Origin of the sequence: Streptomyces sp. NPDC005878, from assembly GCF_040629815.1 — a bacterium.
Taxonomy (GTDB): Bacteria; Actinomycetota; Actinomycetes; order Streptomycetales; family Streptomycetaceae; genus Streptomyces.
This window is the reverse complement of sequence record NZ_JBEXWK010000015.1, coordinates 1-57,671: the sequence shown is the minus strand read 5'-3', so window position 1 is coordinate 57,671 and position 57,671 is coordinate 1. Positions and strand designations below refer to the sequence as shown.

The 57,671-nt window shown below is 72.7% G+C and carries 48 protein-coding genes, 1 pseudogene and 1 riboswitch; of the genes and pseudogenes, 38 read left to right on the top strand and 11 right to left on the bottom strand.

Features of this window, described 5'->3' with window-relative positions; all coding sequences use genetic code 11:
* Positions 1 to 165: 165 nt before the first annotated feature.
* Positions 166 to 666: a transcriptional regulator BldD gene (bldD, locus tag ABZ404_RS21995; RefSeq protein WP_067155757.1), complete on the bottom strand. Its 501-nt coding sequence runs from the start codon at positions 664 to 666 to the stop codon at positions 166 to 168.
* Between the two features lie 228 nt (positions 667 to 894).
* Between bldD and pyrR the strand changes: the two genes are divergently transcribed.
* The 14 genes from pyrR to ABZ404_RS21925 all read left to right on the top strand — a co-directional run bounded on the left by pyrR (position 895) and on the right by ABZ404_RS21925 (position 17,386).
* Positions 895 to 1,470, top strand: a complete 576-nt coding sequence (gene pyrR / locus ABZ404_RS21990) for a bifunctional pyr operon transcriptional regulator/uracil phosphoribosyltransferase PyrR (protein ID WP_358834420.1) — start codon at positions 895 to 897, stop codon at positions 1,468 to 1,470.
* Positions 1,471 to 1,563: 93 nt separating this feature from the next.
* Positions 1,564 to 2,550, top strand: a complete 987-nt coding sequence (locus ABZ404_RS21985; protein WP_358834421.1) for an aspartate carbamoyltransferase catalytic subunit — start codon at positions 1,564 to 1,566, stop codon at positions 2,548 to 2,550.
* 2 nt (positions 2,551 to 2,552) lie between these two features.
* Positions 2,553 to 3,839, top strand: coding sequence for a dihydroorotase (locus tag ABZ404_RS21980; RefSeq protein WP_358834422.1), 1,287 nt, complete (start codon positions 2,553 to 2,555; stop codon positions 3,837 to 3,839).
* Positions 3,836 to 4,426, top strand: coding sequence for a hypothetical protein (locus tag ABZ404_RS21975; RefSeq protein WP_358834423.1), 591 nt, complete (start codon positions 3,836 to 3,838; stop codon positions 4,424 to 4,426). Before ABZ404_RS21980 ends, ABZ404_RS21975 begins: the two co-directional genes overlap by 4 nt.
* Positions 4,423 to 5,562, top strand: coding sequence for a glutamine-hydrolyzing carbamoyl-phosphate synthase small subunit (gene carA, locus ABZ404_RS21970; protein ID WP_358834424.1), 1,140 nt, complete (start codon positions 4,423 to 4,425; stop codon positions 5,560 to 5,562). The genes ABZ404_RS21975 and carA overlap by 4 nt, the downstream gene beginning before the upstream one ends.
* Complete coding sequence (carB, locus tag ABZ404_RS21965) at positions 5,555 to 8,863, top strand: carbamoyl-phosphate synthase large subunit (RefSeq protein WP_358834425.1); 3,309 nt, start codon at positions 5,555 to 5,557, stop codon at positions 8,861 to 8,863. The genes carA and carB overlap by 8 nt, the downstream gene beginning before the upstream one ends.
* Positions 8,864 to 8,920: 57 nt before the next feature.
* The gene (locus tag ABZ404_RS21960; RefSeq protein ID WP_358834426.1) at positions 8,921 to 10,030 is read left to right on the top strand and encodes a quinone-dependent dihydroorotate dehydrogenase; all 1,110 of its coding nucleotides are present in this window, start codon (positions 8,921 to 8,923) and stop codon (positions 10,028 to 10,030) included.
* Positions 10,027 to 10,866 carry an orotidine-5'-phosphate decarboxylase gene (pyrF, locus tag ABZ404_RS21955; protein WP_358834427.1) on the top strand — a complete coding sequence of 280 codons (840 nt, stop codon included), beginning with the start codon at positions 10,027 to 10,029 and terminating at the stop codon, positions 10,864 to 10,866. Before ABZ404_RS21960 ends, pyrF begins: the two co-directional genes overlap by 4 nt.
* A gap of 275 nt (positions 10,867 to 11,141) precedes the next feature.
* Positions 11,142 to 11,465 carry an integration host factor gene (locus ABZ404_RS21950; RefSeq protein ID WP_016638838.1) on the top strand — a complete coding sequence of 108 codons (324 nt, stop codon included), beginning with the start codon at positions 11,142 to 11,144 and terminating at the stop codon, positions 11,463 to 11,465.
* A gap of 38 nt (positions 11,466 to 11,503) precedes the next feature.
* Positions 11,504 to 12,097: a guanylate kinase gene (gene gmk / locus ABZ404_RS21945; protein WP_358834428.1), complete on the top strand. Its 594-nt coding sequence runs from the start codon at positions 11,504 to 11,506 to the stop codon at positions 12,095 to 12,097.
* Between the two features lie 25 nt (positions 12,098 to 12,122).
* Positions 12,123 to 12,395: a DNA-directed RNA polymerase subunit omega gene (gene rpoZ / locus ABZ404_RS21940; protein WP_003970369.1), complete on the top strand. Its 273-nt coding sequence runs from the start codon at positions 12,123 to 12,125 to the stop codon at positions 12,393 to 12,395.
* Positions 12,396 to 12,487: 92 nt separating this feature from the next.
* Entirely contained in the window at positions 12,488 to 13,690 is a 1,203-nt protein-coding gene (coaBC, locus tag ABZ404_RS21935; RefSeq protein WP_358834429.1) for a bifunctional phosphopantothenoylcysteine decarboxylase/phosphopantothenate--cysteine ligase CoaBC, read from the top strand.
* A gap of 241 nt (positions 13,691 to 13,931) precedes the next feature.
* Positions 13,932 to 15,140: a methionine adenosyltransferase gene (gene metK / locus ABZ404_RS21930; RefSeq protein WP_358834430.1), complete on the top strand. Its 1,209-nt coding sequence runs from the start codon at positions 13,932 to 13,934 to the stop codon at positions 15,138 to 15,140.
* Between the two features lie 98 nt (positions 15,141 to 15,238).
* Positions 15,239 to 17,386, top strand: a complete 2,148-nt coding sequence (locus tag ABZ404_RS21925) for a primosomal protein N' (RefSeq protein WP_358834431.1) — start codon at positions 15,239 to 15,241, stop codon at positions 17,384 to 17,386.
* A gap of 335 nt (positions 17,387 to 17,721) precedes the next feature.
* Here the strand turns inward: ABZ404_RS21925 and ABZ404_RS21920 are convergent, their stop codons facing one another.
* Complete coding sequence (locus ABZ404_RS21920; protein ID WP_358990706.1) at positions 17,722 to 18,252, bottom strand: hypothetical protein; 531 nt, start codon at positions 18,250 to 18,252, stop codon at positions 17,722 to 17,724.
* Between the two features lie 294 nt (positions 18,253 to 18,546).
* Here ABZ404_RS21920 and fmt point away from each other — a divergent pair, with 294 nt between their 5' ends.
* Together fmt and ABZ404_RS21910 are read left to right on the top strand one after the other, a co-directional pair.
* Positions 18,547 to 19,476, top strand: coding sequence for a methionyl-tRNA formyltransferase (fmt, locus tag ABZ404_RS21915; protein ID WP_358834433.1), 930 nt, complete (start codon positions 18,547 to 18,549; stop codon positions 19,474 to 19,476).
* Between the two features lie 89 nt (positions 19,477 to 19,565).
* A complete protein-coding gene (locus ABZ404_RS21910) occupies positions 19,566 to 21,023 on the top strand; it encodes a transcription antitermination factor NusB (protein ID WP_358834434.1) in 1,458 nt (485 codons plus the stop codon).
* A gap of 49 nt (positions 21,024 to 21,072) precedes the next feature.
* Here ABZ404_RS21910 and ABZ404_RS21905 read toward each other — a convergent pair whose 3' ends face one another.
* Positions 21,073 to 23,259, bottom strand: coding sequence for an MMPL family transporter (locus ABZ404_RS21905; protein ID WP_358990703.1), 2,187 nt, complete (start codon positions 23,257 to 23,259; stop codon positions 21,073 to 21,075).
* A gap of 190 nt (positions 23,260 to 23,449) precedes the next feature.
* Here ABZ404_RS21905 and rpe point away from each other — a divergent pair, with 190 nt between their 5' ends.
* A complete protein-coding gene (rpe, locus tag ABZ404_RS21900; protein WP_358835051.1) occupies positions 23,450 to 24,133 on the top strand; it encodes a ribulose-phosphate 3-epimerase in 684 nt (227 codons plus the stop codon).
* 79 nt (positions 24,134 to 24,212) lie between these two features.
* On the top strand, positions 24,213 to 25,265 hold the full coding sequence (locus tag ABZ404_RS21895) for a sugar-binding domain-containing protein (protein WP_358835052.1): 1,053 nt from the start codon (positions 24,213 to 24,215) through the stop codon (positions 25,263 to 25,265).
* A gap of 220 nt (positions 25,266 to 25,485) precedes the next feature.
* On the opposite strand, the gene ABZ404_RS21890 is transcribed toward ABZ404_RS21895, so the two are convergent.
* From ABZ404_RS21890 to ABZ404_RS21880, 3 genes are read right to left on the bottom strand one after another with little or no spacing between them, the layout of a single operon-like run.
* Complete coding sequence (locus tag ABZ404_RS21890) at positions 25,486 to 26,658, bottom strand: amidohydrolase family protein (RefSeq protein WP_358835053.1); 1,173 nt, start codon at positions 26,656 to 26,658, stop codon at positions 25,486 to 25,488.
* A gap of 1 nt (position 26,659) precedes the next feature.
* The gene (locus tag ABZ404_RS21885) at positions 26,660 to 27,988 is read right to left on the bottom strand and encodes a glutamine synthetase family protein (RefSeq protein ID WP_358835054.1); all 1,329 of its coding nucleotides are present in this window, start codon (positions 27,986 to 27,988) and stop codon (positions 26,660 to 26,662) included.
* A gap of 4 nt (positions 27,989 to 27,992) precedes the next feature.
* Complete coding sequence (locus tag ABZ404_RS21880) at positions 27,993 to 29,537, bottom strand: ATP-dependent DNA ligase (protein ID WP_358835055.1); 1,545 nt, start codon at positions 29,535 to 29,537, stop codon at positions 27,993 to 27,995.
* A 58-nt stretch (positions 29,538 to 29,595) separates the two neighbouring features.
* Between ABZ404_RS21880 and ABZ404_RS21875 the strand changes: the two genes are divergently transcribed.
* From ABZ404_RS21875 to ABZ404_RS21865, 3 genes are all read left to right on the top strand, one after another.
* Positions 29,596 to 30,024 carry a ribonuclease domain-containing protein gene (locus ABZ404_RS21875; RefSeq protein ID WP_358835056.1) on the top strand — a complete coding sequence of 143 codons (429 nt, stop codon included), beginning with the start codon at positions 29,596 to 29,598 and terminating at the stop codon, positions 30,022 to 30,024.
* Entirely contained in the window at positions 30,021 to 30,365 is a 345-nt protein-coding gene (locus ABZ404_RS21870; RefSeq protein WP_358835057.1) for a barstar family protein, read from the top strand. Before ABZ404_RS21875 ends, ABZ404_RS21870 begins: the two co-directional genes overlap by 4 nt.
* A 98-nt stretch (positions 30,366 to 30,463) precedes the next feature.
* Positions 30,464 to 31,945 (top strand): GuaB1 family IMP dehydrogenase-related protein, encoded by a 1,482-nt coding sequence (locus ABZ404_RS21865; protein WP_358835058.1) that lies wholly within the window; start codon positions 30,464 to 30,466, stop codon positions 31,943 to 31,945.
* A gap of 151 nt (positions 31,946 to 32,096) precedes the next feature.
* Here the strand turns inward: ABZ404_RS21865 and ABZ404_RS21860 are convergent, their stop codons facing one another.
* Entirely contained in the window at positions 32,097 to 33,080 is a 984-nt protein-coding gene (locus ABZ404_RS21860) for a GDSL-type esterase/lipase family protein (protein ID WP_358835059.1), read from the bottom strand.
* Positions 33,081 to 33,439: 359 nt separating this feature from the next.
* Here ABZ404_RS21860 and ABZ404_RS21855 point away from each other — a divergent pair, with 359 nt between their 5' ends.
* From ABZ404_RS21855 to ABZ404_RS21840, 4 genes are all read left to right on the top strand, one after another.
* Complete coding sequence (locus ABZ404_RS21855; RefSeq protein ID WP_358835060.1) at positions 33,440 to 34,924, top strand: amino acid permease; 1,485 nt, start codon at positions 33,440 to 33,442, stop codon at positions 34,922 to 34,924.
* 10 nt (positions 34,925 to 34,934) lie between these two features.
* Positions 34,935 to 35,390 carry an Lrp/AsnC family transcriptional regulator gene (locus ABZ404_RS21850; protein ID WP_358835061.1) on the top strand — a complete coding sequence of 152 codons (456 nt, stop codon included), beginning with the start codon at positions 34,935 to 34,937 and terminating at the stop codon, positions 35,388 to 35,390.
* Between the two features lie 184 nt (positions 35,391 to 35,574).
* The gene (locus ABZ404_RS21845) at positions 35,575 to 36,372 is read left to right on the top strand and encodes a carbon-nitrogen hydrolase family protein (RefSeq protein ID WP_358835062.1); all 798 of its coding nucleotides are present in this window, start codon (positions 35,575 to 35,577) and stop codon (positions 36,370 to 36,372) included.
* A 58-nt stretch (positions 36,373 to 36,430) separates the two neighbouring features.
* The gene (locus ABZ404_RS21840; RefSeq protein WP_358835063.1) at positions 36,431 to 38,125 is read left to right on the top strand and encodes an NAD(P)/FAD-dependent oxidoreductase; all 1,695 of its coding nucleotides are present in this window, start codon (positions 36,431 to 36,433) and stop codon (positions 38,123 to 38,125) included.
* A 115-nt stretch (positions 38,126 to 38,240) separates the two neighbouring features.
* Here the strand turns inward: ABZ404_RS21840 and ABZ404_RS21835 are convergent, their stop codons facing one another.
* Positions 38,241 to 39,008 (bottom strand): DUF5995 family protein, encoded by a 768-nt coding sequence (locus ABZ404_RS21835; RefSeq protein ID WP_358990700.1) that lies wholly within the window; start codon positions 39,006 to 39,008, stop codon positions 38,241 to 38,243.
* Positions 39,009 to 39,195: 187 nt separating this feature from the next.
* Between ABZ404_RS21835 and ABZ404_RS21830 the strand changes: the two genes are divergently transcribed.
* A complete protein-coding gene (locus tag ABZ404_RS21830) occupies positions 39,196 to 40,299 on the top strand; it encodes a glycoside hydrolase family 6 protein (protein ID WP_358990742.1) in 1,104 nt (367 codons plus the stop codon).
* Here the strand turns inward: ABZ404_RS21830 and ABZ404_RS21825 are convergent.
* Positions 40,281 to 41,726: a solute carrier family 23 protein gene (locus ABZ404_RS21825; RefSeq protein WP_358837468.1), complete on the bottom strand. Its 1,446-nt coding sequence runs from the start codon at positions 41,724 to 41,726 to the stop codon at positions 40,281 to 40,283. The two genes, ABZ404_RS21830 and ABZ404_RS21825, sit on opposite strands and share 19 nt — an antisense overlap.
* Positions 41,727 to 41,932: 206 nt before the next feature.
* On the opposite strand from ABZ404_RS21825, the pseudogene ABZ404_RS21820 reads away from it, so the two are divergent.
* Positions 41,933 to 43,223: pseudogene (locus ABZ404_RS21820) on the top strand (alginate lyase family protein).
* 141 nt (positions 43,224 to 43,364) lie between these two features.
* Here ABZ404_RS21820 and ABZ404_RS21815 read toward each other — a convergent pair.
* The gene (locus ABZ404_RS21815) at positions 43,365 to 44,594 is read right to left on the bottom strand and encodes an MFS transporter (RefSeq protein ID WP_358990697.1); all 1,230 of its coding nucleotides are present in this window, start codon (positions 44,592 to 44,594) and stop codon (positions 43,365 to 43,367) included.
* Positions 44,595 to 44,715: 121 nt separating this feature from the next.
* Between ABZ404_RS21815 and ABZ404_RS21810 the strand changes: the two genes are divergently transcribed.
* Positions 44,716 to 45,849 (top strand): ROK family transcriptional regulator, encoded by a 1,134-nt coding sequence (locus ABZ404_RS21810; RefSeq protein ID WP_358990694.1) that lies wholly within the window; start codon positions 44,716 to 44,718, stop codon positions 45,847 to 45,849.
* A gap of 112 nt (positions 45,850 to 45,961) precedes the next feature.
* Here ABZ404_RS21810 and ABZ404_RS21805 read toward each other — a convergent pair whose 3' ends face one another.
* Entirely contained in the window at positions 45,962 to 48,364 is a 2,403-nt protein-coding gene (locus ABZ404_RS21805) for a chitinase C-terminal domain-containing protein (protein WP_358836074.1), read from the bottom strand.
* A gap of 287 nt (positions 48,365 to 48,651) precedes the next feature.
* A riboswitch (FMN riboswitch) is annotated at positions 48,652 to 48,782 on the top strand.
* A 160-nt stretch (positions 48,783 to 48,942) separates the two neighbouring features.
* Here ABZ404_RS21805 and ribD point away from each other — a divergent pair.
* From ribD to ABZ404_RS21755, 10 genes are all read left to right on the top strand, one after another.
* Complete coding sequence (ribD, locus tag ABZ404_RS21800) at positions 48,943 to 50,025, top strand: bifunctional diaminohydroxyphosphoribosylaminopyrimidine deaminase/5-amino-6-(5-phosphoribosylamino)uracil reductase RibD (protein ID WP_358836075.1); 1,083 nt, start codon at positions 48,943 to 48,945, stop codon at positions 50,023 to 50,025.
* Positions 50,026 to 50,027: 2 nt separating this feature from the next.
* Entirely contained in the window at positions 50,028 to 50,636 is a 609-nt protein-coding gene (locus ABZ404_RS21795; protein ID WP_358836076.1) for a riboflavin synthase, read from the top strand.
* Positions 50,633 to 51,277 (top strand): nicotinamide mononucleotide transporter family protein, encoded by a 645-nt coding sequence (locus ABZ404_RS21790; protein ID WP_358836077.1) that lies wholly within the window; start codon positions 50,633 to 50,635, stop codon positions 51,275 to 51,277. Before ABZ404_RS21795 ends, ABZ404_RS21790 begins: the two co-directional genes overlap by 4 nt.
* Positions 51,274 to 52,563, top strand: coding sequence for a bifunctional 3,4-dihydroxy-2-butanone-4-phosphate synthase/GTP cyclohydrolase II (locus ABZ404_RS21785; protein WP_358836078.1), 1,290 nt, complete (start codon positions 51,274 to 51,276; stop codon positions 52,561 to 52,563). Before ABZ404_RS21790 ends, ABZ404_RS21785 begins: the two co-directional genes overlap by 4 nt.
* Before the next feature lie 51 nt (positions 52,564 to 52,614).
* Positions 52,615 to 53,100 carry a 6,7-dimethyl-8-ribityllumazine synthase gene (gene ribH, locus ABZ404_RS21780; RefSeq protein WP_358836079.1) on the top strand — a complete coding sequence of 162 codons (486 nt, stop codon included), beginning with the start codon at positions 52,615 to 52,617 and terminating at the stop codon, positions 53,098 to 53,100.
* 35 nt (positions 53,101 to 53,135) lie between these two features.
* Entirely contained in the window at positions 53,136 to 53,417 is a 282-nt protein-coding gene (locus tag ABZ404_RS21775; RefSeq protein WP_188275085.1) for a phosphoribosyl-ATP diphosphatase, read from the top strand.
* A 45-nt stretch (positions 53,418 to 53,462) separates the two neighbouring features.
* Entirely contained in the window at positions 53,463 to 54,311 is an 849-nt protein-coding gene (gene hisG / locus ABZ404_RS21770) for an ATP phosphoribosyltransferase (RefSeq protein WP_358836080.1), read from the top strand.
* A gap of 46 nt (positions 54,312 to 54,357) precedes the next feature.
* Positions 54,358 to 54,813 (top strand): PH domain-containing protein, encoded by a 456-nt coding sequence (locus ABZ404_RS21765; RefSeq protein WP_358836083.1) that lies wholly within the window; start codon positions 54,358 to 54,360, stop codon positions 54,811 to 54,813.
* A gap of 204 nt (positions 54,814 to 55,017) precedes the next feature.
* On the top strand, positions 55,018 to 56,358 hold the full coding sequence (locus tag ABZ404_RS21760; protein WP_358836081.1) for a hemolysin family protein: 1,341 nt from the start codon (positions 55,018 to 55,020) through the stop codon (positions 56,356 to 56,358).
* Positions 56,355 to 57,422: a hemolysin family protein gene (locus tag ABZ404_RS21755; protein WP_358836082.1), complete on the top strand. Its 1,068-nt coding sequence runs from the start codon at positions 56,355 to 56,357 to the stop codon at positions 57,420 to 57,422. The genes ABZ404_RS21760 and ABZ404_RS21755 overlap by 4 nt, the downstream gene beginning before the upstream one ends.
* Positions 57,423 to 57,671: the final 249 nt, after the last annotated feature.

The window sequence follows — 57,671 nt, the reverse complement described above, 5'->3', positions numbered from 1 at the left end:
CGGCACACGAAGGGGCCCGCCGTACGTGAGTACGGCGGGCCCCTTCGTCCTGCCCGGACGGATCCGGAACCCCCGCGCGCGGACAGACGCCGCCGGGCCGGCCAGGACCTCCCAAGGTCCCGGCCGGCCCGGCGGCGGCACGTTTCTGCTGAGGCGTGGCGGGCGTCAGTTGTCCTCGTGGGCGACCGCGCGGCGCGCGTCCGCGTCCAGCACGCCCCAGCTGATCAGCTGCTCGGTGAGGACCGAGGGCGACTGGTCGTAGATCACGGCGAGGGTGCGCAGGTCGTCCTGACGGATCGACAGCACCTTGCCGTTGTAGTCGCCGCGCTGCGACTGGATCGTCGCCGCGTACCTCTGCAGGGGGCCCGCCTTCTCCGGCGGGACGTGCGCGAGGCGCTCCAGGTCGAGGACGAGCTTCGGCGGCGGCTCGGCGGCCCCGCCGGGCGTGGTGCCGGGCAGCAGCTCCTGCACCGGGACCCCGTAGAAGTCCGCGAGCTCGGCGAGGCGCTGCACGGTCACGGCACGGTCGCCGCGCTCGTACGACCCGACCACGACGGCCTTCCAGCGGCCCTGGGACTTCTCCTCCACACCATGGAGGGACAGACCCTGCTGGGTGCGGATGGCGCGGAGCTTGGCCCCGAGCTGTTTTGCGTATTCGCTGGACATATAGCTCCCCGGACGCTGTGACAACGTGCGGCTCCGCCGCGTGGCTGGTAACTCACTGTGAGGTTACGCAGCGTTACTTGGCTGCGTCAAGCCGAATGGTCCATACCCCCACCCCAGACGGGTGACAGCCCCGTGTGTGGGCGGCCTGTGGCCCTGGTACCGTGGACGGAGTAATTCCGACGTCCTTTAAGGTCCGTCCCGTGAGGCGGAGAAGGAGGTCCGTTTCGTATGGACACGCATGACTCCGATGCGGCGCGCCCGGTTCTCGAGGGCCCCGACATCGCGCGGGTACTGACCCGTATCGCCCACGAGATCGTCGAACGCGCCAAGGGCGCCGACGACGTGGTCCTCCTCGGCATTCCCACCCGTGGCGTCTTCCTCGCCCGCAGGCTCGCCGACAAGCTCGAAGAGATCACCGCCGGGAAGATCCCGGTCGGCTCCCTCGACATCACCATGTACCGCGACGACCTGCGGATGCATCCGCCGCGCGCCCTGGCCCGCACCGAGATCCCCGGGGACGGCCTCGACGGCAAGCTGGTCGTCCTCGTCGACGACGTGCTCTTCTCCGGCCGCACCATCCGCGCCGCCCTCGACGCGCTGAACGACATCGGCCGCCCGCGCGCCGTGCAGCTCGCGGTCCTCGTCGACCGCGGCCACCGCGAACTCCCGATCCGCGCCGACTACGTCGGCAAGAACCTCCCGACGTCGCTGCGGGAGACGGTCAAGGTCCTGCTCGCCGAGGAGGACGGCCGCGACGCCGTGCTGCTCGGTGCCAAGCGGACCGCCCCGGCCGGCGAGCAGTAGTCCACCTCCGCACGGAGCCCGGGCCGTACCGTCCCGTGCGGTACTTCCGCGCGCCCGCACGCCCGAACCTCCACCCTCCTGGAGAAGAACCAGATGAAGCGTCACCTCATCTCGGCCGCCGACCTCACCCGCGACGACGCCGTGCTCATCCTCGACACCGCCGAAGAGATGGCCCGGGTCGCCGACCGGCCGATCAAGAAGCTGCCCACCCTGCGCGGCCGTACTGTCGTCAACCTCTTCTTCGAGGACTCCACGCGCACCCGGATCTCCTTCGAGGCCGCCGAGAAGCGCCTGTCCGCGGACGTCATCAACTTCACCGCCAAGGGCTCCTCGGTCTCCAAGGGCGAGTCCCTGAAGGACACCGCGCAGACCCTGGAGGCGATGGGCGTCGACGCCGTCGTCATCCGGCACGGCGCCTCCGGCGCCCCCTACCGGCTCGCCACCTCCGACTGGATCGACGCGACCGTCATCAACGCCGGCGACGGCACCCACCAGCACCCCACCCAGGCCCTCCTGGACGCCTTCACCATGCGCCGCCGCCTGGTCGGCCGGGACGCGGGCCTCGGCCAGGACCTGGCCGGCAAGCGCATCACCCTCGTCGGCGACGTGCTGCACAGCCGGGTGGCCCGCTCCAACGTCGACCTGCTGCACACCCTGGGCGCCGAGGTCACCCTGGTGGCCCCGCCCACCCTGCTGCCGGTGGGCGTGGACCACTGGACCTGCGATGTCTCCTACGACCTCGACAGCGTGCTGCCGAAGTCCGACGCGGTGATGATGCTGCGTGTGCAGCGAGAGCGGATGAACGCCGCCTTCTTCCCCACCGAGCGCGAGTACTCGCGCCGGTACGGCCTGGACGGCGAGCGGATGGCGAGGATGCCCGAGCACGGCATCGTGATGCACCCCGGCCCGATGGTCCGCGGCATGGAGATCACCGCCGAGGTCGCCGACTCCGACCGCTGCACCGTCGTCGAGCAGGTCGCCAACGGCGTCCACACCCGGATGGCCGTCCTCTATCTGCTCCTGGGCGGCAACGAGCCCGCCGTCAGCCACGCCCGCCCCGTCGATTCGGAGACCAAGTAATCATGAGCAAGATCCTCATCCGTGGTGCGCAGGTGCTGGGCGGCGAGGTCCAGGACGTCCTGATCGACGGCGAGACCATCGCCGCCGTCGGCACCGGCCTCGACGCCGAGGGCGCCACCGTCGTCGACGCCGAGGGCCAGATCCTGCTCCCCGGTCTCGTCGACCTCCACACCCATCTGCGCGAGCCCGGCCGCGAGGACTCCGAGACGGTCCTCACCGGCACCCGGGCCGCCGCCCGCGGCGGTTACACCGCGGTCTTCGCCATGGCCAACACCTTCCCCGTCGCCGACACCGCGGGCGTCGTCGAGCAGGTCTGGCGGCTCGGCCGCGAGCACGGCTACTGCGACGTCCAGCCCATCGGCGCCGTCACCGTGGGCCTGGAGGGCAAGCAGCTCGCCGAGCTCGGCGCCATGCACGACTCGGCCGCCGGGGTCACCGTCTTCTCCGACGACGGCAAGTGCGTCGACGACGCCGTGATCATGCGCCGCGCCCTGGAGTACGTGAAGGCCTTCGGCGGCGTCGTCGCCCAGCACGCCCAGGAGCCGCGCCTGACCGAGGGCGCCCAGATGAACGAGGGCGTCGTCTCCGCCGAGCTGGGCCTGGGCGGCTGGCCGGCGGTCGCCGAGGAGTCGATCATCGCGCGCGATGTGCTGCTCGCCGAGCACGTCGGCTCCCGGGTGCACATCTGCCACCTCTCCACGGCCGGCTCGGTCGAGATCGTCCGCTGGGCCAAGTCGCGCGGCATCGACGTCACCGCCGAGGTCACCCCGCACCACCTGCTCCTCACCGACGAGCTGGTCCGCTCGTACAACCCGGTCTACAAGGTGAACCCGCCGCTGCGCACCGAGGCCGACGTCCTGGCGCTGCGCGAGGCGCTCGCGGACGGCACGATCGACATCGTCGCCACCGACCACGCCCCGCACCCGCACGAGGACAAGGACTGCGAGTGGGCCGCGGCCGCCATGGGCATGGTGGGCCTGGAGACCGCGCTCTCGGTCGTCCAGCACACCATGGTCGACTCCGGCCTGATGAGCTGGGCGGACGTCGCCGAGCGCATGTCGTTCAAGCCCGCCCGGATCGGCGGCGCCGAGGACCACGGCCGCCCCGTCTCGGCAGGCGAGCCCGCCAACCTCACGCTGGTGGATCCGGCATACCGTGGCCAGGTGAACCCCGCGGGCTTCGCTTCCCGCAGCCGCAACACCCCCTACGAGGGCCGTGAGCTGCCGGGTCGCGTCACCCACACCTTCCTGCGGGGCAGGGCGACGGTCGCGGACGGGAAGCTGGCATGACACCTGCACTGATCAATCTCGGCGGGGCGGCACTGGCCGCGGAGCAGAAGTCGGCCGAGGTGACGCACTGGGGGGCCCGGATCGCCTGGGTCGTCGGCGTGCTGATCTTCATCGGCTTCGTCTACTGGCTGATGCGCCAGGGCTGGAAGTGGCGCGGCACCCTCCAGTCGGACCTGCCCGAGCTCCCCGCCGTGCCCAAGGCGACCGGCCCGGCCACACTGAGCATGACGGGCCGCTACCACGGCTCCACCACGGCCGGCCAGTGGCTCGACCGGATCGTCGCGCACGGTCTGGGCGTGCGCAGCAAGGCCGAGCTCACCCTGACGGCCGAGGGAGTGAACGTCGTACGCCCCGGGGCGAACGACTTCTTCATCCCGGCCGCCGCACTGCGCGAGGCCCGGTCCGAGAAGGCCATCGCCGGAAAGGTGCTCCCGGAGGGCGGCCTGCTGGTCGTCACCTGGGCCCACGGCGACAAGCTGATCGACTCCGGCTTCCGCTCCGACCGGGCGTCCGAGCACGCCGCCTGGATCGAGGCCATCAACTCCATGAACCACCCCACCACCACGACGGAAGGCGCCGCACGATGACGACCTCCACCAGAGGAGCCCAGGCTCCCGCAGTACTCGTCCTGGAGGACGGCCGTACCTTCCACGGCCGCGCCTACGGGGCCGTGGGGGTGACCTTCGGCGAGGCCGTGTTCTCCACCGGCATGACCGGCTACCAGGAGACCCTCACCGACCCGTCGTACCACCGCCAGGTCGTCGTGATGACCGCGCCGCACATCGGCAACACCGGCGTCAACGACGAGGACCCCGAGTCCCGGCGCATCTGGGTCGCCGGCTACGTCGTGCGCGACCCCGCCCGCGTCTCCTCCAACTGGCGCGCCCGGCGCTCCCTCGACGAGGAGCTGCGCGAGCAGGGCGTCGTCGGCATCTCGGGCATCGACACCCGCGCGCTCACCCGCCATCTGCGCGAGCGCGGCGCGATGCGCGTCGGCATCTTCTCCGGCAACGCGCTGCCCGACGAGGGCACCATGCTCGCCGAGGTCCGCCAGGCCCCCGAGATGTCGGGCGCGGACCTCGCCGCCGAGGTCGCCACCAAGGAGGCGTACGTCGTCCCGGCGATCGGCGAGAAGAAGTTCACCGTGGCCGCCGTCGACCTCGGCATCAAGGGCATGACCCCGCACCGGATGGCCGAGCGCGGCATCGAGGTGCACGTGCTGCCCGCGACCGCCACGGCCGAGGACGTCTACGCCGTCAACCCGGACGGCGTGTTCTTCTCCAACGGCCCCGGCGACCCGTCCACCGCCGACGGCCCGGTGGCCGTGATGCGCGCCGTCCTGGAGCGCAAGACCCCGCTCTTCGGCATCTGCTTCGGCAACCAGATCCTGGGCCGCGCGCTCGGCTTCGGCACGTACAAGCTGAAGTACGGCCACCGCGGCATCAACCAGCCCGTGCAGGACCGTACGACCGGCAAGGTCGAGGTCACCGCGCACAACCACGGGTTCGCCGTCGACGCCCCGCTCGACCAGGTCTCCCAGACCCCCTTCGGCCGCGCCGAGGTCTCCCACGTCTGTCTGAACGACAACGTGGTGGAGGGCCTCCAGCTGCTCGACCAGCCGGCCTTCAGCGTCCAGTACCACCCCGAAGCGGCCGCGGGTCCGCACGACGCCGCCTACCTCTTCGACCGCTTCGTCCAGCTCATGGAGGGCCAGCGTGCCTAAGCGCACCGATATCCAGTCCGTCCTGGTCATCGGCTCCGGCCCGATCGTCATCGGCCAGGCCGCGGAGTTCGACTACTCCGGCACCCAGGCCTGCCGCGTCCTGAAGGCCGAGGGCCTGCGGGTCATCCTGGTCAACTCGAACCCGGCGACGATCATGACCGACCCGGAGATCGCCGACGCCACCTACGTCGAGCCGATCACCCCCGAGTTCGTCGAGAAGATCATCGCCAAGGAGCGCCCCGACGCGCTGCTGCCCACCCTGGGCGGCCAGACCGCGCTGAACACCGCGATCTCCATGCACGAGCAGGGGGTGCTGGAGAAGTACGGTGTCGAGCTGATCGGCGCCAACGTCGAGGCGATCAACAAGGGCGAGGACCGCGACCTGTTCAAGGGCGTCGTCGAGGCCGTCAAGGCCAAGATCGGCTACGGCGAGTCGGCCCGCTCGGTGATCTGCCACTCCATGGACGACGTCCTGAAGGGCGTCGACACCCTCGGCGGCTACCCGGTCGTGGTCCGTCCCTCCTTCACCATGGGCGGCGCCGGCTCCGGCTTCGCGCACGACGAGGAGGAGCTGCGCCGTATCGCCGGTCAGGGCCTGACGCTCTCGCCGACCACCGAGGTGCTCCTGGAGGAGTCCATCCTGGGCTGGAAGGAGTACGAGCTGGAGCTGATGCGCGACAAGAACGACAACGTCGTGGTCGTCTGCTCCATCGAGAACTTCGACCCGATGGGCGTCCACACCGGTGACTCCATCACGGTGGCCCCGGCGATGACGCTCACCGACCGCGAGTACCAGCGGCTGCGGGACATCGGCATCGCGATCATCCGCGAGGTCGGCGTCGACACCGGCGGCTGCAACATCCAGTTCGCGATCGACCCGGCCGACGGCCGTGTCATCGTCATCGAGATGAACCCCCGGGTCTCGCGCTCCTCGGCGCTCGCGTCGAAGGCCACCGGCTTCCCGATCGCGAAGATCGCGGCGAAGCTGGCCGTGGGCTACACGCTGGACGAGATCCCCAACGACATCACCGAGAAGACCCCGGCGTCCTTCGAGCCGACGCTGGACTACGTGGTGGTCAAGGCCCCGCGGTTCGCCTTCGAGAAGTTCCCCTCGGCGGACTCGACGCTGACGACCACCATGAAGTCGGTGGGCGAGGCGATGGCGATCGGCCGCAACTTCACCGAGGCGCTCCAGAAGGCGCTGCGCTCGCTGGAGAAGAAGGGCAGCCAGTTCACCTTCACCGGCGAGCCGGGCGACAAGGACGAGCTGCTGCGCGAGGCGGTGCGCCCCACCGACGGGCGGATCAACACCGTCATGCAGGCCATCCGCGCCGGCGCCACGCCCGAGGAGGTCTTCGACGCCACCCGGATCGACCCCTGGTTCGTCGACCAGCTCTTCCTCATCAAGGAGATCGCGGACGAGCTCGCCGCCGCCGACAAGCTGGAGCCGCAGCTGCTGGCCGAGGCCAAGCGGCACGGCTTCTCGGACGCCCAGATCGCCGGGATCCGCGGCCTGCGCGAGGACGTGGTGCGCGAGGTGCGCCACGCGCTGGGCGTGCGCCCGGTCTACAAGACGGTCGACACCTGCGCGGCCGAGTTCGCCGCGAAGACCCCGTACTTCTACTCCTCCTACGACGAGGAGTCCGAGGTCGCCCCCCGCGAGAAGCCCGCGGTGATCATCCTGGGCTCGGGTCCGAACCGTATCGGCCAGGGCATCGAGTTCGACTACTCCTGCGTCCACGCCTCCTTCGCGCTCAGCGACGCGGGCTACGAGACCGTGATGGTCAACTGCAACCCGGAGACCGTCTCCACCGACTACGACACCTCCGACCGGCTCTACTTCGAGCCGCTGACCCTGGAGGACGTGCTGGAGATCGTCCACGCCGAGACGCTGGCCGGTCCGGTGGCGGGCGTGGTGGTCCAGCTCGGCGGCCAGACCCCGCTGGGTCTGGCCCAGGCGCTCAAGGACAACGGCGTGCCCGTCGTCGGTACCCCGCCGGAGGCCATCCACGCCGCCGAGGACCGCGGCGCCTTCGGCCGGGTCCTGGCCGAGGCGGGGCTGCCCGCGCCCAAGCACGGCACCGCCACCACCTTCGCGGGTGCGAAGGCGATCGCGGACGAGATCGGCTACCCGGTCCTGGTCCGCCCTTCCTACGTCCTCGGCGGACGCGGGATGGAGATCGTCTACGACGAGGCGCGGCTGGAGTCCTACATCGCGGAGTCCACCGAGATCTCCCCGACCCGTCCGGTCCTGGTCGACCGCTTCCTCGACGACGCCATCGAGATCGACGTGGACGCGCTCTACGACGGCACCGAGCTCTACCTCGGCGGCGTCATGGAGCACATCGAGGAGGCCGGCATCCACTCCGGCGACTCGGCGTGCGCGCTGCCCCCGATCACGCTGGGCGGCTTCGACATCAAGCGCCTGCGCGCCTCCACCGAGGCGATCGCCAAGGGCGTCGGGGTGCGCGGCCTGATCAACATCCAGTTCGCGATGGCCGGGGACATCCTCTACGTCCTGGAGGCCAACCCGCGCGCCTCGCGCACGGTGCCCTTCACCTCCAAGGCGACCGCGGTGCCGCTGGCGAAGGCCGCCGCCCGCATCTCGCTGGGCGCCACCGTCGCCGAGCTGCGCGAGGAGGGCCTGCTGCCGAGGAACGGCGACGGCGGCACCCTGCCGCTGGACGCGCCGATCTCGGTGAAGGAGGCCGTGATGCCCTGGAGCCGCTTCCGCGACATCCACGGCCGCGGCGTCGACACCGTCCTCGGCCCGGAGATGCGCTCCACCGGCGAGGTCATGGGCATCGACTCGGTCTTCGGCACCGCCTACGCCAAGTCGCAGGCCGGTGCCTACGGACCGCTGCCGACCAAGGGCCGCGCGTTCATCTCGGTCGCCAACCGCGACAAGCGCTCGATGATCTTCCCGGCGCGCGAGCTCGTCGCCCACGGCTTCGAGCTGCTCGCCACCTCCGGCACCGCCGAGGTCCTCAAGCGCAACGGCATCAACGCCACCGTCGTGCGCAAGCAGTCCGAGGGCGAGGGCCCGGCGGGTGAGAAGACCATCGTCCAGCTCATCCACGACGGCCAGGTCGACCTCATCGTCAACACGCCGTACGGCACCGGCGGCCGCCTCGACGGCTACGAGATCCGCACCGCGGCCGTCGCCCGCAGCGTCCCGTGCCTGACCACCGTCCAGGCCCTCGCCGCCGCCGTCCAGGGCATCGACGCCCTCAACCACGGCGACGTGGGAGTGCGCTCGCTCCAGGAACACGCGGAACACCTGACCGCGGCCCGCGACTAGCAACCAGCCGAGGGGGACACCGGAATCCGGTGTCCCCCTCCGCATGAGGACTGAGACATGTACAAGCTCTTCTTCCGCCTGGTCTTCAAGCGGATGGACCCGGAGCAGGCCCACCACCTGGCCTTCCGCTGGATCCGTCTCGCCGCCCGGATCCCCGTCCTGCGCACCTTCGTCGCGGCCGTCCTCGCGCCCCGCCACGAGGAGCTGCGCACCGAGGCGTTCGGCCTTCGCATGCACGGCCCCTTCGGTCTCGCCGCCGGCTTCGACAAGAACGCCGTGGCCATCGACGGCATGTCGATGCTCGGCTTCGACCATGTCGAGATCGGCACGGTCACCGGCGAGGCCCAGCCCGGCAACCCCAGGAAGCGGCTGTTCCGCCTGGTCCAGGACCGCGCGCTGATCAACCGCATGGGCTTCAACAACGAGGGCTCGGCGGCCGTCGCCGCCCGCCTGGCCGCCCGCCGGGCCGTCTTCCGCACGACGGTCGGCGTCAACATCGGCAAGACCAAGACCGTCCCCGAGGCGGACGCCGCCGCCGACTACGTGAAGTCGACCGAGCGCCTCGCCGCGCACGCCGACTACCTGGTCGTCAACGTCTCCTCGCCCAACACCCCCGGGCTGCGCAACCTCCAGGCCACCGAGTCGCTGCGCCCGCTGCTCACCGCGGTGCGCGAGGCCGCCGACCGCACGGTGACCGGCCGGCGGGTCCCGCTGCTCGTCAAGATCGCCCCGGACCTCGCCGACGAGGACGTCGACGCCGTCGCCGACCTGGCGGTCGAGCTCGGCCTCGACGGCATCATCGCCACCAACACCACCATCGCGCGCGAGGGACTCGGCCTGAAGTCCGACCCCGCGCTCGTCAAGGAGACCGGCGGCCTCTCCGGCGCCCCGCTCAAGGAGCGCTCCCTGGAGGTCCTCAGCCGCCTCTACGCGCGCGTGGGCGACCGGATCACCCTGGTCGGCGTCGGCGGCGTCGAGACGGCCGAGGACGCCTGGCAGCGGATCCTGGCCGGGGCCACCCTGGTCCAGGGCTACAGCGCCTTCGTCTACGAGGGCCCCTTCTGGGGCCGGGCGATCCACAAGGGCCTCGCGGCCCGGCTCGCCGCCTCCCCGTACGCCACCCTCGCCGAGGCCGTCGGCGCCGAGACCCGAAAGGCCACCCAGTGACGCTTCCCTTCGGCGCGCGGCTGCGCCACGCCATGGACGAGCGCGGTCCGCTCTGTGTCGGCATCGACCCGCACGCCTCCCTGCTCGCCGAGTGGGACCTGAGTGACGACGTGGCGGGCGTGGAACGGTTCTCGCGCTCGGTCGTGGAGGCCCTCGCCGAGCGGGTCGCCGTCTTCAAGCCGCAGGCGGCCTTCTTCGAGCGCTTCGGCTCGCGCGGCATCGCGGTCCTGGAGCGGACCGTGGCGGACGCCCGCGCGGCCGGCACGCTGGTCCTGATGGACGCCAAGCGCGGCGACATCGGCTCCACCATGGCCGCGTACGCCGAGACCTTCCTGCACCCGGACGCGCCGCTGTTCTCCGACGCGCTCACCGTCTCGCCCTACCTCGGCTACGGCTCGCTGAAGCCCGCCGTGGAGCTGGCCCGCGAGAGCGGCGCCGGACTCTTCGTGCTCGCCCTGACCTCCAACCCGGAGGGCGCGGAGGTGCAGCGCGCGGTGCGCGAGGACGGCCGCACGATCGGCGCGACGATGCTGGCGCACCTGGCGGACGAGAACGCCGACGCGGCCCCGATGGGCTCGTTCGGCGCCGTCGTCGGGGCGACGCTGGGCGATCTGTCCGCCTTCGACCTCGACATCAACGGGCCGCTGCTCGCCCCGGGCATCGGCGCGCAGGGCGCGACCGCCGCGGACCTGCCCGCGGTCTTCGGCGCGGCCGTGCGCAACGTGGTCCCAAACGTCAGCCGGGGTGTTCTGCGTCACGGTCCCGACCTCGTCGGGCTGCAGGACGCGGCGGCGCGTTTCGCGGACGAGATCCGCACGGCGGTGGCCTCGGCCTAGAGGTCCGCGCGGCCCTCGGGCGAGTCCGCGCGCCAAAGGTTGACGCATTCCTTACCCAAAACCGGGGTGTTATGTCGCGAATGTCCTGGTCGGCAGAGGCTGACCAGGACTTTTCGTCTGTTCTCGCTGACTGGAGCGGTCCAGGCCGCTAGTCTCCGACGAGAGCAGAGACGAGCGAACGGGCATTGCGCGTCGCTCGTTGCTCGCCTGGTGTGGGGCGACCAGCTTCCGCACCGGTCCGTATCCGACAGTTCGACATCCGAGGTGACGTAGGCGTGGCTCTTCCGCCCCTTACCCCTGAACAGCGCGCAGCCGCGCTCGAAAAGGCCGCCGCGGCTCGCCGGGAGCGGGCCGAGGTCAAGAATCGACTCAAGCACTCCGGCGCCTCCCTCCACGAGGTCATCAAGCAGGGCCAGGAGAACGACGTCATCGGGAAGATGAAGGTCTCCGCCCTCCTTGAGTCCCTGCCCGGTGTGGGCAAGGTCCGGGCCAAGCAGATCATGGAGCGGCTGGGGATCTCCGAGAGCCGCCGTGTGCGGGGTCTCGGCTCCAACCAGATCGCATCCCTGGAGCGTGAGTTCGGCGGCTCCGGGGCCTGACGTCCCGGGCACCCCCGGGAAGCTGGAATAATCGGTGCATGGCAGCTTCACCCCGGGGGTCATCCCCCGTACCCCCGGACGCACGTCCGCGGCTGACCGTGCTCTCCGGCCCCTCCGGGGTCGGCAAGAGCACGGTCGTCGCTCATATGCGCAAGGTCCACCCCGAGGTCTGGCTCTCGGTGTCGGCGACGACCCGCAAGCCGCGCCCCGGCGAACGCCACGGCGTCCACTACTTCTTCGTGGACGACGAGGAGTTCGACAAGCTGGTCGCCAACGGCGAACTGCTCGAATGGGCCGAATTCGCGGGCAACCGCTACGGCACGCCCCGCCGCGCCGTCCTGGACCGCCTGGAGGCCGGTGAGCCGGTCCTCCTGGAGATCGACCTCCAGGGCGCCCGGCTGGTGCGCGAGTCGATGCCGGAGGCCCAGCTCGTCTTCCTGGCCCCGCCGAGCTGGGACGAGCTGGTCCGCCGGCTCACCGGCCGCGGGACCGAGGCCCCCGAGGTCATCGAGCGCAGGCTCGCCGCCGCCACGGTGGAACTGGCCGCGGAGGCCGAGTTCGACACGACCCTGGTCAACACCTCCGTCGAGGACGTAGCGCGCGAGCTGCTAGCCTTGATGAGAGTTCTTTGATTTTTCACCCCTTCGGAAGGCAGACGTGTCCTCTTCCATCACCACGCCCGAGGGCATCATCAACCCGCCGATTGATGAGCTGCTCGAAGCAACCGACTCGAAGTACAGCCTCGTGATCTACGCGGCCAAGCGCGCCCGTCAGATCAACGCGTACTACTCGCAGCTCGGTGAGGGCCTGCTGGAGTACGTCGGCCCCCTGGTGGACACGCACGTCCACGAGAAGCCGCTCTCCATCGCGCTGCGCGAGATCAACGCGGGTCTGCTGACCTCCGAGGCCATCGAGGGCCCGGCCCAGTAAGCCTCCGTACGTGTGCCCACAGGCCCGGCAGTGTGACTGCCGGGCCTGTGGTGTGTCATAGGGGAGTACGTATCCGAATGCGGGGAGACGCGGTGGACAAGCCGAAGGTCGTTCTGGGAGTCAGCGGCGGGATCGCCGCCTACAAGGCGTGCGAGCTGCTGCGCAGGCTGACCGAGTCCGGGCACGACACGCGCGTGGTGCCGACCGCCGCGGCGCTGCACTTCGTGGGCGCGGCGACCTGGTCGGCGCTCTCCGGGCACCCGGTCTCCACCGAGGTGTGGAACGACGTCCACGAGGTGCCGCACGTGCGGATCGGCCAGGACGCCGACCTCGTCGTCGTCGCCCCCGCCACCGCCGACATGCTGGCCAAGGCGGCCCACGGCCTCGCCGACGACCTGCTCACCAGCACCCTCCTCACCGCCCGCTGTCCGGTCGTCTTCGCCCCCGCGATGCACACCGAGATGTGGGAGCACCCCGCCACCCAGGAGAACGTGGCCACGCTGCGCCGCCGGGGCGCGGTCGTCATCGAGCCCGCCGTCGGCCGCCTCACCGGCGTCGACACCGGCAAGGGCCGGCTGCCCGACCCCGGCGAGATCTTCGAGGTCTGCCGCCGGGTGCTGGCCCGCGGGAGCGCGGAGCGCGACCTGGAGGGCCGCCACGTGGTGGTCAGCGCAGGCGGCACGCGCGAGCCGCTGGACCCGGTGCGCTATCTGGGGAACCGTTCCTCCGGGAAGCAGGGGTACGCCCTGGCCCGCACCGCCGTGGCCCGGGGTGCCCGCGTCACGCTGATCGAGGCCAACACCGGGCTGCCCGACCCGGCCGGTGCCGACGTGGTCCGGGTGGGCACCGCCGTTCAACTGCGGGAGGCCGTGCTGAAGGCCGCCGCGGACGCGGACGCGGTGGTCATGGCGGCGGCCGTCGCCGATTTCCGGCCGGAGTCCTACGTCGCCGGGAAGATCAAGAAGAAGGACGGCCAGGAGCCCGCGCCGCTCACCCTGGTCCGCAACCCCGACGTCCTCGCCGAGCTCTCCGCCGACCGGGCGCGCCCGGACCAGGTGGTCGTCGGCTTCGCCGCCGAGACCGACGACGTCCTCGCCAACGGGCGCGAGAAGCTGCGGCGCAAGGGCTGTGACCTGCTGGTCGTCAACGAGGTGGGGGAGCGCAAGACCTTCGGCTCGGAGGAGAACGAGGCGGTCGTGCTGGCCTCCGACGGCACCGAGACACCGGTGCCCTATGGGCCGAAAGAGGCGCTCGCGGACGTGGTGTGGGATCTCGTCGCCCCGCGTTTCGCATAAATTCACGTACGCCCGAACAGCAGTCCCAAACCCGCCAAAAACCGTTCCACGACCCGCCGATGGAGGGCGATCTTCGTACCGCCCGCCGCGGTGTCGCAGGTCACAGAGCTTTCAATGTGCGAGACAAGTGGCCCGGTGAGCGGTACCGACCGATAAACTGGCGGTGGAACGACGCCGGGCGCAGCCTCCGGCCCGTTCCACCCATGATCAGCCAGCAGCCGCTGCAACCCCAGGGAGCATTGTGTCCCGTCGTCTGTTCACTTCGGAGTCCGTGACCGAGGGTCACCCCGACAAGATCGCTGACCAGATCAGCGACACGATCCTCGACGCGCTCCTGCGCGAGGACCCGACGTCCCGTGTCGCCGTGGAGACCCTGATCACCACGGGTCTGGTCCACGTCGCGGGCGAGGTCACGACCAAGGCGTACGCGCCGATCGCCCAGCTGGTCCGGGACAAGATCCTGGAGATCGGGTACGACTCCTCGAAGAAGGGCTTCGACGGCGCGTCCTGCGGCGTGTCGGTCTCCATCGGCGCGCAGTCCCCGGACATCGCGCAGGGCGTCGACACCGCGTACGAGAAGCGCGTCGAGGGTGACGAGGACGAGCTCGACAAGCAGGGCGCCGGCGACCAGGGCCTGATGTTCGGCTACGCCTGCGACGAGACGCCCGAGCTGATGCCCCTCCCGATCCACCTGGCGCACCGCCTCTCGCGCCGCCTCTCCGAGGTGCGCAAGAACGGGACCATCCCCTACCTGCGCCCCGACGGCAAGACCCAGGTCACCATCGAGTACGACGGCGACAAGGCCGTCCGCCTCGACACCGTCGTCGTCTCCTCGCAGCACGCGAGCGACATCGACCTGGACTCGCTGCTCGCCCCCGACATCCGCGAGTTCGTCGTCGAGCACGTGCTGGCACAGCTCGTCGAGGACGGCATCAAGCTCGACACCGACGGCTACCGCCTGCTGGTCAACCCGACCGGCCGCTTCGAGATCGGCGGCCCGATGGGCGACGCCGGACTCACCGGCCGCAAGATCATCATCGACACGTACGGCGGCATGGCCCGCCACGGCGGCGGCGCCTTCTCCGGCAAGGACCCGTCCAAGGTCGACCGCTCCGCCGCGTACGCGATGCGCTGGGTGGCCAAGAACGTCGTCGCCGCCGGCCTCGCGGCCCGCTGCGAGGTCCAGGTCGCGTACGCGATCGGCAAGGCCGAGCCGGTCGGTCTCTTCGTCGAGACCTTCGGCACCGCCACGGTCGACACGGACCGGATCGAGACCGCCATCGCCGAGGTCTTCGACCTCCGCCCGGCGGCCATCATCCGCGACCTCGACCTGCTCCGCCCGATCTACGCCCAGACCGCCGCGTACGGCCACTTCGGCCGCGAGCTCCCCGACTTCACCTGGGAGCGAACGGACCGGGTGGACGCGCTGCGGGCGGCCGCGGGTCTGTAACCCGCCCGGCTCCACGGCGGCCCCGGACCGGCACGGTCCGGGGCCGCCGTGCGTCCGGGCCCGGGCCGCTGTCAGTGGTGTCTGGTAGGAATTTGGCTGTGAGCAGCGAGAACGAGAAGCCGGGCGGGGGCGCCGAGGGGGGCGGGGCGGAGCAGCTCGCGCTGATTCGGGAGACCGTGCGCAAGGCCAAGGTGCCCAAGGCCAAGCCGCGGACCTGGCGCGGCGCCGCGCTTGCCAAGGCCCTGCCCGTGGCGCGGGTCGTGGTGGACAAGGGCGGGGTCCACCTCGACCGCTCCTTCGACTACGCGGTCCCCGAGGAGCTGGACGCCGACGCCCAGCCGGGGGTGCGGGTGCGGGTGCGGTTCGGGGCCGGGGCGCGCCAGGTGCGCGACGGGCGCCGGGAGGGCGGCGGGCTGATCGACGGGTTCGTGGTCGAGCGCCTCGCCGAGTCCGACTACTCGGGGCCGCTGGCCGCGCTCGCCAGTGTCGTCTCGCCGGAGCGGGTGCTCAGCCCCGAGCTGCTCGCCCTCGCCCGCGCGGTCGCCGACCGGTACGCGGGCAGCCTCGCGGACGTGCTCCAGCTCGCGGTGCCGCCCAGGAACGCGCGGGCCGAGTCCAAGCCCTCGCCCGAGCCACCGGGACCACCGCCGCCGCCCGACGCGGGGACGTGGGTGCGGTACGGGAACGGTGACGCGTTCCTGCGCGCCCTGACCTCGGGCGGGGCGCCGCGCGCGGTGTGGACCGCGCTGCCCGGCCCGTCCTGGGCCGAGGAGATCGCCCGCGCCGTCGCCGCGACCCTGGCGGGCGGGCGCGGCGCGCTGGTCGTGGTGCCCGACGGGCGCAGCGCCGGGCGGGTCGACGCGGCGCTCACCGCGCTGCTGGGCGAGGGGCGGCACGCGCTGCTGACCGCCGAGTCCGGCCCGGAGAAGCGCTACCGCCAGTGGCTCGCCGTGCGGCGCGGCTCGGTGCGGGCCGTGGTCGGCACCCGCGCCGCGATGTTCGCCCCCGTGGAGAAGCTCGGCCTGGTGGTCGTCTGGGAGGACGGCGACTCCAGCCACAGCGACGACCACGCGCCCTTCCCGCACGTCCGCGAGGTGCTGGAACTGCGCGCCACCCACGACAAGTGCGCGTTCCTGCTCGGCAGTACGAGCTGTACGGTCGAGGCGGCCCAGCTCGTCGAGAGCGGCTGGGCGGCGCCACTGGTGGCGGACCGCGCCACGGTACGGTCGGCCGCGCCCCTGGTGCGTACGGTCGGGGACGGCGAGCTGGCCCGCGACGAGGCGGCCCGGGCCGCCCGGCTCCCCAGCCTCGCCTGGCAGGTGGTCCGGGACGGGCTGAAGAGCGGCCCGGTCCTGGTCCAGGTGCCCCGGCGGGGCTATGTGCCCCGGCTCTCCTGCGAACGCTGCCGCACCCCCGCCCGCTGCCGGCACTGCGCCGGGCCTCTGGAGGCGCCGGACGAACGGGACCTGCGGTGCGGGTGGTGCGGGCGGGGCGAGCCGGAGTGGCGGTGCGCGGAGTGCGGTGGCGTCCGGCTCCGGGCACGGGTCGTGGGCGCGCGCCGGACCGCCGAGGAGCTCGGCCGGGCGTTCCCCGCCGTGCCGGTGCGGACCTCGGGCCGCGACCATGTGCTGGACAGCGTGCCCGGCCGTCCCGCGCTCGTCGTCTCCACCCCCGGCGCCGAACCGGTCGCCGAGGGCGGGTACGCGGCGGCGCTGCTCCTGGACGGCTGGGCCATGCTCGGACGGCCCGACCTGCGCGCCGGGGAGGAGGCGCTGCGCCGCTGGATCAACGCGGCCTCGCTGGTGCGCGGCCAGGACGAGGGCGGCACGGTCGTGGTCGTCGCCGAGCCGACCCTGCGGCCGGTCCAGGCCCTGGTCCGCTGGGACCCGGTCGGCCACGCCCTGCGCGAGCTGGCCGAGCGGGCCGAGCTGGGCTTTCCGCCGGTCTCCCGGATGGCCGAGGTCACCGGGCGCGCGGAGGCGGTGGAGACGTTCCTGACGAGCGTTCGGCTGCCGCCCGACGCGCAGATCCTGGGCCCGGTCCTGATGCGCCCGAGCGAGCCGGGCCGGGCCCGGCGCCCCGGTGACCCTCCGGTGGGGGAGACCTGGGAGCGGGCGCTGCTGCGCGTACCACCGGGCAGCGGCGCGGCCCTGGCCGCGGCCCTGAAGACCGCCCAGGCGGGACGGCTGGCGCGCGGGGGCGGTGATCCGGTACGGATCAGGGTGGACCCGCCGGACATCGGCTGAGGGCGGGCGGGAGAGCGGGGACGCGCGAGCGGGCGCGGGGCCGGGCCGCGCGGGGCCCGCACTCCGTATGCCTCGGGGATCAGGCCCCGTACACCCTGGGCATCCCGCCTTCGACCGCCTCGGGCGTCCGGCCCCGCACACCGGGATCCGGGGCCGGGCCTCCCAGGGCCCGCACTCCGTACGCCTCGGGGATCCGGCCCTGTCCACCCCGGGCATGCCGCCATCGGCGCCCCGGGCATCCCGCCCCCGTCCCTCCACGCAGCCGCCAAGGCAGGTGCCCCCGGCGCACGCTCGGGTGCGGCGAGGGCATTGAAGGGTGGGGGTCGGCTGTGGGGTCAGCCGTTGCGGGGGCCCGGGAACGCCGTCGTGCGGGCCTCCTCGCGCAGCGACTGCGTGGTCGCCGTCGGCTGGGGCGGCATCGAACGCGCGGCCGGCACGGCGGGGATCACGGCGGGCACCGGCAGCGTGCGCGTCACGGCGGCCTCGGCCGGGCGCTCGGCCTCGGCGCTCTGCGCGGCGGCCCGCCGCGCCCCGTAACGCCGGTGCACCGCCTGCTTGGTGACCCCGAGCGCCGAGCCCACCGCGTCCCAGGAGAAGCCCAGGGAGCGGTCGAAGTCGACCGCGGCGGTGACCAGGGTCTCCACGCTGTCCCGCAGCTCCTGGGCGAGCCGGACGGTGGGGGCGGGCGCCCGGCCGTAGACGACGAAGCCCGTGGAGGGGCCGGAGCGGCGCGGACGGTAGACGTTGCCGAGCTGGGCGGTGAGGGTGCGCAGCGCGTCCACCTGCCGGCGGACCCGCTCGATGTCCCGCACCAACAGGTGAAGACTGGCCCGTGCCTGGGCGTCGTGGGTTGCGTGGTCGGCCATGAACAAGCCTCTCGGACCGGCGTTGTTGAAAAGGGATCGGGCCGCACGCGCGGCCCGTTTCGGTCAATCTCTCTTGACCAACGCGCCACCCGCTCTTGTGGTCACGGTGCGGGGGCGTATGGGTACGTGCGCAGGGCGCGCGAAGTGGCGTACGCCCCTGTCCCGATACCGCGAAAGGAAACCCGAACAGCGCATTCGAACGTGAGGGGCGACGGCACGGCCGGGACACCCAACGGACCGGCACGGGCACGCAATAGACTGGGCGTCGCTCTCTACAAAGCGAGGTACTCCCCAGTGAAGCTCGTCTTCGCAGGCACCCCCGAGGTCGCCGTTCCCGCCCTTGACGCCCTGATCGCCTCCGGCCGGCACGAGGTCGCCGCCGTGGTGACCCGGCCGGACGCGCCCGCCGGACGCGGTCGCCATCTGGTGGCCAGCCCCGTCGCCCAGCGCGCCGAGGAGGCCGGCATCGAGGTGCTGAAGCCGGTGAAGCCGCGCGACGAGGACTTCCTGGCGCGGCTGCGTGAGATCGCCCCCGACTGCTGCCCGGTCGTCGCCTACGGGGCGCTGCTCCCGCAGGTGGCGCTGGACATCCCGGTGCACGGCTGGGTGAACCTGCACTTCTCGCTGCTCCCCGCCTGGCGCGGCGCCGCCCCCGTCCAGCACGCGCTGATGGCGGGCGACGAGATCACCGGAGCCTCGACCTTCCAGATCGAGAAGGGCCTGGACTCCGGTCCGCTGTACGGGACGGTCACCGAGGCCGTCCGCCCCACCGACACCAGCGGTGACCTGCTGACCCGGCTCGCCTTCGCCGGCTCCGGGCTGCTCGCCGCGACCATGGACGGCATCGAGGACGGCACGCTCAAGGCCGTTCCGCAGCCCGCCGACGGGATCAGCCTCGCCCCGAAGATCACCGTCGAGGACGCGCAGATCGACTGGACCGCCCCGGCGCTCCGGGTCGACCGCGTGGTGCGCGGCTGCACCCCGGCCCCGGGCGCCTGGACGCTCTTCCGGGGCGAGCGGCTCAAGCTCGTCCAGGCGGTGCCGGTCCCGGACCGTACGGACCTGGCGCCGGGCGAGCTGTCCGCGGGCAAGAACAACGTGTACGTGGGCACCGGCTCGCACGCCGTCGAGCTGATGTGGGTCCAGCCCCAGGGCAAGAAGCCCATGAAGGGCGCGGACTGGGCGCGCGGCGTGCGCATCGCGCCGGGCGAGCACGTCGGCTGAACGGGGCGCGCGGACCCGGGTGGGGGCGCGCGGCGAACAGTCGTAGGCTGGTCGGGTTCGCACCATCTGACCAGCGGAGCACCTTCCACGTGAACGATCAGCCGCACGGCCGTCCCCGCAGCAGCGACGGCAAGGGCGGCGGCAAGCCGTACCGCCGCCCCAAGAAGGACCCCGTCCGCGTCCTCGCCTTCGAGGCGCTGCGCGCCGTCGACGAGCGGGACGCGTACGCCAACCTCGTCCTGCCGCCGCTGCTGCGCAAGGCCCGCGAGGGCGGGAACTTCGACGGCCGCGACGCGGCGCTCGCCACCGAACTCGTCTACGGCACCCTGCGCCGCCAGGGCACCTACGACGCGATCATCGCGGCCTGCATCGACCGGCCGCTGCGCGAGGTGGACCCGCCGGTCCTCGACGTGCTCGCGCTCGGCGCCCACCAGCTGCTCGGGACCCGCATCCCCAGCCACGCCGCGGTCTCCGCCAGCGTGGAGCTTGCCCGTGTGGTGCTCGGCGACGGCCGGGCCCGGTTCGTCAACGCCGTACTGCGCAAGATCGCGGCGGACGACCTGGACGGCTGGCTGGAGAAGATCGCGCCTCCGTACGACGAGGACGCCGAGGACCACCTGGCCCTGGTGCATTCGCACCCGCGATGGGTCGTCTCGGCCCTCTGGGACGCGCTGGGCGGTGGCCGCGCGGGTATCGAGGACCTGCTGGAGGCCGACAACGAGCGGCCCGAGGTCACCCTCGTCGCCCGCCCCGGCCGCTCCACCACCGATGAACTCATGGACGCGCTCGGCGAGGACAGCGCGCTGCCCGGCCGCTGGTCCCCGTACGCCGTCCGGATGGCCGAGGGCGGCGAGCCGGGTGCGCTGGAGGCCGTGAAGGACGGCAGGGCCGGTGTGCAGGACGAGGGCAGCCAGCTGGTGGCCGTCGCACTCGCGAACGCACCGATCGAGGGGCGCGACGAGCGCTGGCTGGACGGCTGCGCCGGTCCCGGCGGCAAGGCGGCGCTGCTCGCCGCGCTGGCCGCCGGGCGCGGGGCGTCCCTGCTCGCCTCCGAGAAGCAGCCCCACCGGGCCCGGCTGGTGGAGCGCGCGCTCGCCGGCAACCCCGGCCCGTACCAGGTGATCACGGCGGACGGCACCCGGCCGCCGTGGCGGGAGGGCTCCTTCGACCGCGTCCTGATGGACGTGCCGTGCTCCGGTCTGGGCGCGCTGCGCCGCCGCCCCGAGGCCCGCTGGCGCCGGCGCCCCGAGGACCTGGAGGGCTTCGCGCCGCTCCAGCGCGGGCTGCTGCGCGAGGCGCTGTCGGCGGTCCGGGTGGGCGGTGTCGTCGGATACGCGACCTGCTCGCCGCACCTCGCCGAGACGCGGATCGTGGTGGAGGACGTGCTCAAGGGCCGGGGCGGGGCTCCCGTCGAGGCCGAGTGGATCGACGTACGGCCGCTGATGCCGGGCGTCGCGGGGCTGGGCGAGGGACCCGACGTCCAGCTGTGGCCGCATCTGCACGGCACGGACGCGATGTATCTGGCGCTGCTGCGCCGCACGGCGTGAGTGAGGGCCCGGAGTCGCGAACTCCGGGCCCTTTCCGTCCTGTTGGGGGCTAGGGGACGGGAGCGCGGGCCTCGGCCGGGGCGCGTCCCTCCTCGGGTTCCCGTGACAGCCGGTGCGGCCACCACACCTTGCGCCCCACGTCCAGGAACAGCGAGGTCACCAGGATCGAGCGGACCACGAAGGTGTCCAGCAGGACGCCGAGTGCCACCGCGAAGCCGATCTCGGCGAACGCCGTCATCGGGAGGGTGCCGAGCACCGCGAAGGTGCCCGCCAGGACCAGGCCCGCTGAGGTGATCACCGCGCCGGTGGCGGCCAGACCGGTCACCACGCCCCGGCGGGTGCCCTGGCGGGCCGCCTCCTCGCGGATGCGGGTGGACAGGAAGATGTTGTAGTCGATGCCCAGGGCCACCAGGAAGACGAAGACGAACAGCGGGAAGTCGGTGGACTCGCCCGCGTAGTCGAAGAGGTGGCGGAAGGCGAGCGCGCTGATGCCGAGCGCCGCAGCGAACGACAGCACGACCGTGCCGATCAGCAGCAGCGGCGCCACCAGCGCCCGCAGCAGGATGCCCAGGACGCACAGCACCACCAGCAGCACCAGCGGGATGACCAGTTTGTTGTCGTGCGTGGTGGCCTTCTCCATGTCCAGGACGGCCGCGGTGCCACCACCCACGCGCGCGTGGGCGCCGGGCACCGCGTGGACCGCGTCCCGCACCCGCTCGACGGTCGCGTGCGCGGCGGCGCTGTCCGGGCGGGCGGTCATGGTGGCTTCGAGCAGCACCTCGCCGTCGTGCCCGGCCGCGGTGCCCGGGGGCACGCCGACCGACGCGGGCACCACGCCCTCGGTGGCCGCCACCGTCCGGCGCACCTCCGCGGCCCGGTCCGCCGCCGTGATGATCACCAGGGGGTCGCCGCTGCCCGCCGGGAAGTGCTTCGCCTGCACCTCGGCGCCCACGATCGAGTCCGGTCTGCCGGTGAAGGAGTCCGCGTTGCCCAGACCGTCCGCCTTCAGCTGGAGCAGGCCGAACGAGAGCGCGGCCAGCACCGCGGCGGTCGTCACCCAGACCGTACGGGGGCGGGTGGCGATCCGGCGGCCGGTGTGCGCCCACACCCCGCGCGCTGTCGGGTCGGGGGAGCCGAGGACGGGTCTGGCCGGCCAGAAGATCCAGCGGCCGAAGACCACGAGCAGCGCCGGGAAGAGTGTGAGCATGGCGAGCAGCGCGACCGCGACGCCGATGGCCGCGACCGGGCCGAGGCCCTTGGTGGAGTTCATCTCGGCCACCAGCAGGACCAGCATGCCGAGGATGACGGTGGCGCTGGCGAGGACCGCGGGCCCGGCCCGGTGCAGGGCCAGCGCCATCGCCTCGTGGCGGTCCTCGTGGCGGCGCAGCTCCTCGCGGTAGCGGGAGACGAGCAGCAGCGCGTAGTCGGTGCCCGCGCCGAAGACCAGCACGGTGAGGATGCCCGCGCTCTGCCCGTTGACGGTCAGGCCCGCGTGCCGGGCCAGCAGATAGATCACGGCCTGCGCGGCGGAGAGCGCCCAGACCACCGAGATCACCGGCACCAGGAGCAGCGTGGGACTGCGGTACGTGATGAGCAGCATCACCACGACCACCGCGAGCGCGGACAGGAGCAGGGTGGAGTCGATGCCGGAGAAGGCCTTGGCGAAGTCGGCCGAGGTGCCGCCGGGGCCGGTGATGTGCGTCTGGAGGCCGCTCCGCGAGGTGCCGGACCGGTCGCGCAGCCGGTCGACCGCGTCCGCGATGTGGTTCCAGCCGTTCTTGTCCATCTTGATCGGCACGAGGATCTGGGCGGCGGTGTTCGCGGGGTCGAACAGCGGTCCCCGGACGCGGGCGCCCTGGATGCCGTCCGCGCTCAGGGCGCGCATCGCCGCGGCGTCGGCGGTGATCTTCTGCCGGTCGGCGGCGGTGAGGCCGCCGTCGCGCGCGTAGACGACGATCGCCGGGACCTCCTCGGGCCTGAACGCCTTGGCGGAGTCGAAGACTTGGGTCGACTCGGCGCTGCCCGGCAGCCAGGAGGTGGCGTCGTTGTCCTGGGCGTCGGTGAGCTTGGAGGCGAGCGGAAAGGCGACGGCGACCACGATCAGCCAGAGGACGAGCACCAGCCACTTGCTCCGCCGCCCGCACACCAGCCACGCGGCCGAGCGCCGTCCGGGCCCCTGCCCGTCCGGCGCGGGATGATCCTGCTGCGGGTTCCGGTGCGTGCGCGCGTCGGACATCACGTCCCCCAGGGCCCGCGGTCGGCGCGGGTTGCCGCTTCCGAAATGGCCTGAAACACCAGGATTACACGGAGCGTCCCGGTCCGGCGAGTCGTGGGAGAGGCGTAGGAGAGACGTAGGTCTCGCCTCCCGCGGGCACCGAGTCCGTACCGTGGCAGGCAAGTGGTGCGAGGCATGGCAGGCTTGGGGCATGGCTCAGATCAACCCCAGCATCCTCTCCGCCGACTTCGCGCGTCTCGCCGAAGAGGCCAAGGCCGTCGAAGGCGCCGACTGGCTGCACGTGGACGTCATGGACAACCACTTCGTGCCCAACCTCACGCTGGGTGTGCCGGTCGTGGAATCCCTGCGCCGGGCGACGGGCACCCCGCTGGACTGCCATCTGATGATCGAGGACCCCGACCGGTGGGCCCCGCAGTACGTCGAGGCCGGCGCCGGGTCGGTCACCTTCCACGCCGAGGCCGCCGCCGCGCCCGTGCGGCTCGCGCGGGAGATCCGGGCGAAGGGGGCGCGGGCGTCGATGGCGCTCAAGCCCGCGACGCCCATCGAGCCGTACGAGGACCTGCTGCCCGAGCTGGACATGCTGCTCATCATGACCGTGGAGCCGGGCTTCGGCGGCCAGCCGTTCCTGGACGTGATGCTGCCGAAGATCCGCCGCACCCGGGAGCTGATCTCCAAGCACGGCCTCGAACTGTGGCTCCAGGTGGACGGCGGAGTCTCCGCGGCGACCATCGAGCGGTGCGCGGAGGCGGGCGCGGACGTCTTCGTCGCCGGGTCGGCCGTCTACGGAGCGAAGGACCCCGCCGACGCGGTGCGTACCCTGCGCTCCATGGCGGAACGGAGCACGGCTGACGCCCCCTGGGCATGCGGCCACTGAGCCACGGCTCGGTGAACGCGGCCCTCCGGGGCTGATCAAGGACCGTTGGATCTGACAGGATGAACAGCGAGTCCAGAGTGTGAACAGCAGTGAGGAGATCGCGGTGTCTGCAATGTCGGCGGGTCGGTCAGCCCTGCGGATGGGACCCGCGGAGCTGGTGCAGGCGGCGGCGATGGCCCGCCGCTTCTATCTGGAGGGCAAGTCCAAGATCCAGATCGCGGAGGAGTTCGGCGTCAGCCGCTTCAAGGTGGCCCGGGTCCTGGAGACCGCGCTGGAGCGCGACCTCGTGAGAATCGAGATCCGCGTCCCGGCGGAGCTGGACGCGGAACGCTCGGACGCGCTGCGCGCCCGGTACGGGCTGCGGCACGCGGTCGTCGTCGAGTCCCCCGAGGCGGGCGAGGACGAGTCGTCGCCCGACCCCGAGAACCTGGGCGAGGTCGCCGCCGACCTCCTCGGCGAGCTGGTCAGCGAGGGCGACGTGCTGGGCCTGGCCTGGGGCCGGTCCACCATCCACATGGCCGCGGCCCTCGACCGGCTGCCGCCCTGCACGGTCGTGCAGCTCACCGGGGTGTACGACGCGGGCACCGCCGAGCGCGGCTCGGTCGAGGCCGTACGGCGCGCCGCCCAGGTGTCCGGCGGCGACGCCCACCCCATCTACGCGCCGATGCTGCTGCCGGACGCGGCCACCGCGGCCGCCCTGCGCAACCAGACCGGGATCGCCCGCGCCTTCGAGTACTTCGACAAGGTGACCGTGGCCGCCGTGTCCATCGGCTCGTGGGAGCCGGGCATCTCCACGGTGCACGACATGCTGACCGACGAGGAGCGGGCGCACTACGCCTCGCTCGGCGTCGCGGCCGAGATGTCCGCCCATCTGTTCGATGCCGAGGGGCGTCGGGTCGGGCGGGACCTCGGGGAGCGGTGCATCACGGTCGAGGCGGACCGGCTGCGGCGGATTCCGGAGGTCGTGGCGATCGCCGGGGGTGCGCGGAAGGCGTCGGCGATCGACGCGGTGCTGCGGTCGGGGCTGGTCACCAGTCTTGTGACCGACACCGCCGCGGCGGACTTCCTGCTGCACGAGACGGGTGCGCAGCCTCGGCCCGCGCTGAACCGGGCGGACCCGGACGGGGACTGAGCCCCCTTCCCTCCCCGGGTGGGCCCGGCCCCCATGTGGGCTTCGCCCCGGTTCGTGGTTTTCTGTCTGCGGGCCGGTGGGGCTTGGTCGCGCAGTTCCCCGCCCCCCCCTTGGAGGGGCCGGCCCCGTCTTTTTGTCCGCGGGCGGGTTGGGGCTGGCGCGCGGTTCCCCGCGCCCCTGGGGGTGGGGATGTCCCACCACGTAGGCCCAGGCCCCCCGGTCAGGTGTACACGCGTTGCGCGTTCTCGCTCGACAGGAGGCCGGTGACCCGGTGCGCGTCCGCGTGCGACCACGCTCCCGATGCCGTCCACGTTTCCAGGAGTTCGTTCAGGCCCTCCCGGAACAGGCGCGCCCCGACCACGTACAGCTCGGGCAGGCCGTAGGCGTCCGTGGAGAAGAGCAGCTTGCCGAACGGGGTGAGCTCCAGCATCTCGGCCAGGACCGCGCCGGCCCGCGCCCCCGTGTGGCTGAGGGTGAGGCCCATGTCCGCGTACACATGCGGGTACACATGGGCGAGGTAGGCGGCGTTGCGGTGGTACGGGTAGCCGTGCAGCAGGATCAGCGGGGTGCCCGAGCGGCGCGTGGCGCGGATGAAGTCCGTCAGGAGCAGCGGGTCGCAGCGGTGCAGCCGTAGGTCCGGGTCGCCGAAGCCGGTGTGCAGCTGGAGCGGGAGCCGGGTCGCGACCGCCGACCACAGCAGATGGCGCAGCAGCACCGGATCCTTGAGACGGTCGCCCTTCGGCCGTTTTTTCAGCCAATTCGCCGCCGCGTCCCGTACCTCGTGGAGCGCGGGCGGCTCGGGGGCGAGGTCGAGCCCGTACCGGTAGGCGGCCACCGACTTGAAGCCCACGGCCGTGGTCGCCGCCGAGCGGACGCGCGCCGCCAGCTCCGCCAGGAACGCGTCCGCGTCCCGCGTCGTGTCGGCCGCGAGCTCGGCCAGCCGCTCCAGGCGCACGATCTCGTGGACCGGGGCGCCGCTCAGCTCGGCGAGCTCGTCGGGGCCGGTGATGTCGCCGGGCAGGCCGGTGTCCATGACGTACGCGCCGATCCCGCTGCCGCGCAGGAGCAGCCGGGTCGCCTCGCGGGCGCCGAGTTCGGCGCGCCGGGCCAGATAGCGCTCCGGGGTGCAGTGCGGCTCCAGCCCCAGCAGCGGCGGGCACCAGCGGCGCACCGCGAAGCCGAGCTGGGTGTCGAAGAAGCTCGTCCCGGGCGCGGCGGGCCCGTCGGCCTCCGTCAGGAACGCCTCGAAGGCGGCAGGCCCGGGGTCCGTGCGCAGCACGCCGTGGCAGTGGTGGTCGAGGAGCGTGCCCGCGGGGACCTCGACCGGTGTACGGCGGAGCCGGTCGTCGGCCGCCTCCCCGGGCCGCGCCGGCGCCCCCTCCCGGCCGCCCATCTCAGTACCGCCCCCGCGTCGCGTCCGCGATCTCCTGCGGGGACCTGCCCTCGAACAGGGCCGACTCCGCCTGGCGGACCGCCGCGAACGCCTCGAAGAGCGGGTCGCCCATGGCCTCGCGCAGGACGGCGGACGCGGTGAAGTGGCGCAGCGCCTCGGGCAGCGAGGCGGGCAGGCGCGGCGAGCCGCCGACCGTCGCGGGGTCGCCCGAGACCGGCTCGGGCAGCATCGCCTTGGCGTCCAGGCCCGCGAGACCCGCCGCGATCACCGCGCCCACCGCGAGATACGGATTGGCGGCCGGGTCGAAGCACTTGACCTCGGCGTTGGCGGCGTCCGGGTCGTCGGGCGCGCCGGTGATGAAGCGGAGGGCGGCCTCCCGGTTCTCGTGCCCCCAGCACTGGAACGCGCCGGCCCAGCGGGAGGGTTCCAGGCGGAGGTAGCTGGCGGGGGAGGGGGCGCCGACGGCGACCAGGGCGGGCAGGGCCGCCAGGACGCCCGCCAGGAACGCCTCGCCCTCGGCCGTCATGGCGAGACGGCCGTCACCGCCGCCGCACAGGTTCCGGCCGTCCCGCCAGAGGCTGAGGTGGAGATGGGCCCCGTTGGCGACGCCGCCCGGGGTGACCACGGGGCCGAAGAAGGGTGTGAGGCCGTGCCGTACCGAGACCGCGCGGATCGTCTCGCGCACCAGCACCGACAGATCCGCGGCTCCCACCGGATCGGTGGGGGCCACCGACACCTCGAACTGGCCTTCGGTGTACTCGGGGTGGATCTGCAGCACATCCACCCCCTGGTCCAGCAGTGCGCCGAGCACATCACCGAGGTACGCGGACCGCTCCACGACCCGCGCCATCCCGTACGCCGGGCCCTCGAGCGCGGGCGCGACCGTCCACTCCGTCTCGAAGCCCATGCGCAGCGAGAGGCCCCGCTCGGCGGCCTCGACCGTCATCCGCCGGGCGAACAGCCGCTGGCAGCCCGGGTGTTCACCGCCCCGCTGGTCGTAGCGGTCGACCGGGGCCCAGGCCCAGCCCGGCTGCCCGGCGAGCACGGTCAGCCGGTCCAGGTCGGGGAAGAGCCGCAGATCGCCGTCCGGGCCGCCGCTGAAGCGGCTGGAGGTGGCCGAGTCGTCCACCAGGAAGGCGTCGAAGCACGGCGACATCCCGACCCCGCGCTCCACGACCGAGGGCAGCCGGGCCGCGGGCACCGCCTTCACGCGCGCGATGCCCGCGTTGTCCACCGAGGTCAGCGCCACCGCGCGGACCCCCTCGGAGGCCAGCCGCGCCGCCTCCTGCCGTGCCCGCCGTACCCGCTCCCGCACCTGCTCCGACCCCACTGCCTCAGTCCCTCCCGCCGCCCAGCTGCTTCACCGTGGCGACCGTGTCCGCCTCCGAGGCGCTCTTGTCCTCGCGGTAGCGCACTACCCGTGCGAACCTCAGTGTCACCCCCTCCGGGTAGCGGGACGATCTCTGCACCCCGTCGAAGGCGATCTCTACGACGAGTTCCGGCCGCACCCGCACTCCCCACGGCTCCTCGGCCACCGCCAGCTCCCGCAGCCGCTCGGTCTGCCAGGCGAGCAGCACATCGGTGAGACCCTTGAACGTCTTGCCCAGCATGGCGAACGAGCCGTCCGGGCGGCGGGCGCCCAGGTGCAGATTGGAGAGCCGGCCGGTGCGCCGGCCGTGCCCCCACTCCGCCCCCAGCACCACCAGGTCGAGGGTGTGCACCGGCTTGACCTTCAGCCAGGACGCGCCCCTGCGGCCCGCGCTGTACGCCGAGTCCAGCGCCTTCACCACCACGCCCTCATGGCCGCGCTCCAGCGTCAGCGCCGCGAACTCCCCTGCCTCCGCCCGCTGTTCGGGATCGGCCGGGTCCTCCACCACCACCCGCCGCACCCGGCGCGGCTCCGGTGCCACCCGGACCAGCTCGGCGCAGCGCTCCCGCACCGGCAGATCGAGGAGGTCGCGGCCGTCCACCGAGAGCAGATCGAAAAAGACCGGAAACAGTGGCAACCGGTCCTGGGCGCCGGCCACGTCCAGCCGGGAACCCACCCGTCCCGCGATGTCCTGGAACTGCCGGGGCCGCCCCTCCCGGTCGAGCGCGATCACTTCGCCGTCGAGGATCGCCCGCTCGGCCTGCAACTCGCGGGCGGCGGCCACCACTTCGGGCAGCCGTGCGGTGATCTCGTCGAGCGTACGGGTGAAGACGCGCACCTCGTCGCCGTCCCGGTGGACCTGCACCCGGATGCCGTCGAGCTTCTCCTCCACCGCGCACGGGCCCAGCCGGTCCAGCGCCTCGTCCACGTCCTTGGCGGTGTGCGCCAGCATCGGCAGCACCGGCCGGCCCACGTCCATCCGGAAGGCCGCCAGCGCGTCACCGCCACCGCCGAGGAGTGCCTGGGCCACGGCCCCCAGCGAGCCGCCGAGCATCACCGCGCGCCGCACTTCCGCCGCCGGGGCGCCGGTCGCCCGGGCGAGGCCCTCCACGGCCGCCGCGTCGAGCGCGCCCTGGCGGACCTCGCCGGTGATCAGACCGATGAGGAACCGCTGCTCCTCCTCGGTGGCGGCGGCCATCAGCTCGCGCGCCAGCCGTCCGCGCTCGCCCTGGGCGCCCTTGCCCGACAGCGCGCCGATCCGGTCGAGGGCCGCGTCGACCTCCTGGACGGTGAGGGCGGGGCTCCCGGCGGGCGGCGGGCGGTCCTTCAGGGTGCTCCAGCCCAGGCCCGTACGGCGCTGCGGCAGCCGACCCGCCAGATAGGTGACCACCAGCGGGGCCTCGGCCGGGGCGGTCTCGCGGAACAGCGCGGCGAGCAGGGCGGCCTTCCTCGTACGGGAGGAGGTCGCCGCGATCTCGCGGGAGGTCGTGGCCACGTCGGCGAGCAGCATGTCCCCATCCTCACCCGGTCCGTTCGCGCCCGCAGGTCCGAGGTGGCAGCATCGGCGCATGCCCACCAGGTCCGTCCGAACGACCGTCGCCGCCCTGCTGGCGTGCCTGGCGCTGCTGCTCGCGGGGTGCGGGGGCGCCGGGGAGAAGGACGCCGGGCCGTCCCGCGCCGCCACCGCCACCGCCGCCGCCACGCCCGGCTGGGCCCGCGGCATGGCGACCGTCCGCGTCGGCGGGCTGCCCGCCGAGGCCCGGCGGACCCTGGAGCTCGTCGACCGGGGCGGCCCCTTCCCGTACAGCAAGGACGGCACGGTCTTCGGCAACGCCGAGAAGGCCCTGCCGCGGCACGCGCGCGGCTACTACCACGAGTACACGGTGACCACCCCGAAGTCGCGCGACCGCGGCGCCCGGCGGCTGGTCACCGGGCAGGGCGGCGAGATCTACTACACCGGCGACCACTACAAGACGTTTCTGGCGGTGCTGCGATGACGGCCGACCCCTTCGACGCCGTACGGGCCACCGGCTGGCAGGTCGACGTGCTCGACCTCACCGGGGTCACCGACAAGGCCGGCTTCATGGACCGCTGCGCCCGCGCGCTGCGCCTGCCGGAGTGGTTCGGCCGCAACTGGGACGCCCTCGCCGACTGCCTGGGCGATCCCGACTGGGGCCCGGCCGACCCCGGCCGGCTGCTGGTGGTGCGGGGCTGGCAGGGGTACGCGCGGGCGCGGCCGCAGGAGTGGGAGACGGCCCGGGACGTGCTGGACGAGGCGGCGGCCGACGGTGACAGCGGCACCCTGGCGGTGGTGCTCGCCCTCGGCACGTTCGTCTGATCGCACCAGGACCCTTCCCGGCCTCTGGAGGATCGGCCCGGGCGGCGCGAACACCCGGACATGGGACAATGAAGTACGTGCGTTTAGCCCCGGCTGAAATGCCTGGGGTCACTCCGATCGACTGGGATGTTCTGCACGTGCGTTTCCTCAATGACATCAAGCCGCCGTACGACCTGACGTACGACGATGTGTTCATGGTCCCCAGCCGCTCCGCGGTGGGCTCCCGCCAGGGCGTCGACCTGGCCTCGCCCGACGGTTCGGGCACCACGATCCCGCTCGTCGTCGCCAACATGACGGCCATCGCGGGACGGCGGATGGCCGAGACCGTGGCGCGCCGCGGCGGAATCGTCGTCATCCCGCAGGACATCCCGATCGAGGTCGTCACCGACGTCATCACCTGGGTCAAGACGCGTCACCACGTACTCGACACCCCGATCGTCCTCGCGCCGACCCAGACTGTCGCGGACGCGCTGGCGCTGCTGCCCAAGCGCGCCCACAACGCCGGTGTCGTCGTCGACGCCGAGCAGCGCCCCGTCGGTGTCGTCACCGACGCCGACCTGACCGGCGTCGACCGCTTCACGCAGCTCTCCGAGGTCATGTCCAAGGACCTGCTGCTGCTCGACGCGGACATCGACCCGCGCGAGGCGTTCAACAAGCTCGACCACGCCAACCGCCGCTACGCCCCGGCCGTGGACAAGGACGGCCGCCTCGCCGGCATCCTCACCCGCAAGGGCGCCCTGCGCGCGACCCTGTACACCCCGGCCACCGACGCCTCCGGCAAGCTGCGGATCGCCGCCGCCGTCGGCATCAACGGCGACGTGGCGGGCAAGGCCAAGCAGCTCCTTGACGCCGGCGCCGACACGATCGTCGTGGACACCGCCCACGGCCACCAGGAGTCGATGATCGCCGCGATCAAGGCCGTCCGCGGCCTGGACCCGCGGGTTCCGATCGTCGCGGGCAACATCGTCGCCGCCGAGGGCGTGCGCGACCTCATCGACGCGGGCGCCGACATCATCAAGGTGGGTGTGGGCCCCGGCGCGATGTGCACCACCCGGATGATGACCGGTGTGGGCCGCCCGCAGTTCTCCGCCGTCCTGGAGTGCGCGGCCGAGGCGAAGAAGTACGGCAAGCACGTGTGGGCTGACGGCGGTGTGCGCCACCCGCGCGACGTCGCCATGGCGCTCGCGGCCGGTGCCTCCAACGTCATGATCGGCTCCTGGTTCGCCGGTACGTACGAGTCCCCGGGCGACCTCCAGCAGTCCGCCGACGGCCGGCTCTACAAGGAGTCGTTCGGCATGGCCTCGGCCCGCGCGGTGCGCAACCGCACGAGCGAGGAGTCCGCGTACGACCGGGCCCGCAAGGCGCTCTTCGAGGAGGGCATCTCCACCTCGCGGATGTTCCTCGACCCGACCCGGCCGGGCGTCGAGGACCTGATCGACTCGATCATCGCGGGCGTCCGCTCCTCCTGCACCTACGCGGGCGCGAGCTCGCTCGCGGAGTTCGAGGAGAAGGCGGTCGTCGGCATCCAGTCCGCCGCCGGTTACGCGGAGGGCAAGCCGCTGCACGCCAGCTGGAGCTAGGCGCCCCGCGGGCCCGGTCCTTCGTCCGCGGGTTCGCCGTGGCCGATCGCGCGGTTCTCCGCGCCCCTGAAGAGACGGCCCCCCGTGCCCCTGTGGAGATGGCCCCCCGCGCTGTGCGCGGGGGGCCATCTCCCTATGCGGGGTCCCGGCTCTATACGTGGGGCCGCAGCGCCTCCGCCACCGCCGCCGCGACCTTCGCGTGGCCGCCGTCGTTCGGGTGCAGACCGTCCGCCAGGTCGTCCTCGGTCACCAGGCCGCGTCCGGAAAGCACGTGAAGGCGGCTGTCGCCGTCCGCGACACGGTCCCGGGCCGCCGCCTCCATCGCGGAGCGCAGGGCGCCCAGCGTGGCGCCCAGCGCGTTCGGGGTGCGCTCGGCGGCCGGACGCAGCAGCGGCGAGAGCAGCAACAGCGGGGTACGCGGATGGCCCCGGCGCACCAGGGCCAGGAACGCCCTGGTCGTCTCATACAGCAGCGTCGCCGAACTCGGCACCGCCGACCAGCAGTTGGTGCCGAAGGCGAGGGTCAGGACGTCCGCCGGCAGAGTCGCGAGTTGTTCGGCGACGGCGAGTTCGCCGCGGGCGGCTCCCGCGTAACCGAGGTTGACGGTGTCCAGGCCGAGCGTCCGCCCGGCCACCGCCGGCCAGGCGTGGGCGGGACGGGTCGACCACCAGCCCTCCGTGATCGAGTCGCCGTGGACCAGCCAGCGCGGCCCGCGCGGGGCGGGCGTGAGCGTGCCGCCGACCCCGCGCAGGGCGAGGACGCGCGGTGCGCGGTCCTGCGGCGGATGGAGGGTGAACGGGCCGCCGCCGGGCGGGAGTTCGAGGACCGCGACCGCCTCCTCGGCCGGGGTCACGGCCGTCTCGTGGACGAGGCGGCCGTCCGCCCACAGCGCGAAGGTGTGGGCCAGGGAGCGCATCTCCTCGCCCGGCGCGGGCACCTCGGCGCGGTAGTGGATCTCCACCGCCGACGCCCCGGCGGCGGTGAACTCCAGCCGCACCCCTATCGGCAGTCCGGCCCGCTCCGCGGTGTCCCAGGGCAGTCGTGCCAGGTCGTCGGGGTCCGCCCGCACCGGCGCGCCCTTCGCGTCCCGCCACGCCACCCCGCGCAGGAACGGATCCGGGTCCAGCCAGGTCATCGACGCCTCCGATCGGGGTACCCGGACACACGTCGGCAGGGGTGTCGGGGACCTCACTCCTACCCCGCCGGGCACGGCCCGATCACACCGTTGACGCACGGATCGAACACTGATGCGCAACAAACACCCATCCGTCGCGCTTGTGCGCAATGATCATTCACCGATGCGCAAGGTTGCTGCATTACGAGCGGGAAGCGGAACCCTTTACTCTTCTCGCGATACGTGGAGTGGCGGCGACCGCCTGCTCGGCGGTACCGGCCACGGTGTGCTCAGTCATGCCCGGATTGCCCCTTCGTACGGGAAGGGCCGGACCGTCGTGGTCGCCGACGTCCGAAGGCAGCGACAAGGAGCCCACTGAAGTGTTGGACCACGGCACAGCGCCCCCCACCGCAGCAGCACCGGCCACCGGGGCCCCGCGCCCCGGCAACCCGCTGCTGCGGCGCAAGCCGGTAGAACTGCTGGTCGCCGAGGGTGGCAAGGGCGAGGGCGGCACTCTGCGCCGCACCCTCGGCATGTGGCAGCTGACCATGATCAGCATCGGTGCCACGCTCGGCACCGGCATCTTCGTCGTCCTGGGCGAAGCCGTCCCCAAGGCCGGACCGGCGGTCACCCTGTCGTTCGTCCTCGCCGGACTCACCGCGCTGTTCTCCGCGCTCTCCTACGCCGAGCTGGCGGGCTCCATCCCGGTCGCGGGCTCCTCGTACTCCTACGCGTACGCAACGCTGGGCGAACTCGTCGCCTGGGTCTGCGGCTGGTGCCTGATCCTGGAGTACGGCGTCTCGGTCGCGGCCGTGGCCGTCGGCTGGGGGCAGTACCTCAACGAGCTGCTCGACGGGACCATCGGCGTCACCATCCCGGACGCGCTCTCCGCGCCGCCCGGCGACGGCGGGATATTCAACCTGCCCGCGCTGATCGTCGTGCTGCTCGCGATGGTGTTCCTGCTCGGCGGCGCCCGGGAGTCGGCCCGCGCCAACACCATCATGGTGGCGGTCAAGATCGTCACCCTGGTGCTCTTCTGCTCCATCGGCATCATGGGCTTCAAGTCCGGCAACTACTCCGACTTCATGCCGCTCGGCATGGCCGGTGTCAGCGCCGCGGGCTCCTCGCTCTTCTTCTCCTACATCGGTTTCGACGCCGCCTCCACCGCCGGTGAGGAGGCCAAGAACCCGCAGCGCGACCTGCCGCGCGCGATCATGCTCTCGCTGATCATCGTCACCGCGCTGTACGTGCTGGTCGCCGCGGTCGCCGTGGGCGCCCGCCAGTGGAAGACCTTCGAGGGCAGCGAGGCGACCCTCGCCGCGATCATGAACGACGTCAGTGGCCAGACCTTCTGGGGCACGCTGCTCGCGGCCGGCGCCGTCATCTCCATCGCCAGCGTGGTGCTGACCGTGCTCTACGGCCAGACCCGCATCCTGTTCTCGATGTCCCGCGACGGCCTGGTCCCCAAGGTCTTCGGCAAGGTCAACCCCAAGACCGGCACCCCCCGCGCCAACACGGTCATCGTGTCGCTCTTCTGCGGTGTGCTCGCCGCGGCCGTCCCGCTCGGCGACCTCGTCGACGCCACCAGCATCGGCACGCTCTTCGCCTTCGCGCTGGTCAACATCGCGGTCATCGTGCTGCGCCGGACCCGCCCGGACATGCCGCGCACCTTCCGCGCCCCGCTCGGCTGGGTCTGCCCGATCCTCGGCTTCTTCTTCTGCATCTACATGATGAAGGGCCTCGGCACGTCCACCTGGACCGTGTTCGGAGTCTGGATGGCCGTCGGTCTCGTGATCTACTTCGGGTACGGCATCCGCCGCTCCCGACTGGCCACGGCCACGGACACCGTATCCGCAGAGAAGTGATCCACCCGCAGTGCGACTCAATGACCTCGACGAGCGCATCGTCCACGCCCTCGCTGAAGACGCCCGCCGCTCCTACGCCGACATCGGTTCGCTGATCGGCCTCTCCGCGCCCGCCGTGAAGCGGCGCGTGGACCGGCTGCGCGCCGAGGGCGCCATCACCGGATTCACCGTCCGGGTGGACCCCGCGGCGCTGGGCTGGGAGACCGAGGGCTTCATCGAGCTGTACTGCCGCCGCAACACCTCGCCCGACGCCATCAAGCGCGGCCTGGAGCGGTACCCCGAGGTCGCGTCCGCCTCCACCGTCACCGGTGAGGCGGACGCGATCGTCCAGGTCTTCGCCTCGGACATGCGCCACTTCGAGCGGGTCCTGGAACGGATCGCCGGGGAGCCCTACGTGGAGCGCACCAAGTCGGTCCTCGTGCTCTCGCCCCTGCTCAGGCGCTTCTCCTCCGGCTCGCCCGCCTGATCGTCCGGGTCCGGGGCCCGGGGGCGTACGGGCCGCGCGGCGGCCACGCAACGAATCGCCGCACAGGGCCGCTCACGCGCAACGAATCCTCCTCCGGCGTGCAACAGTCGTGCCTTGTCGGGGTCGAGCGGCGGAACGTACCGTCTAGGTGACCCCTTCAACCACTTTCGCCCCGAGGACCGCCATGCCCCCGCTGCGTACCGCCCTGCTCCAGAGCTCCGGCCGTCCGGGTGACGTCGCCGCGAACCTGAAGGTGCTGGACGAGGCCGCCGGCCGGGCCGCGGCGACCGGGGCGGGCCTGCTGGTCACCGCCGAGATGTTCCTCACCGGCTACGCCATCGGGGACGACGTGCCCCGGCTCGCCGAGGCCGCCGACGGCCCCGGAGCGCGGGCCATCGCCGAGATCGCCCGCCGGCACGGCCTCGCGGTCCTGTACGGCTACCCCGAGCGGGACGGCGAGACCGTCTACAACTCGGCGCAGCTGATCGCCGCCGACGGGCAGCGCCTGGCGAACTACCGCAAGACCCACCTCTTCGGCTGCTTCGAGCAGAAGTGGTTCACCCCCGGCGACCAGCAGGTCGTCCAGGCCGAGCTGAACGGTCTGCGGCTGGGCATGATGATCTGCTACGACGTGGAGTTCCCCGAGAACGTCCGGGCGCACGCCCTGGCCGGCACCGACCTCCTCCTGGTGCCCACCGCGCAGATGCACCCCTTCCAGTTCGTCGCCGAGTCCGTGGTGCCGGTGCGCGCCTTCGAGAACCAGATGTACATCGCGTACGTCAACCGGACCGGCCCCGAGGGCGAGTTCGAGTTCGTCGGGCTGAGCTGCCTGGCCGGACCCGACGGCACCGCCCGGGCGCGCGCGGGCCGCGAGGCCGAACTGGTCGTCGGCGACGCCGACCCCGAGTTCCTGGCCGCCTCGCGCGCGAACAACCCGTATCTGCGCGACCGCCGCCCCGGCCTCTACACCTCCCTCGTCTGACCCGGACCCTTCCGGCCGCCCCCTACCCCCCTCGTATTGTGCAAGGAGTCCGTACCCCATGACGTCCACGGTGCCCACCGCCGTCCCGCAGCCCGAGGGCCAGCCGCCGATCACCATGTTCGGTCCGGACTTCCCCTACGCATACGACGACTTCCTGGCCCACCCGGCCGGGCTCGGCCAGATACCCGCGACCGAGCACGGCACCGAGGTCGCCGTCATCGGCGGCGGTCTGTCCGGCATCATCTCGGCGTACGAGCTGATGAAGATGGGCCTCAAGCCCGTCGTGTACGAGGCCGACCAGATCGGCGGACGGCTGCGCACCGTCGGCTTCGACGGCCCCGGCACGGACGGTCTGACCGCGGAGATGGGCGCGATGCGCTTCCCGCCCTCCTCGACGGCGCTCCAGCACTACATCGACCTGGTCGGCCTGGTCACCGAGCCGTTCCCGAACCCGCTCGCCGAGGCCACCCCCTCGACCGTCGTCGACCTCAAGGGCGAGTCGCACTACGCCGAGACCATCGCCGACCTGCCGCAGGTCTACCGCGACGTGGCCGCCGCGTGGAACGCCTGCCTGGAGGAGGGCGCCGACTTCTCCGACATGAACACCGCGATGCGCGAGCGCGACGTCCCGCGCATCCGGGAGATCTGGGCCAAGCTCGTCGAGAAGCTCGACAACCAGACCTTCTACGGCTTCCTCTGCGACTCGCAGGCGTTCAAGTCCTTCCGCCACCGCGAGATCTTCGGCCAGGTCGGGTTCGGCACCGGCGGCTGGGACACCGACTTCCCCAACTCCATCCTGGAGATCCTGCGCGTCGTCTACACCGAGGCGGACGACCACCACCGCGGCATCGTCGGCGGTTCCCAGCAGCTGCCGCTGCGGCTGTGGGAGCGCGAGCCGGAGAAGATCGTGCACTGGGCGCAGGGCACCTCGCTCTCCTCGCTGCACGAGGGCGCGCCGCGCCCGGCGGTCACGCGCCTGACCCGCACCGCGGGCAACCGGATCACCGTCACCGACGCGTCGGGCGACATCCGCACCTACCGCGCGGCGATCTTCACCGCGCAGTCCTGGATGCTGCTCTCCAAGATCGAGTGCGATGACTCGCTCTTCCCGATCGACCACTGGACGGCGATCGAGCGCACCCACTACATGGAGTCGAGCAAGCTCTTCGTGCCCGTCGACCGGCCGTTCTGGCTGGACAAGGATGAGGAGACGGGCCGGGACGTCATGTCGATGACGCTCACGGACCGGATGACCCGTGGCACCTACCTGCTGGACGACGGCCCGGACAAGCCCGCCGTCATCTGCCTCTCCTACACCTGGTGCGACGACAGCCTGAAGTGGCTGCCGCTGTCGGCGAACGAGCGCATGGAGGTCATGCTCAAGTCGCTCGGCGAGATCTACCCGAAGGTCGACATCCGCAAGCACATCATCGGCAACCCGGTGACCGTGTCGTGGGAGAACGAGCCGTACTTCATGGGCGCGTTCAAGGCGAACCTGCCGGGCCACTACCGCTACCAGCGCCGTCTGTTCACGCACTTCATGCAGGACTCGCTGCCCGAGGACAAGCGGGGCATCTTCCTCGCGGGCGACGACATCTCCTGGACGGCCGGCTGGGCCGAGGGCGCGGTGCAGACCGCGCTGAACGCGGTGTGGGGCGTCATGCACCACCTCGGCGGCGCCACGGACGGCACCAACCCCGGCCCGGGCGACCTGTACGACGAGATCGCGCCGGTCGAGCTGCCGGAGGACTGACGGCGGACCGACGAGGGCGGGGACCGGGATCGAGGGGCCCGGGGGCCGCGGCCCCCGGGCCCCTCCTCCGTCCCGTCATCCGTTCACAGCCCCGCGCCGCCCGTGTCGTACCGCGTCAGCCGGAGAAGGCCGGGCCCGGGCCGGAGCGGCAGGCGGGGACTGCGCGCGCGGGAGAGGGGCCCGCGTACGGCGTCAACAGGCATCGGCCCACCAGGCCGACCCCCGCGTCCATCCGCTCCCTGAACTCCCCGGACAGTTCGGGAAGTTCCCGCAGCCGCCACAGCAGCCGCGCCGAGGACCAGGCCGCGTCGCGCGCCCGCTCCAGGCTCCACGACGCCAGCAGATGCGTGAGCGGGTCCGCGACCTCCAGCAGGTCGGGCCCGGGCATCAGCTCCTCGCGCACCCGCTCCTCCAGCGCCACCAGCATGTCGCCGACCCGCTCGAAGTCCCGCTCCAGACCCTCCGGTCCGCACCCCAGGGCGCGGCAGCTGTCGACGACGGCGAGGGCCAGGTCGTGCCCGATGTGGGCGTTGATGCCGCAGAGCGCGAACTGCAGGGGGCGTACGCCCGGGTGGCGCCGGTACTGGAAGAGCGGCCGCCAGCAGGCGGGCGGGCGCAGCCCCGCCGCCACCGCGTCGACCGCCCGCAGATACCGCCGGGCGAACAGCACGTCCAGCGTCGCCGCCGCCTCCGGGTCCTCGAACGCGCCCCGGGCCAGGGAGCGGTCGATCTCCTCGGTGACCGCCAGATAGACCCGGTTGAAGACGGCCAGGCCGTCCTTGGGCGGCAGGCTCGCGCGCAGCGCCCGCATCCGCCCCGCTACGGTGTCCACCGACGCCCCGGCGAGCCCCGTGGCACCTGCCCGCTGTCCGATCCGCACCATGGGGGCAGCGTCCCAGTCCGGCGCCGCCCGGGACGTCGCCGTGCCCGGGGCTTCCCCGGAACGGGTGAACACGGGCCGTCGGGCCCGGAGGAAGAGGAGTCAGCGGTTGTCGGGAACACCGCCGTCACGCGCGCACCGGCGCGGCGAGGACAGAGCCGCGCGCCGTGCGGCCGCCCGGCGCACCGCCATGGTGGCGCTGGCCTGCGCGGTCGTGGGCGTCGGCGCGGTCTCCGGCGCCGTGGCGGCCCTCGGGGACAAGGGCGGCGGCACGGCCCGGCCCGCGCCCTCCCCGTCGCCCGCCGTCGCGACCCTGCCCGCCGTGCCCGCCCCGGCCTCCGTGGCCCCGCCGCCCCCGCGCGCGACCCCGCGCGCCGCCCGTCCGTCCACGGCCCCCCGGCCCCCGGCCACCCCCTCGCCCGCGCGGGGCGCGATCTCCGCCCCGCTCTACCGCTCGCCCGACTCGCAGGTCCTCGACTGGGTCCGGGCCCACCCCGGTGACCCCCGGCGCCCGCTGATCGAGCGCCGGATCGCGGACCGCCCCACGGCCGTGTGGTTCACCGCGTACGACCCGGACGCGATCACGCGCGAGGTACGGGCGGTGACCTCGGCGGCGGCCGCACAGGGCAGAGTGGCGGTGCTCGTCCCGTACGCGATACCCGGCCGGGACTGCGGCGGTGCCTCGCAGGGCGGCGCGCCGGACCTCGCCGCGTACGACAGGTGGATGGGGAACTTCGCGGCGGGGCTCGGGCGTTCACCGGTCATCGTGGTCCTGGAGCCGGACGCGATCGCCCAGTCGGACTGCCTCACCGCGGGCGAGCGCACGGCCCGGTTCGCCTCGCTGGCCAGGGCGGGGCGCGCGCTCCACGCGGCCGACCCCCGGGCCAGGGTGTACTTCGACGCGGGCCACTCCGGCTGGCGCGACGCGGGCGAGATGGCCGGGCTGCTGCGCGCGGCGGGCGCCGCCACCAGTGGCGACGGCATCTTCACCAACGTCTCCAACTTCCACGCCACGGCGGACGAGGCGGCGTACGCGCGCCGGGTGCTCACGGCGCTGGGCGGTCCCGCGCGGCTGGGTGCGGTGATCGACACCAGCCGCAACGGCAGGGGCGCGCCGCCGGACGGGCAGTGGTGCGACCCGGCCGGGCGCGGCCTGGGACGCGCCCCCACCACGCGGACGGGCGAGGCGCGCATCGACGCCTATCTGTGGGTGAAGCTGCCCGGCGAGTCCGACGGCTGCCGGGGCACGGCGGGCAGCTTCGCGCCCGACTACGCCTACGACTTGGCGCGCTGAGGCCCCTCGGGCGTCCCCCGCTCGCTCTCGCTCTCCCTCTGGCTCTCGCGCTCGCCCGGCTCGCCGTACGACGACGTGCCCTCGTCGAGCAGCGGCTCCTGCTCCTTCATATGGGCCGGGGCCAGGGCGCGCAGCACGTGGTAGCCGGTGATGACCACGATGGTGCCCAGGGCGATCCCGCCGAGGCGGAAGTCGTCGGTGAACTTCAGGCTGACGCCGCCGATGCCGATGATGATGCCGGCCGCCGCCGGGACCAGGTTCAGCGGATTGCGCAGGTCCACCTCGGCGTTGATCCAGATCTGGGCGCCCAGCAGGCCGATCATGCCGTAGAGGATGACGGTGATGCCGCCGAGGACGCCGCCGGGGATGGCCGCGACGATCGCGCCGAACTTGGGGCAGACACCGAAGAGCAGCGCGAAGCCGGCGGCGGCCCAGTAGGCGGCGGTCGAGTAGACGCGGGTGGCGGCCATGACGCCGATGTTCTCGGAGTAGGTGGTGTTGGGCGGGCCGCCGACGGCGGTGGAGAGCACCGAGGCCACACCGTCGGCGGCGATCGCGGTGCCCAGCTTGTCGTCGAGGTCGTCGCCGGTCATCTCACCGACGGCCTTGACGTGTCCGGCGTTCTCGGCGATCAGCGCGATCACCACGGGCAGGGCGACCAGGATGGCGGACCACTCGAAGTGCGGGGCGTGGAAGGAGGGCAGACCGATCCAGTCGGCCCTGCCGACTCCGGAGAGGTCCAGACGCCAGTGGTCGGTGGCCTCGCCCGCGCCCGGAACGGAGTGGATCTTGCCGAAGACACGGTCGAAGAGCCAGGAGATCGCGTAGCCGAAGAGCAGCCCGAGGAAGATCGCGACCCGGGACCAGAAGCCGCGCAGGCAGACCACGGCGAGCCCGGTGAAGAGCATCACCAGCAGCGCGGTCCACTGGTCCTGCGGCCAGTACGTGGCGGCGGTCACCGGCGCCAGGTTGAAGCCGATCAGCATCACGACCGCGCCGGTCACGATGGGCGGCATCGCGGCGTGGATGACCCGCGCGCCGAACCGCTGCACCGCGAGGCCCGCCGCGAACAGCACGGCGCCGACGACGAGGACCGCGCCGGTGACGGTGGCGCTGGTCCCGCCGCTCGCCCGGATCGTGGCGGCGACCCCGACGAAGGAGAGCGAGCAGCCCAAGTAGCTGGGGACCCGGCCCTTGGTGGCGAGCAGGAAGATGACCGTGGCGACGCCGGACATCATGATCGCGAGGTTGGGATCCAGGCCCATGAGGACGGGCGCCACGAAGGACGCGCCGAACATGGCCACCACGTGCTGGGCGCCGAGGCCGATCGTCCGGGGCCAGGACAGCCGCTCGTCCGGACGGACGACGGCGCCGGGGGCGGGGGTCCGCCCGTCACCGTGCAGGGTCCAGCGCACGCCGAGGCCCATGAGTTTGCTCCAGTTCGTTCCGTGCTGAGAAGAATCAGCGCCATGGTAGTGGGGCCCGGGAGATCGGGTCCCATCCGTGAATCCCGCGCGGGGCATTGTCACCCGGAACTGCTGGCTCTACGCTCCAACGGCCTTACTGGTGAACAGAGTTCAGATATGTGAAGTTCCTAGGTGGGGAAGGTGCCTCTATGGGTGGAATATCCGGCATGGCCGCCGGTGGAAGACGCGGCCGACTGGTGGCCCTGCTGGCCGCGGTGGCGGCCGTCGCCCCGGCGCTCGTCCCGACGGCCTCGCACGCCGCCGCTCCCCGGCCCGCGCCTCTCAGGGCCCCGCACACCGTGGTCGTCGACGGGGCGCGCATGAGGGACACGCGGCTGCGGCTCGACGCGGGCGACCCCGCGCTGCGCGCCGCCGTCGGGAAGCTGACCGCTGCGGCCGACGCCCGGCTCGGGCAGGGCCCCTGGACGGTCGTGGACAAGCCGCGGCCCGCGCCGGGCGGCGACCCCCACGACTACCTCAGCCAGGCGCCGTACTGGTGGCCCTCCCGGCCGAGGACCGCCGACAACCCCTGGGGCTGCCCGTACGTACAGAGGGACGGGCAGCGCAACCCCGAGGTCGACACCGGCACCGACCGCCTCGACCTCGGCCGGATGGTGAGCTCGGTGACCACGCTCGGCCTCGCCTGGTACTACACCGGCCGGGCCCAGTACGCCGAGCAGGCCGCGGCCGCCCTGCGCACCTGGTTCCTGGACCCGGCGACCGCGATGAACCCCAACCTCGACCACGGCCAGTTCATCCCCTGCGCGTACGACGGCCGGGCGATCGGCATCATCGACTTCTCCCAGCAGTACACCGGCGTCCTGGACGCCGTCGCCGTCCTCGACCTGGGCGCGCCCGGCTGGCGGGCCGAGGACCGTACCCGGATGCGCGACTGGAACAAGAGGTTCCTGGACTGGCTGCTGACCTCGCCGTTCGGCAAGGAGGAGTCGGCCGCCCGGAACAACCACGGCACCTTCCAGGACATGCAGATCGCCGCGCTCGCCCTCGCCACCGGCGACCGGGCGCTGGCGGCGAGGACCGTCCGGGCCGCCGCGAAGCTGCGGGTCGACCCGCAGATCGCCGCCGACGGCAGCCAGCCCCAGGAGCTCGCCCGCACCCGCAGCTGGCACTACTCGGTCTTCGACCTGGGTGGCGTACAGCAGGCTCGCCGCAATCGGCCGGCACGTCGGCGTCGACCTCTGGGGCTACCGGGGGCCGCAGGGCCAGAGCCTGTTCAGGGCCGTCGACTATCTGCTGCCCGCGGCGACCGGGGCGGCCGCCTGGCCCCACCCGGAGCTGGAGTTCCACCGGTACGCGGCGAGCGACGTGGTGCACGCGGCGGCCGACGCGGGCGACCGCACGGCCCGCGCGGCCGTCCCGAGGCTCCAGGCCCCGCCCGGCGGCGACCTGTGGGCGCTGCGGCCCGCCGCCGAACAACTGGACTCGATCGCCGGCTGAGTCGCGTCCGGCACCCGGGGCCCAGGGGCCGCCCGGTGCGGAAGGAGCGTCCCGGCTGAACCGCCCCCCATACGGTTCAGCCGCGGGCCGCGCCAGGGCGTGCCGGGCGTCGCGGGGCAGGCGGGACTCTCGCGACACACCCTAGGGGGCGGTGCCGGTGGACCGCGCCGGTGCCGCCTCCACGGCGGCCCCGCCGCCCGTCGCCCGGGCACGCCCTCCCGTACGCAGTACGTTCGCCCCCGCGACCAGCCCCAGCGCCAACACCGTCACCAGGCCGAACGACACCACCAGGGACGTCAGATCGGCGATGCCGCCGATCGTCGAGGGGGCCACGAGGCCCGAGGTGTACGTGATGGTGGCGACGCCCGCGATGGCCTGGCTCGGGTGGGGGCCGCTGCGCCCGGCCGCCGCGAACGCCAGCGGCACCACCACCGCGACCCCCAGCCCCACCAGGGCGAACCCGGCCATCGCCACGGCCGGCGCGGGCGCCAGCACCACCGCGAGCCCGCCCGCCGTGGCCAGCGCGCCGCCGCAGCGGACCGTCCGTACCGCGCCGAACCGGTCCACGACCCGGTCGCCCGCGATCCGCGCCACCGTCATGGTCAGGGTGAACGCCGTGGTCGAGGCGGCGGCGAGCCCGGCCGACGCGTCCATGGTGTCCCGCAGGTAGACCGCCGACCAGTCCAGGCTCGCCCCCTCGGCGAACACCGCGCAGAACGCGACCAGGCCGATCACCACCGCCGTCCTCGGCGGCAGGGTGAAGCGCGGCGGCGGAACCTCGTCGGGCGCGCTGCGCAGATCCAGCACGGCGCCGCAGACGAGCGCGCCCAGCGCGGTGAGGACGGCCGCCGCGACGAGGTGGTGCACGCGCGCGTCGACGCCGAGGTGCGCGGCGAGCGTGCCGGCGGTCGAGCCGATCAGGGCGCCCGCGCTCCACATGCCGTGCAGCCCCGACATGATGGACCGCCCGAGCCGGTCCTCGGTCTCCACGCCCAGCGCGTTCATGGCCACGTCCGACAGGCCCGCCGTCGCCCCGAACACGAAGAGCGCCGCACAGAGCGTGTAGAGGTTCGGGACCAGCGCCGGGAGGGCGAGGGCCAGGGTCCACAGGGCGAGCAGCCCGCGCAGCGCCCGGCGCGCCCCGAGGCGGTGTGTGACCGCGCCGGAGAGCGGCATCAGCAGCGACGAGCCGATGGCGGGGAACGCGAGCGCGAGCCCGAGCTGGCCGGTGGAGATGCCGGTGTGCTCCTGGATCCAGGGGACCCGGGTGGCGAAGTTCCCGGTGACCGTGCCGTGGACGCAGAACACCGCGGCGATCGCGATCCTGGCCCGCCTCAACTGCCGTGTGCCGACGTCCGCTTCGGTCCTCATCCGGCCGGTCCTCCCCTGGAAATGGTCGCTGTGGTCCGGTGCCCGCGATAAACTATCAGGAACCCTGCCTGATAAATACTCCGCCGTCCAACGGGTTTCGGTCGTCTGGAAGGATCCCGGCATGCCCGCATCACCGAGCACCGCCCGGGTCATCAACGACCGCCTCGCCCTGCGTCTGCTCCAGGACGAGGGGCCGCTGACGGCGGCTCAGCTCAAGGAGCTCACCGGTCTGTCCCGACCCACCGTCGCCGATCTCGTCGAACGGCTCCAGGGCTCGGGCCTGGTCCGGGTCGTGGGGGAGTCCGGCGCGGAGCGGCGCGGCCCCAACGCCAAGCTGTACGGGATCGTCGCCGACCGCGCGCACCTCGCCGCCCTCGACGTACGCACCGACAGCGTCACCGTGGTCGTGGCGGACCTGCTCGGCGCGACCCTCGCCCGGGCCGCCCTGCCGATCGACGCCGGGGCCGGGACGGGGCCGGCGGTGGAACAGGCGGTGGCGCTCCTGGAGCGCACCGCGAAGGAGGCGGGCGCCGCGCGGCTGCACAGCATCGGGATCGGGGCGCCCGGCCTGATCGACCCGGCGACGGGCGAGCTGCGCGACAGCACCGGCCTGCCCGCCTGGCACCGGGCGCTGGTCCCCGCCCTCCAGGGGCGGCTGTCGGCCGCGGTCCTCGTCGAGAACGAGGTGAACCTGGCGGCGATGGCCGAGCACCGCCTCGGCGCCGCGCGCGGACAGAGCGACTTCGTACTGTTCTGGCTGGGCCAGGGCGTGGGGGCCGCGGTCTTCCTGGACGGGAAGCTGCGCCGGGGCGCGTCCGGCGGCGCGGGCGAAATCGGCTTCCTGCCCGTCCCGGGCACCGGGGGGCTGCCGTCCGCGACCGGCTGCGACGGCGGGTTCCACGCGCTCGCGGGCGCCGACGCGGTGCTGCGGCTCGCCGCCGGGCACGGGCTGAGGGGCGGCGCCGAGACCCTGGTACGGGAGGCGGAGGGCCCGTTCCTCGACGCGCTCGCCGAGCGGATCGCCATCGGCGCGGCGGCCGTGGTCTCCGTACTGGACCCGGGTCTGATCGTCCTGGGCGGCGAACTCGGTCACGCGGGCGGCGCCCGGCTCGCCGCCCGCGTACGGGCCCGGCTCGCCGCCCTCACCCCGCTCGGCGCGGAGGTGGGGCCCAGCGGACTCGGGGACCGGGCGGTGCTGCGCGGGGCCCTGCTCGCGGCCCGGGACGCCGCTCAGGACGAGCTGTTCGGGCCCTGACGCACCGCGCCCCGGCCGGGGATTCCGGCCGGGGCGCGGGTGCTTCGGCGGGGGTGCCCGGCGGGGCGGCAAGGGCCCCGAGGCGCACCGCCGGGCGTTCGGGGGCGGGACCTCAGCAGGTCCCGAGGTCCTGCCAGACGCCCCACTCGCCGGTGGTCCCGGGCTCCTCGCCCTTCGTCCACCACTTCGACTTCCAGGTGTGGGACTTGTGCGAGACGGTCGTGCCGCCGCCGTACTCGGCCGTGGCCGACCAGACGGGCGCGGCACAGGAGCCACCGCCCGTGGTGCCCCCGGTGGACCCGCCGGTCGTGCCGCCCGTGGTGCCGCCGGTCGTGCCGCCCGTGGTCCCGCCGGTCGTGCCCCCTGTGGTCCCCCCGGTCGTCCCGCCTGTGGTGCCGGTGTCCGGCTCGGTGGGCGTCGCGCCGCGGGTGAGGTCCCCGGCCACCGCGTAGGTGCGGCCGCCGAAGGTGACCGTCCAGTTGGAGGGCGTGGACACCGGCAGGTAGTAGACGAAGTCCAGCGTCACCGAGGCGCCCGGGGCCAGCGACTGCCAGGCCGGCAGCTTCAGCGAGACCCGGTTGTAGTCACCCTTCAGACCGCCCACGTTGCTGCCGGTGTGGTCGCTGCGCACGATCGTCGTACCGAAGCCCGACTGGTCCTTGGCGTTCGCCGGCGCCGAGGTGCCGTAGTCGAACTGGAACTCCGTGCCGCCCGGCAGCGTCGCCCGGGTGCGGTTGGTGAGCGTCACCTTCGGGCTGATCGGGTAGTTGGAGTCGCCGAGCGGGAACTGCCCGAAGTCCACGCCGATGTCGAGCGCCTGCGTCGGCAGGGTGACCGAGGAGCGCTTGGCGCCGTAGGGGGCGGCCGTCCTGAACTTGTCGTACATCGCGGACGTCAGCGTGGAGCCCGGCTCGTACTGGCCCTTGGCCGCGTTGTACCGGTAGTCGCCCGCGAGCTCCCAGACCATCGTGCCGCCGATGCCCCTGTCGACCACGTAGTCGGCCTTGGCGTTCACCGACTGCTCGTCCTCGGTGGACAGGAAGACCTTCTTCTGGTCGTTCCACAGCCACGGCGCTACCAGCGCCGCGCTGTACTTGCGCGCGTAGGCGCCGGTCAGCCTGGTGTCGGCCGGGAAGCCGTACCGGGTCACGTAGTCGCCGACGACGCCCTTCTCCAGGTTCTTGGCGTGCCACATCGGGTTGGAGCCCGCCGGGGCCTCCTTGCCGTTGTCGTCGAGGTCGTGCCAGAGGTTGTCGATGCCGGTCGCGCCGTCACCACACTTGGTCAGCCCCGACCCGGCCGGACAGCTGGTGGACGCGGCCCTGCCCCACAGCCCGTCCGTCCCGCCGGTCACGTTCTTGAAGCCCCGGGTGTAGTACGGCAGGCCCATGTTGATGCGCCCGGCCGGCATCGAACCGCGGAAGTAGTGGTAGGCCCAGTCGGCGTTGAGGTACCCGGTCCCGCCGTACTGGGAGGTCGAGTAGACGCCCGCCGCGGCGAGTTCCGCGTCCTTGCCGTCGTCGAAGAGCGAGGCGTTCGGGCCCACGTACTCGTTCCAGGCGCCGTGCAGGTCGTACGACATGATGTTGACGTAGTCCAGGTACTTCTGGACCTGGAAGGTCTCCATACCGCGCAGCAGATAGCCGGACGAGGGCGCGGCGACGGACAGCAGGTAGTGCTTCCCGTCGGCCGCCCCCGCGCGGTCCAGCTTCTCGCGCAGCGACTTCATCAGCACCGCGTAGCCCTTGACCAGGCCCGCCCGGCGCGCGTTGGACAGCGTCCAGTCCAGCGGGTTGCCCGCGTCCTTCATCGTCGTGGGGTACTCGTAGTCGATGTCGACGCCGTTGAAGCCGTACTTCTTGACGAAGGCGACGGCCGAGTCCGCGAAGGTGTCGATGCCCGGCTGGTTCACCGAGCCGTCCGCGTTGGTGGCCACCGAGTAGAAGCCGCCCGAGGCCACGCGCTTGCCGTCGTCGCCGAAGTAGCCGCCCGTCTCGGCCCAGCCGCCCACCGAGATCAGCGTCTTCACGTTCGGGTGCTGCTTCTTGAACTTGTTCAGGAGGTTGAAGTGGCCCTTGTAGGGGAGCGCGGGGTCCATCTCGGCCCCGGCCACGCCCGGCCAGGTCATCCCGGTCGCCGCGTTCTTCTCGCCGCCGCCGACGGAGATCCTGTTGTCGGGACCGATGTGCGCGAAGGCGTAGTTGACGTGGGTGACCTTGTCCCACGGGATGTCGGAGGCGAGGTAGGCCGGGGTCCCGTCCTGGCCGGTGCGCCAGCCGGTGAAGTAGCCGATGACCCGGCGCTGGTGGTCCGCGCCCATCTTCTCGCGGCCCTCGGTGTCGTACACGGAGCAGTACGGGACGTCGACGCCCGGAGTCCGGTAGAGCCCGTCGGGGCGGCACACTTCGTTGTCGGCGGCGTGCGAGACGCCCGTGGAGAGCGTGGAGAGCAGCAGCCCCGCGACCGCGGCACCGGTCGCGAGCAGCGTGGCTCTCGTACGAGTGGGGGACAGCACGATCTGTTCCTCCAGGGGAGGTCGGTGGGACACGGCGGACGGCGTGCGGTCGTGCGGCGGCCCCGGTGTGCGCACACCGGCGGGCCTCACCTCGGAGGTGACACGGAGATTAAGAGGACTAGACCAGAGCGTCAATAGGTATGGACCAATGCAGGGGCCCCGGGGGGCGAGCGGGGTGGTGGAAGGCGAACCTCCGTTACCGGCCGCTACCGGACTGTGACCCAGGCCATAGATGTTCGCCCGTATGGCCGACGATCAGTCGTGGCACACTGACCCTGTACCAGCAGCAGCGCACTCCGGGGTCGGTGTAATTCCGAACCGGCGGTAATAGTCCGCGACCCGGCCGCATCCAGTGGCCGGTTGACCAGGTGGAATTCCTGGACCGACGGTGAAAGTCCGGATGGGAGGCAGTGCGCGGCGGGCGGGCCCTCAGGGCTCATGCCGGCCGTTCCGCTGATCGCCGTCATGGGCGATCGGTGTCCTTCGGCCCTGCGTGAGCTGTCTGTACGGCCCTGTTCCCGCTCTCTGTCGTTCATCGACAGCCCCGGAGTCCGTGCCCGAAGAGGCAGGAGGACCCGGTGGCCACCGCAGCCGACGCAGACGCCATGCGCCGAGCCGTCGAGCTCGCCGCGCGCGGACTCGGCTCCACCAGCCCCAACCCGGTCGTCGGGTGCGTCATCACCGACGCCTCGGGCGCCGTCGTCGGCGAGGGCTTCCACCAGAGGGCCGGCGGCCCGCACGCCGAGGTCCACGCCCTGTCCGCCGCGGGCGACCGGGCCCGGGGCGGCACCGCCTACGTCACCCTCGAACCCTGCAACCACACCGGTCGCACCGGCCCCTGCGCCCAGGCGCTCATCGCGGCCGGCGTCACCCGCGTCGTGTACGCGGTCGGCGACCCGAACCCGCAGGCCACCGGGGGCGCCGACACGCTCGCGGCGGCCGGCGTCGAGGTGGAGCAGGGCCTGCTCGCGGCCGAGGCCGAGGCCGGCAACGCCGCCTGGCTCACCTCCGTACGGCTCGGCCGCCCGTACGTCCTGTGGAAGTACGCCGCGACCCTGGACGGCCGGATCGCGGCCGAGGACGGCAGCAGCCGCTGGATCACCTCGGACGCCTCCCGCGCCGACGTCCACCGGCTGCGCGCCGAGGCGGACGCGGTGGTCGTGGGCTCCGGGACCGCCCGCGCCGACGACCCCCACCTCGCCGTGCGCGGGATCGACGGCGCCGTCCAGCCGCTGCGGGTCGTCGTCGACACCGAGGCCGCGGCCGTACTGCCCGGCGCCCGGGTCCTCGACGGCGCAGCCCCGACCCTGATCGCGGTCGCCGAGGACGCCGACACCGCCCATCTGGCGGGCACCGAGGTGGTGCGGCTGCCCCGCGCCGCCACCGGTCTGGACATCCCGGCGCTGCTGGCCGCCCTGCACGGCCGGGGCGTGCGGTCCGTGCTCCTGGAGGGCGGCCCGGCCCTCGCCGGGGCCTTCGTCGCCGCGGGCGCGGTCGACAAGGTCGTCGGCTACCTCGCACCCGTCCTGCTCGGCGCGGGCCCCGCGGCCCTGGCCGGCGGCGGAATCACCACGATCGCCGAGGCGTTGCGGCTCGAACTGACCGAGACCGTCCGCATCGGCCCCGATCTCCGTATCAGTGCCACTCCCAAGGAGCGTTGAGCGTGTTCACCGGAATCGTCGAAGAGCTGGGTGAGGTCACCGCCGTCGAGAAGCTCGGCGACTCCTCCCGCTTCCGTCTGCGCGGCCCCGTCGTCACCGAGGGAGCCCGGCACGGCGACTCGATCGCCGTCAACGGAGTCTGTCTGACCGTCGTGGAGAGCGGCGACGGCGAGTTCACCGCCGACGTCATGGAGGAGACGCTGAAGCGCTCCAGCCTCGGCGCCCTCGACGTCGGCTCCCGCGTCAACCTGGAGCGGCCCATGGCCGTGGGCGGGCGCCTCGGCGGGCACATCGTCCAGGGCCATGTCGACGGCACCGGCGCCATCGTGGCGCGCACCCCGTCGGAGAACTGGGAGATCGTCAAGGTCTCGCTGCCCGCGGAGCTCTCCCGGTACGTCGTCGAGAAGGGCTCGATCACCGTCGACGGCGTCAGCCTCACCGTCGTCGAGGCCGGCCCCGACTACTTCACCATCAGCCTCATCCCCACCACCCTCGCGCTGACCACGCTCGGCCGCAAGCAGCCCGGCGACCCGGTCAACCTGGAGGTCGACGTGATCGCCAAGTACGTCGAGCGCCTGCTCGGCGCCCGCGGCCAGGAGGACCCGAAGTGAACTGGCTCAACTCCGAGGCGTTCACCGCCTTCGACCAGCACATCATGTGGTCCGACATGATCGGCAACACGGTAGGTCTGATCGCCCTCGCGCTCGGCTGGCGGCGCTCCATATGGACCTGGCCCGCCCAGCTCCTGTCCGGCGTCATCCTGCTCGCCGCGTTCAGCACCGCCCACCTCTCCGGCAGCGCCGGCAAGCAGTTGGTGGTCATCGTGGTGGCGCTGTGGGGCTGGTACCAGTGGCGCGGCGGACGGCGCCAGGGCCGGGACGGCTCCATCGCGGTGCGCTTCGCCACCTGGCGCGAGCGCGGACTGCTCGCCGCGGGCGCGGCCCTCGGCACCCTCGCGGTCGGCGCGCTGTTCACCGCCTACCCGACGCTGTCGTGGGACCCGTGGCCGGACGCGTACATCTTCGTCGGCACGATCGTCGCCATGTACGCCCAGGCGCGCGGCATGGTCGAGTTCTGGTTCGCCTGGCTGCTCGTCGACGCCGTGGGCGTGCCGCTCAACTTCGCCAACGGTTTCGCCTTCTCCGGCTTCGTCTACGTCATCTACGGCGCCATCGTCCTGTGGGGCCTGCGCGACTGGTGGCTGCGCTCCCGTACGAGCGCGCAGCCCGTCCTGGAAGGAGCGGCGGCATGAGCGCCACCACACCCACCTGGTACTCCACCGACAACCGCGAGGACCTCTCCCTCGACCCCGTCGAGCAGGCGATCCGCGACATCGCGGCGGGTCGGCCGGTCGTGGTCGTGGACGACGAGGACCGCGAGAACGAGGGCGACCTCGTCATCGCCGCCGAGAAGGCGACCCCCGAGATCGTCGCGTTCATGATGAGCGAGTGCCGCGGGCTGATCTGCGCGCCCATGGAGGGCGACGCGCTCGACCGGCTGAAGCTGCCGCAGATGGTCGACCACAACACCGAGTCGATGAAGACCGCCTTCACCGTCTCGGTCGACGCGTCCGCCGCGCACGGCGTCTCCACCGGCATCTCCGCCGCCGACCGCGCCACCACCCTGCGCCTGCTCGCCCACGGGCAGGCCGAGGCCGGTGACTTCGTCCGCCCCGGCCACATCTTCCCGCTGCGCGCCAAGCCCGGCGGCGTCCTCGTGCGCAACGGCCACACCGAGGCCGCGGTCGACCTCGCCCGGCTCGCGGGGCTCGCCCCGGCCGGCGCGATCGTGGAGATCGCCGGTGAGGACGGCGTCATGCTGCGGCTGCCCGAGCTCATCCCGTTCGCCCGCAAGCACGGTCTGACGATCATCTCCATCGAGGACCTGATCGCCTACCGCCGCTCCAGCGAGCCCACCGTGCGCCGCGAGGCCGAGGTCCACCTCCCCACCTCCTTCGGGGAGTTCACCGCCTACGGCTACCGCTCCACCGTCGACGGCGTCGAGCACGTCGCCCTCGTCCACGGCGAGCTCGGCGACGGCGAGGACGTGCTGGTGCGCGTCCACTCCGAGTGCCTGACCGGCGACATCTTCCACTCGCAGCGCTGCGACTGCGGCCCCCAGCTCCAGGCCTCCATGGAGCGCATCACCGAGGCGGGCCGCGGCGTCGTGGTCTATCTGCGCGGCCACGAGGGGCGCGGCATCGGACTGCTCTCCAAGCTGCGCGCCTACGAGCTCCAGGAGCGCGGCCGCGACACGCTCGACGCCAACCTGGAGCTCGGCCTGCCCGCCGACGCCCGCGACTACGCGGCCGGCGCGCAGATCCTCCAGAACCTGGGCGTGCGCAGCCTGCGGCTGATGACCAACAACCCCGAGAAGACCGACGCCCTGGTCCGCCACGGCCTGAAGGTCACCGGCCGTGAGCCGATGCCGGTCAAGGCGGGCGAGCACAATCTGCGGTACCTGCGCACCAAGCGCGACCGGATGGGGCACGACCTGCCGTGGCTGGACGCGGCAGCGTCGACCTGCGGCAACCAGTAACGACACCGACAGCGGCACCCGCAACAGCAACAGATCACCGAGGAGTAGCACGTGAGTGGCAAGGGCGCACCCGAACTGTCCGTACGCAACTGCGCAGACCTCCGCGTCGCCGTGATCGCGGCGCAGTGGCACGAGAAGGTCATGGACGGACTCGTCGACGGCGCCCTGCGCGCCCTGCACGAGCTCGGCATCGACGAGCCGACGCTGCTGCGCGTCCCCGGCAGCTTCGAGCTGCCGGTCGTCGCCAAGGTCTGCGCGGGCCGCGGGTACGACGCGGTCGTCGCCCTGGGCGTCGTCATCAGGGGCGGTACACCGCACTTCGACTATGTGTGCCAGGGTGTCACCAACGGTCTCACCCAGGTCAGCATCGACACCGGCGTACCCGTCGGATTCGGCGTGCTGACCTGCGACACCGAGGAGCAGGCCCTGGACCGGGCCGGCCTCGAAGGGTCGAACGAGGACAAGGGCCACGAAGCGGTCACCGCCGCCGTCGCCACGGCCGCCACGCTGCGCACCGTCAGCGAACCCTGGCGCTGAGTGGCAGGGACGCACCCCTTACCCTGAGAAGCATCATGGCGAACAAACCCTCCAAGAGTTTCGAAGAGCTCTTCACCGAGCTCCAGCTCAAGGCCGCCAACGGCGACCCGTCCACCTCCCGCACCGCCGAACTGGTGGACAAGGGTGTGCATGCCATCGGCAAGAAGGTCGTCGAGGAGGCCGCCGAGGTCTGGATGGCCGCCGAGTACGAGAGCAAGGACGCCGCCGCCGAGGAGATCTCGCAGCTGCTGTACCACGTCCAGGTGATGATGGTCGCGCGCGGGATCTCCCTCGACGACGTCTACGCGCACCTCTGAGCACACCCGCACATCCCACCCCCTCACCCGAAGGAAGCCGACCTCATGCTGCGCATCGCCGTCCCCAACAAGGGTTCACTGTCCGGACCTGCGTCGGCGATGCTCCATGAGGCCGGCTACCAGATGCGCAAGGAGTCCAAGGAACTCGTCCTGGTCGACCCGGCCAACGAGGTCGAGTTCTTCTACCTCCGCCCCAAGGACATCGCGATCTACGTGTCGGCGGGCAAGCTCGACATCGGCATCACCGGCGAGGACCTGCTGATCGACTCGGGTGCCGACGCCGAGGTGATCCTGCCGCTCGGCTTCGCCCGCTCCACCTTCCGCTTCGCCGCCAAGCCCGGCACCGTCTCGGGCATCGAGGACCTGGCGGGCAAGACGATCGCCACCTCCTACGAGGGCATCGTCGCCAAGCACCTGGCCGAGGCCGGTGTCGCCGCCTCCGTGGTGCACCTCGACGGCGCCGTGGAGACCGCCATCGAGCTGGGCGTCGCCCAGGTCATCGCGGACGTCGTGGAGACCGGCACCTCGCTGCGCAACGCGGGTCTCGAGGTCTTCGGCGACCCGATCATGAAGTCGGAGGCGGCCGTCATCCGCCGCACCGGCGCCGACGCCGAGAACCCCAAGGTCCAGCAGTTCCTGCGCCGCCTCCAGGGCGTCCTGGTCGCCCGCAGCTACGTGATGATGGACTACGACTGCCGCGCCGAGCACCTGGAGCGGGCCGTCGCCCTCACCCCCGGCCTGGAGTCGCCGACCATCTCGCCGCTCCACAACGAGGGCTGGGTCGCGGTGCGTGCCATGGTCCCGGCCAAGGAAGCCCAGCGGATCATGGACGACCTGTACGAGCTGGGCGCCCGCGCCATCCTCACCACGGCCATCCACGCCTGCCGCCTCTGACCGGTCCGCCCGGCCCCCCGATCCCCGTACGGAAGTGACGTTCCCCGTGTCCGCCCCCGCGCCCCAGCTCCCCGCTCTCCCGGTCACGTTCCGGCCGACCCGCACCCGGGCCGTGCTGCTGAGCGTGGGCGCCGTGATGTTCGCCGTGATCACCGGCATCGCACTGCTCCTGGAGAACATGAGCGGGGGCGAGCGGGCGAGTTTCGTGTTCACCGCCGCGGTCTTCTTCGCGGTCCTCGCGCTGCTGAGCCGGCCCAAGGTCGTCGCCGACGACACGGGCGTCACCGTCGTCAACCTCACCCGGACCCGGCGGCTCGCCTGGGCCGAGATCCTGCGCGTGAACCTGCGCCCCGGCGACCCCTGGGTCTTCCTGGACCTCAGCGACGGCACCAGCCTGCCCGCGCTCGGCATCCAGCCCGGCATCGCCAAGGAGCGGGCCATCCGCGACGCCCGCGCGCTGCGCGCGCTCGCCGAGACGCACGGCACCCGCCAGGACGGCTGACCCTCCCCCTTTCAGCACCGGGGCAGGCATTGCGGCGACGATCTCAATAGCTACCCTGGTGGACGTGGCGCGCAACGCGCCGGCCCCGCGCGGAAGGCGGCACCACGCGCCTGCGGGGCACCAGCGACCCGAGGAGTGACTCCCTCCAGCAATGGACGGATTGTCCGGTAGTACCCGCGCCGCCCCTTCGCAGGAGGCGGCGGCATGACCACCCCCCTTCTGCTGCTCGCCGCGGCATTCCTTCTCATCCTCGCCAACGGGTTCTTCGTGGCCGCCGAGTTCGGCCTGGTCACCGTGGAGCGTCCGGACGCCGAGCAGGCCGCCGCCGACGGCGACCGCCGGGCCGGCACCGTCGTGGCGGCCCTGCGCGAGCTGTCCTTCCAGCTCTCCGGCACCCAGCTCGGCATCACCATCACCTCGCTCGTCGTCGGCATGCTCGCCGAGCCCGCGCTCGCCGGACTGCTCGACGGGCCGCTCACCGCGGCCGGCCTGCCGGCCCGGGTGGCGCCCGGGGTGAGCGTCGTCGTCGGCATGCTGCTCGCCTCCGCCGTCCAGATGGTGATCGGCGAACTCGTCCCCAAGAACTGGGCGGTCTCGCGGCCCCTCCAGGTCGCGCGGTTCGTCGCCGGCCCGCAGAGCCGCTTCTCCCGGCTCTTCCGGCCCGTCATCGCCCTCCTGAACACCGTCGCCAACCGGCTGGTCCGGGCGCTCGGCGTGGAGCCGGCCGACGAACTCGCCTCCGCCCGCACGCCGGGCGAACTGGTCTCCCTGGCCCGCCACTCGGCGCGCGCCGGAGCCATCGAGCAGGACACCGTCGACCTGTTCGTCCGCACCCTGGCGCTCGGCAGGCTCACCGCGGCGAACGTGATGACGCCGCGCGTGAAGGTGAGCGCGCTCCAGACCTCCGCGACCGCCGCCGACGTCCTCAACCTCACCCGGGCCACCGGGCTCTCCCGCTTCCCCGTCTACCGGGAGCGGATCGACGAGGTCGTCGGCATGGTCCACCTCAAGGACGCGCTCGCGGTGCCGCCGCAGGAGCGTCACCGCACACCGGCCGCGCGGATCGCCGTGCCGCCCCTGCTGGTGCCCGAGACCCTGCCCGTGCAGCAGCTCCTGGAGCGGCTGCGCAGCGAGCAGCCGATAGCCGTGGTCGTCGACGAGTACGGCGGCACGGCCGGGGTCGTCACCCTGGAGGACATCGTGGAGGAGCTCGTCGGCGAGGTGCGCGACGAGCACGACACCGAGGGCGACACCGGGCCCGAGCTCGCCGCCGTGGCGAGCGACGACGGCCGCCCCGCGTGGGAGGCCGACGGCAGCTGCCGGGTGCTGAGCCTGCGCCGGATAGGACTGGACGCGCCGGACGGGCCGTACGAGACGGTCGCCGGACTCGTCGCCGACCTGCTCGGACGCATCCCCGTCCCCGGTGACCGCGCCGAGCTGCCCGGCTGGCGGATCCAGGTCCGCCGGGTCGGGCGCTACCGTGCCGAGCGGGTGCGCTTCGTCCGTACCGCCGACGTCAAGAGCGTGGCGGAGGCCGTGCGATGAGCCTGTTGCAACTCTTCTTCGCCCTGCTGCTGGTGCTGGCGAACGGCTTCTTCGTCGGGGCCGAGTTCGCCCTGGTCTCCGTGCGCCGCAGCCAGATCGAACCCCTCGCGTCCCAGTCGGCGCGGGCCCGGCAGGTGCTCCACGGTCTGGAGAACCTGCCGCAGATGATGGCGGCCGCGCAGTTCGGCATCACCGTCTGCTCGCTGACGCTGGGCGCGGTGGCCGAGCCCACCGTGGCCCACCTCCTCGAGCCGGTGTTCGAGGCCGCCCGGGTCCCGGCGGGACTTATCCACCCCCTCGGTTACGCGATCGCGCTCGCCCTCGTCGTCTTCCTCCACCTCGTCATCGGCGAGATGGTCCCGAAGAACCTGGCGATGGCGGCGCCCGAGAAGACCGCGCTCTGGTTCAGTCCCGGCCTCGTCGCGTTCGCCCGGGTCTGCCGCCCGGTCACGGTCGCGCTGGGCACGTGCGCGCGGCTGGTGCTGCGGGCGTTCCGGGTGGAGCCCAAGGACGAGGTGGAGACGGTCTTCACCAGCGAGCAGCTGAACCGCATGGTGGAGGACTCCGGACAGGCCGGGCTCCTGGACCCGCGGGAGATGGAGCGGCTGGAGGACGCCCTGGAGCTGGGCAGCCGGCCGGTGACGGACGTCCTGCTCGACCGGTCGTCCCTGGTCACGGTCGGCACCTCGGTGACGCCCCGGCAGCTGGAGGAGCTGACGGTCCGTACCGGGTACTCGCGCTTCCCCGTCTGCGCGGAGGGGGGCGCCTTCATGGGGTTCCTCCACGTCAAGGACGTCCTGGACCTGGAGGAGCGGGAGCGGGCGGTGCCGCAGCAGGTGTGGCGCCCGCTGGTCACGCTCCGGGCCGAGCTGCCGCTCGACGACGCGCTCACCGTGATGCGGCGGGCTGCGGCGCACCTCGCGCAGGTGGCGGACGCGTCGGGGCGGGTGCTGGGGCTGGTGGCCCTGGAGGACGTCCTGGAGATGCTGGTGGGCGAGGTACGGGACCCGTCGCACCGCCCGTTCCCGGTACAGCCCCGAGCGGAGCAGGCCCTGGCGGGGTGAGCCAGGGGTCGCCCCTCCCCGCCCCTTCCCCAAACCCTCCGGGGGCGGGGGAGGGGCGGGGGCAGGCGGTCTCCCCGGGGACTCCGTCCCCTGCACCCCTGGGCGGGGCTGTCGCCCCCTGTACCCCGCTTCGCGAATGTCCCTTTGGCTGCGGGCCGTGTGGGGTTGCTCGCGCAGTTCCCCGCGCCCCTAGGGGGTCGGCCGTAGCCGGAACAGTTGGCTCAGCCACAGGCTTTTAGGGGCGCGGGG

Coding starts and splice junctions, on each gene's coding strand:
- bldD (WP_067155757.1), bottom strand. CDS start 666: ATGTCCAGCGAATACGCAAAACAGCTCGGGGCCAAGCTCCGCGCCATC.
- pyrR (WP_358834420.1), top strand. CDS start 895: ATGGACACGCATGACTCCGATGCGGCGCGCCCGGTTCTCGAGGGCCCC.
- ABZ404_RS21985 (WP_358834421.1), top strand. CDS start 1,564: ATGAAGCGTCACCTCATCTCGGCCGCCGACCTCACCCGCGACGACGCC.
- ABZ404_RS21980 (WP_358834422.1), top strand. CDS start 2,553: ATGAGCAAGATCCTCATCCGTGGTGCGCAGGTGCTGGGCGGCGAGGTC.
- ABZ404_RS21975 (WP_358834423.1), top strand. CDS start 3,836: ATGACACCTGCACTGATCAATCTCGGCGGGGCGGCACTGGCCGCGGAG.
- carA (WP_358834424.1), top strand. CDS start 4,423: ATGACGACCTCCACCAGAGGAGCCCAGGCTCCCGCAGTACTCGTCCTG.
- ABZ404_RS21960 (WP_358834426.1), top strand. CDS start 8,921: ATGTACAAGCTCTTCTTCCGCCTGGTCTTCAAGCGGATGGACCCGGAG.
- gmk (WP_358834428.1), top strand. CDS start 11,504: ATGGCAGCTTCACCCCGGGGGTCATCCCCCGTACCCCCGGACGCACGT.
- ABZ404_RS21920 (WP_358990706.1), bottom strand. CDS start 18,252: ATGGCCGACCACGCAACCCACGACGCCCAGGCACGGGCCAGTCTTCAC.
- ABZ404_RS21905 (WP_358990703.1), bottom strand. CDS start 23,259: ATGTCCGACGCGCGCACGCACCGGAACCCGCAGCAGGATCATCCCGCG.
- rpe (WP_358835051.1), top strand. CDS start 23,450: ATGGCTCAGATCAACCCCAGCATCCTCTCCGCCGACTTCGCGCGTCTC.
- ABZ404_RS21890 (WP_358835053.1), bottom strand. CDS start 26,658: ATGGGCGGCCGGGAGGGGGCGCCGGCGCGGCCCGGGGAGGCGGCCGAC.
- ABZ404_RS21880 (WP_358835055.1), bottom strand. CDS start 29,537: ATGCTGCTCGCCGACGTGGCCACGACCTCCCGCGAGATCGCGGCGACC.
- ABZ404_RS21875 (WP_358835056.1), top strand. CDS start 29,596: ATGCCCACCAGGTCCGTCCGAACGACCGTCGCCGCCCTGCTGGCGTGC.
- ABZ404_RS21870 (WP_358835057.1), top strand. CDS start 30,021: ATGACGGCCGACCCCTTCGACGCCGTACGGGCCACCGGCTGGCAGGTC.
- ABZ404_RS21865 (WP_358835058.1), top strand. CDS start 30,464: ATGCCTGGGGTCACTCCGATCGACTGGGATGTTCTGCACGTGCGTTTC.
- ABZ404_RS21860 (WP_358835059.1), bottom strand. CDS start 33,080: ATGACCTGGCTGGACCCGGATCCGTTCCTGCGCGGGGTGGCGTGGCGG.
- ABZ404_RS21845 (WP_358835062.1), top strand. CDS start 35,575: ATGCCCCCGCTGCGTACCGCCCTGCTCCAGAGCTCCGGCCGTCCGGGT.
- ABZ404_RS21840 (WP_358835063.1), top strand. CDS start 36,431: ATGACGTCCACGGTGCCCACCGCCGTCCCGCAGCCCGAGGGCCAGCCG.
- ABZ404_RS21835 (WP_358990700.1), bottom strand. CDS start 39,008: ATGGTGCGGATCGGACAGCGGGCAGGTGCCACGGGGCTCGCCGGGGCG.
- ABZ404_RS21830 (WP_358990742.1), top strand. CDS start 39,196: ATGGTGGCGCTGGCCTGCGCGGTCGTGGGCGTCGGCGCGGTCTCCGGC.
- ABZ404_RS21825 (WP_358837468.1), bottom strand. CDS start 41,726: ATGGGCCTCGGCGTGCGCTGGACCCTGCACGGTGACGGGCGGACCCCC.
- ABZ404_RS21815 (WP_358990697.1), bottom strand. CDS start 44,594: ATGAGGACCGAAGCGGACGTCGGCACACGGCAGTTGAGGCGGGCCAGG.
- ABZ404_RS21810 (WP_358990694.1), top strand. CDS start 44,716: ATGCCCGCATCACCGAGCACCGCCCGGGTCATCAACGACCGCCTCGCC.
- ABZ404_RS21785 (WP_358836078.1), top strand. CDS start 51,274: ATGAGCGCCACCACACCCACCTGGTACTCCACCGACAACCGCGAGGAC.
- ABZ404_RS21775 (WP_188275085.1), top strand. CDS start 53,136: ATGGCGAACAAACCCTCCAAGAGTTTCGAAGAGCTCTTCACCGAGCTC.
- hisG (WP_358836080.1), top strand. CDS start 53,463: ATGCTGCGCATCGCCGTCCCCAACAAGGGTTCACTGTCCGGACCTGCG.
- ABZ404_RS21760 (WP_358836081.1), top strand. CDS start 55,018: ATGACCACCCCCCTTCTGCTGCTCGCCGCGGCATTCCTTCTCATCCTC.
- ABZ404_RS21755 (WP_358836082.1), top strand. CDS start 56,355: ATGAGCCTGTTGCAACTCTTCTTCGCCCTGCTGCTGGTGCTGGCGAAC.